Raw genomic sequence first — 54,779 nt, forward strand, 5'->3', positions numbered from 1 at the left:
GCGAACGGCGGGGAGCCGGACGCCGGCCGGCGACTGCTGTCGTGGGCACTGGCGGCGGGCTTCGAGCAAGTCGACGCGACCGCGACCACCTGGACCTTCGCCAACGACGAGGATCGCGCCTGGTGGGGTGGGATGTGGGCGGACCGCATCCTGAAGTCCGCCCTCGCCGACCAGTCCCGCGCGGCCGGCGTCCCCGAGGAGACGCTCACCGCCATCTCCAAGGCCTGGCAGACCTGGGCAGCTAGCCCCGACGGCTGGATCTCGATCCTCCACAGCGAACTGCTCTGCACTGCATGACAGCTACCGAATCCTGGACGAATGGGAGCGCTGGCGGGAGACCTCGTACAGGACGGCGGTCGCCGCGTTGGCCGCGTTGAGTGAGCTGGCTGAGCCGGTGATCGGGATCCGCACCAACTGGTCCGCAGCCTCTTTCCACGCCGCGCTCAACCCGCTCGTCTCGTTCCCGATCAGCACCAGGGCCGGCTGGGTGAAGTCGAAGTCGAACACGTCCACCGACCCGTGCTCATCGGTGCCCACGACAACGATCGGGACCGCGGACCGCCGGACCCAGTCGAGCACCTCACGATGCGACGGCACACGTACGGCGGGAACCGCGAAGAGCGACCCGGTCGTCGCGCGCACCGCCTTCGGATCGTAGACGTCGGCCGCGTGCCCGGTGACGATCACGCCGTGGGCGCCGAAGGCGTCGGCTGACCGGATGATCGACCCGATGTTCCCCGGTCCGGTCGGCCGGTCGAACACGACCCCGAGAAACTCCGGCCCGACCTCGATCCGCTCCAGATCGTCCGGCGGCAGCTCGAGCACCGCGATCAGCTCCGGCGCCGTCTCGTCCTTCTCGCCGAGTTCAGCCACCAGCTCCGGCGCCATCGCGACGCGCTCGACGCGGGGCAACCGCTGCAACAACTCCTGGGCCCACCGCGACAACGGCCGCGAGGCATCGGAGATGACCGTCCGCACCGGCCACCCGTTGTCCACAGCAAGCGAAATCGGGCGTACTCCCTGCACCAGGAACTCCCCGGCACGCTGCCGCTTGGTCCGATTGGTCAGGCACGCCTGCCACACCTGAAACCGGGCATTCCGCGCCGAGATCCGCTGCACGCCCCCACCCTACGGCGGACCGTCTCAGTGCGCTCGCCGCCGTCTTCGGCGGCGCTTGAACCGGACGAGACCCCACAGGATCAGGGGCAGGAGCCAGATGATCGGCAACCAGGGCAGACGCCACCAGTATGAGTCGCCGTCGAGTTTCGGCTGGTCGTCGTCGGCGACGAGAGGCCGGGCGGAGGCGGACCAGGCGAGAAAGGCGTCGCCGATCGGCAGTGTCCCGAACAGGTAGCGCTTCGTCTTGAGGCCGGTGAGGGGCAGACCGAGCAGGTCCCCTTCCCTGGCGAGCCGGTCCGCGAGCGGATCGTGCTGGACGCGGGCCGCGCCCATCGCGACCACGCTCGCGGACAGACTGAGCCCGAGGATCAACGGCCCGGAGTCGACATCGCCCTTGCCGCCCACACCTTTCGGATACTCGCGTACGCCGACCCCGGTCACGAACTTGTCCCGGAAGAGCTCGTACTGCGCTCGCGCGAAGACCGGATCGATGTCCACCAGGAAGCGCTGGATGATGCCCTGCGACGACGCCCGCGCTCCGATGGGCTCCGGGGCCACCTGGTGCGGCAGCAGCCCGGTCGCCGGATCCAGCTTGGTCTTCACCGCTGCCACCCGGTTCGTGGCGATCCGGCCGAACCGCGGTGCCACGAGTTCGTCGTACAGGCGGAGGGAGGCGATCGCGACGGCGGAGTCGACCGGCCACGCCTGGCCCGGGTACGACTGGAGATAAGGGGTCCTCGCGGTCCGGAACGCGGTGGCGATCTCGACCGATCTGCTGGTGAACTCCTCGATCTCGGCCGCGTCGGAGTGCTTGAGGGCGATCAGTCCGCCGCGCAGCCAGTTCGTCCAGCCCGCGTAGAAGACGCCGTACCCCGGCTGGAGCGACGCGTCGAAAGGGCCGGTCCCGTCCGCGGACCGCAGCCGGTCGAGGGCCCAGCGCGCCTCGGCGGTCGCGTCGACGGACCGGTCGGGATCGGCGAGCCCGACCTGGACCCAGGTCAGTCCGTAGAGCGCGTTGAGGAAGAAGTACCCCTCCGGGAACTGCTTCTGGGCTGCGTGGTCCGCGCCGCCCTCGATCTGGGGCGCGCAGGAACGCCAGTTGCTTGACCACGCCGCGGGTGGGATCGGTCCGGGGAAGAACCAGGCGTGCGGTGCCCACCCCCGCCACCATCGTGGCGATCACCGCTACGCCGATCAGGAGCTTGCGCAGCACCTGAGTCAATCTAGCCAGCGAGGGCAACCAACGGCGGACGAACGGGCGACCATCCGGTGTCACGTACCGAGCGTCGACTCCCGGGTGACCAGGCGGGTGGGCAACTCCATCAGGCCGGGATGCGGCGATCCGGCAATCGCGTCCAGCAACAGATTGGCGGTACGGCGCCCGAGTTCCTCGAGCTCGAGGTCGACAGTGGTCAGCGGAGGCCTGCTGGCCAGCGCCATCACGGACCAGTTGTCGTAGCCCGTGACCGCGATGTCGTCGGGCACCGAGCGGCCCAGCTCGCGCAGCCGGTCGCAGACACCTCGCGCGATCTGGTCGCTGCCACAGGAGATCGCGTCGAGATCAGGTGTCGTGCGCAGCAGGACGTCGACCGCGTGCCGACCCCATCGCTCACTCCACTCGCCATGCATCGGCTCGCCGGCGAGCGCGTCGCCGGCCGTCTCGACCGTCGCCGCGGCGCGAGCCCGCGCACTCTGATGGGTCGCCGGTCCGGTCACGTGCGCGATCCGCTGCCGACCGAGCGAGAGCAGATGTCGCACCGTCGACCCCGCCCCACCGTGATCGTCCACGACCGCCGAGGTGTCGGCCGGATCGGTCGACGGACTGAACGCGTAGACCACCGGAATCGGTACGTCGATCGGCGCGCGTGCCTCGGTCCGGCGACCGGTCACGATGATCCCGTCCACCCGCCGCGACACCAGCGAGCGCAGGTAGTGCTGCTCGCGCAGTGGGTCGTCCCGGGTGTCGCACAGCACGAGCGCCATCTCGCCGGCGCTCAGCGCGTCCTCCGCGCCGAGCATGATCGGGATGCTGAACCGGCCGGAGCTGTCGGTGGTGATCAGCCCGACCGTGAAGCTGCGGCCGGACGACAGCGCCCGGCCCCGGCTGTCCGGTGTGAATCCGAGCTGCTCGGCGGCTCGCCGTACCCGCTCTCTGGTCTCCTCGCGGAGCTGGCCGGTGTCGTTCAGGGCCTTCGACGCGGTGCTCGTCGACACACCCGCCAGCGTGGCCACATCCGTGATCCGGGGCAGCGAGGGGCCGCGTGACGCCATCCGGCAACTCCTTTCCGAACTTTCCGGAAACAGTAGCGCAGTCGGACCGCTCTGTCCGATCCTTGCCAGGTCCGAGGGGTTGACCAAGGCTTGGAACCTCTCTAACTTCGTGCAGGAAAACGTGTTCCGGATTTTCCTAACCTTCTCCAGGAGTCACGTCCTATGACGGAAGCAGTCACCACCTCCCGCAGCCCGGCCGCCGCGACCCACGGCCGCTGGCAGCCCCTCGGACTCGGCCAGGCGAAGATCACCGGCGGCTTCTGGGCGCCGCGCCAGAGCCGCAATGGCGAGGACGCGATCCCCAGCGGTCAGGACCAGCTGGAGACGGCCGGCAACCTGCAGAACCTGCGCCTCGCGGCCGGTATCGGTGCGGGCGAGGCGATCGGCCCGGTCTTCGCCGACTCCGACGTCTACAAGTGGCTCGAGGCCGCCGCCTGGGAGTACGGGCGCAATCCGAACGACGACCTGCTCAAGCGCATCCGCGACCTCACCTCGGTGGTCGCCGCCGCGCAGCGCGAGGACGGCTACCTCGACTCGGTCGTCCAGCTCCGGTACGGCGACGAGGGCCGCTACCAGCAACTCGTCTGGAGTCACGAGCACTACTGCGCCGGCCACCTGATCCAGGCCGCCGTCGCGCAGGCCCGCTGCACCGGCGACCGTGCGCTCCTGGACGTCGCGATCAAGCTCGCCGACCACCTCGTCGCGACCTTCGGCGACGACAAGACCGTGGACGTCGACGGCCACCCGGTGATCGAGATGGCCTTGGTCGAGCTGTATCGAGAAACCGGTACGACGGCTTATCTCGACCTTGCCAAGTGGTTCGTCGAGGCCCGTGGCCACGGCATCATCAGGAACCACGGTCACGAGCCCGCGTACTTCTCCGATCGCGTCCCGGTCCGCGAGGCCACGTCGGTCGAAGGGCACGCGGTGCGCGCGGTCTACCTCGCGGCCGGAGCGACGGACGTCGCCCTCGAGACCGGCGACACCGACCTGCTCGACGCGCTGAAACGGCAGTTCGAGCACATGTGGTCGACGAAGGCCTACGTCACCGGCGGTCTGGGTGCGCGGTGGGAGGGCGAGGCGTTTGGCGACGAGTACGAGCTGCCCGCAGACCGCGCGTACGCCGAAACCTGTGCGGCGATCGGCGGCATCCAGTGGGCTTGGCGGATGCTCCTCGCCACCGGTGAGGCGTCGTACGCCGATGCCCTGGAGCGGATGCTCTACAACGGCTTCCTCGCAGGGGTCTCGCTGAAGGGCACCGAGTACTTCTACGTCAATCCGCTGCAGTTGCGGGGTGGCGCGCATGCGGACAACGGCCGAAGCCCCGCGCACGGCCGACGCGGCTGGTTCGACTGCGCCTGCTGCCCGCCGAACATCATGCGCACCCTCGCCAGCCTCGACGGCTACCTCGCGACCACCTGCGACGGTGCGATCCAGATCCACCAGTACGCCGCGGGCACGCTGACCGTCGGCGACACCGAGCTGACTGTGGACACCGCCTACCCGTGGGACGGCACTGTTCGCATCACTGCCACCAAACCAGTGGCAGTGCAGTTGCGGATCCCGGCCTGGGCAGATGGTGCCACCGTCAACGGTCAATCCGTGCAAGCGGGCGCCTATGCCGACGTGACCGCTAACGCGATCGAACTGCAGTTGCCGATGGCGACTCGCGTGGTCGGCGCCGATCCACGCATCGACGCCGTCCGCGGTTGTGTCGCGCTGGAACGCGGGCCGCTCGTCTACGCGGTCGAACAGGTGGACCAGGACGCGAACGTCGACGACCTGCATCTGTTGCCCGAGGCATCAGTTGCCGCGAGCCACGACGACGATCTGCTGGACGGCGTCACCGTGCTCAGGACGCGCGGACGGACCGGCACCGGTCATCGCGATGGCTGGTCGTTCATCCCTTCGGCCAAGGACGACACCGGCGACGAGGTGGACGTGGTCGCGGTGCCGTACTACGCCTGGGCCAACCGCGAGGTCGGCGCCATGCGCGTCTGGCTGCCGAGGGCCTGATCATGCTCACCCGGCGGACGTTCCTCGGTCTGGCGGCCGCGGCGACCACGGCGAGCGCCGTACCGGGCTGTAGCTCGGTCCTGGCCGAACCTGACGTCCAGGCGGCGGGGTTCGGCCAGGACGCCACCGGCACCGTGCAGGTATGGTGCCGGGCGGCGACGCAGACTGGCCTGACCGACCTGGTGAAGAAGTTCAACGCGTCCCAGGACCGGCTCACCGTCGAGCTGACGCCGGTCCTGGACGCGCAGTACGTGACCAAGCTGGCGACCGCGATCCGCGGCCGGAGTGTGCCGGACCTGGTCGACATCGACGACATCAACTCGATGCTATTCATCTATCGCGACGCGTTCACCGACCTCACCGATCCCTTGCAGACACTCGACTTCCGGGACAAGCTCAGCCCGGGCCACCTGCGGCTCGCGACGAAGGACGAGCGGGTGTACGGCGTTCCGTACCTGGCTGACAACTCGATGTTCTGGTTCAACACCGAGCTGTGCGACCGGGCGGACGTCGACCCGGACGATGCGGTCAAGTCGTTCGACAACCTGCTCGCCGCGGCGCGGAAGCTGCGGAAGCTCGGCGACGACATCTACGCGTGGAGCTTCCCGGCGAACAGCCCCGGCGCGCTCGGCTTCGTCGTACAACCGATGATCTGGGCGGCGGACACCGATCTGATCAAAGGCACGATCGGCGGGCAGTCCGGCCACATCGTCGGGAACGACGCGGTCCAGCGGATGCTCGAGCTGCACCGGCAGTTGTGGGTGGACGGCCTGGTGCCGCGGGCGAACTTCTCGGACGACGCGTCTCGCTGGGGGAGTGACTTCCGGGCCGGCAAGGTCGGCATCTTCCCGTCCAACTACAGCGTGGTGGTGTCGGCGTCCGACGACAAGTTCCATCAGAAGGTCGCGCCGCGGTTGCTGTCCGGACCGGATGGTGGCTCGGCGTTCTTCGACGGCGGCGACAACATGTGCATCCCGCGGGGTGCGCGCAATGCCTCCGGGGCCTGGGAGTTCGTCCGGTTCGCGCTGGACCTGCCGCAGCAGATCGACCTGCCGGCCGGCGGGTACACCCCGGTCCGGTCGGACGCGAGGACGGCGGAGTTCGCGAAGAAGTACCCGCTCGCGACGCTGCCGCTGGAGCGCATCACGGAGGGGTACGCGCCGACCACGCTGTCCTACAACCTGCTCTACAACCAGCCGGACGGACCGTGGCTGCAGATGTTCCGCCGGGCCGTGTTCGACGGCGAGCTGGAGGCCGCCATGAAGGAAGCCCAGAACAACTACGACCGAATCCTGAAGCAGGGACAAGCATGAGCACATCCGTGAGAAGTGCTCACCGCATGGACTCGAGCTCACGCAAGGCAGCGTCGGCGGGGCGGCGCGCAGGCCACGGCTCGCTCACGCATCCGGCCCGGACCGGGCTGCTGCTGGTGACTCCCGCCGTACTGTTCGTCGGGGTCTTCGTGCTGGTGCCACTGGCCTTCGCCCTGGTGATATCGCTGACCAACTGGCCGCTGATCGGCACGGTGAAGTTCAGCGGGCTGAAGAACTACGGCGCCATCGTGTCCGACGCCGCATTCGCGAAGTCGGTCCTCTACACGCTGCTCTACACGGTCATCGTGACCGGCCCGATCCTGGTGCTCGGCTATGCCCTGGCAGTTCTGGTACGACGCAAGCGGCGCGGCTCGACCGTGTTGCGAACCGTCTTCTTCCTCCCGTTCGTCGTCGGCCTGTCCACGTTGAGTTTCGTGACGGTCCTGGAAGCGCAGCCCGACAGCGGCGCGATCAACATCGTGCTGCGCAAGCTCGGCATCACCGACGGTACGACGGCCTGGCTGGTGGACGGGCCGCTCGCGACCGGACTGATCTGTGTGCTGGTGATCTGGGGTGTCAGCGGGCTGACCATGATGCTGCTGATGGCGGGGATGCAGGCGATCCCCCGCGAGTACTACGAGTCGTCCGAACTCGACGGCGCGACCTGGTGGCAGCAGGAGCGGGAGATCACCATCCCGGTCCTGCGCCGGACGATCGCGATGGCGGTGATCATCTCGGTGGTCGGCTCGCTGCTCGCGTTCACCCAGTTCTACATCCTGACCCGCGGCGGTCCGGGCACGGACACCACCACGGTCGTGCAGTACATCTACAACCGCGCCTTCGTCCAGCTGCAGCTCGGTGCCGCGACCGCGCTGTCGATCGTGCTGGTGATCGTGGTCGGGCTGGTCACCGCGGCCCAGTTCTGGCTGCTCCGGGAGAGGGACTGACGATGAGGCTCAAGAACACCCTGTACGTCGTCGGCGGTGGCGGTGCGTTCCTGGTCTTCGCCGTACCGTTGCTGTGGGCGCTCTTCCGGTCCGTGCAACCGAACGACGTGATCGTCGCGGCGCCGAACGGGTCGACCTTCTTCCAGCTCACCTGGGACAACTTCCGCACGTTGATCGAGGGACCGGGCAACCTGATCCGGGCCGTCGGCAACAGTCTGGTCGTTGCCCTGAGCACGGCGGTGCTGACCGCCGTACTGGCGACGTTCGCGGGCTACGGGTTCGCGCGGTTCCGGTTCCGCAGTGGGCCGGTGCTGTTCGCGCTCGTGGTGGTTTCGATGATGATCCCGTTCCAGGCGATCCTGACACCGCTCTACCTGGAGATGAACGTCCTGCGGCTGACCGACAGCCTGCTCGGTCTGGTCCTCTTCTACACCACGGTCAACCTCCCATTCGGCGTCTTCGTGATGCGCAACTCGTTCGCCTCCGTCCCGGTCGAGCTCGAGGACTCCGCCCACGTCGACGGCTGCGGCACGCTGCGCATGATCGGCTCGGTGCTCCGGCCACTCGTCACCCCCGGCGCGGCCACGGTCGCTCTCTACGCCTTCCTCGCCGCCTGGACAGAATTCCTCGGCGCACTCACCTTCCTCACCAAGGACGAGCTCTACACGCTGCCCGTCGCATTGGTGAACGTCCAGGCCGGCGCCTACGGCGAGATCAACTTCGGCTCCCTGGTCGCCGGCGCAGTCATCGCGATGATCCCCTGCGTTGTCTTGTACGTCGCCCTACAACGCTTCTACGTAACGGGCCTAGCCTCCGGTGCAGTCAAAGGATAGAGATTTCTTCCCCCGCAGCCGACTAGGCCCGCTCCTACGTCGCGTGCTACGCGGCCGCTCCCACCGGCCCGGCTTTCCTTGCGTGCTGCCGCACGCATTTGCGGCTGCCGCCGCGGCTACCGCGACGTGGTCGGGGGCGGACGGCCTTACCTGAATAACTGTGGGGCCTATCGGCCGGGCCACGCCTCCCGCCGGCGACGGTGCAGCCGCGTGGTGTCCGTCTCGCTGCGTAAGCTGGTGGCTCGTGTGCCCGTCTGTGGTGTGTACGCGCACACTGACGGTTTCCCGTTCGATCCGAAGGACTGAGCCGTGCCCGACCGACCTGAGATTGTGTGCATCTGCGGCTCTACCCGGTTCGTGGACGAGATGCGCGCGGCAAACCGTGATCTGACCTTCGCAGGTGTCATCGTCGTCGCGCCAGGCGTCTTCCTGCGCGCCGAGGATCACGACGCAGACGAGTTGATCACCAACGAGCAGAAGACCGCCTTGGGCGCCCTCCACCTGCGCAAGATCGACCTGGCTGACCGGGTTCTGGTCGTCAACCCAGGCGGGTATATCGGCGAGTCCACGAGCAGGGAGATCGCCTACGCCCAGGCCACCGGCAAGCCGATCTCGTTCACCGATCCCAGCTGACCAGTTCGCGGTGGCGCGCCGCAGGTGTGCTCGACGCCGAGTAGGGGTCCTACGTCCCTCGACGACCACGGTGCTGTCGGTCGCGGGGGGAATCCTTACAGGCTGGGGCGGACTTCGTGGTCGGGGTGGGCGGCGGCGTGGGCGTCGGCGACCTGGCGGCACAGGGCCATCAGTTCGGTCTCGTTCTTCACCTGGCGCCTGGCCTCCGGGCCGAGGTCGATGATGTGGTCGCGGGCCCGTAGCAGCCGCTGGAAGATCCGCTCGCGCTCGTGCGGGTCGTCGGTGTACTCGGCATCCAGGTAGGCGGTCGCGTCGCGGCGGATGTGGGCCATCGCGGTCTGCGTCCGGCCGCGGGTGCTGAACAGGGACGCGAAGATCGTGATCAGCAGCACGACGAGGATGACGGCCAGCGACAGGCCGGTGCTGATCTCGACCACGTCGACGGGCTCGCCGCCGTTCACGAACGGCAGGTTGTTCTCGTGCAGAGCGTGCAGGATCAGCTTCGTGCCGATGAACAGCAGGATCGCGGCCAGCCCGAAGGACAGGTAGATCAGCCGGTCCAGCAGGCCGTCGAGCAGGAAGTACAGCTGCCGCAGGCCAAGCAGGCTGAACGCGGTCGCGGTGAACACCACGAATACGTTCTGCGTCAGGCCGAAGATGGCCGGGATCGAGTCGAGCGCGAACATCACGTCGGTGGCGCCGATCGCGATCATCACCAGCAGCATCGGCGTCATCATCCGGCGCCCGTTGATCCGGGTGGTCAGCCGGTCGCCGTCGTACTCCTCGGTGGTGCGGAACAGCCGCCGGCTCAGCCGGACCATGATGTTCTGCGCCGAGTGGGACTCCTCGGTCTCCGGTTTGAGCATGTTGCCGGCGGTCAGCAGCAGCGCCATCCCGAACAGGTAGAACACCCAGGAGAACGTGTGCAGCAGCGCCGAGCCGACGAAGATGAACGCGGACCGGGCGATCAGCGACACCACGATGCCGATCAGCAGCACCTTCTGCTGGTTCTCCCGCGGCACCCGGAAGCCGGTCATGATGATCAGGAACACGAACAGGTTGTCCACCGAGAGCGCCTTCTCGGTGATGTAGCCGGCGAAGTACTCCGAGCCCATCGCGGTCCCGCCGAACACGAGCGTCCCGAGGCCGAACAGTACGGCGATGCCGACGTACAGCGTGGACCAGATCGCGGCCTCCCGCAGTGTCGGGACGTGCGCGGACCGGACGTGGAAGAAGTAGTCGAACAGCAGCAGCGCGACGATGCCGAGCAGGGTCAGGATCCAGACCAGCGGGGACACGGCCATAGCCCAACCCAACCATGTCGGACGGCTGTCTGTCGTCGGATCACAAATTTGCCTGAAAGGCATCTTTGCCTTTTAGGCAAAGTTTGCTACCGTCAGGAGCATGGCCGAAGGGTTGCGGGAGCGGAAGAAGCAGGAGACGCGGATCGCGCTGAGCTGGGCGGCGGTGCGGCTGACGGTCGAGCGCGGGCTGGCCAATGTGCGGATCGAGGACATCGCGGCCGAGGCCGGGGTTTCGCTGCGCACGTTCCGGAACTACTTCTCCAGCAAGGCCGAGGCGATCGCCGCCCGGGAGGTCGACCGCAGTCTGGCCATCGCCGCCGAACTGCGCGCCCGGCCGGCCGACGAGCCGCTGTGGCCCGCGATCCGGGCGTCGATCGAGTCGCAGATGGCGCTCGGGGTGGAAGGCCACGGCGCCGACCAGCCGCCGGACCAGCGGTGGCTGACCGGCATCCGGCTGATGGTCACCGAGCCGTCGTTACAGGGTGAGATGGCGCGGGCGTATGCCGCCGCGAGCGAGGAATTCGCCGCAGCCGTGGCGGACCGGACCGGGACCCAGGGGCTGTATCCGCACCTCGTCGCAGAGGTCGTGGGTGCCGCCAGGTCGGCCGCGAGCGCCGAGTGGCTACGCGGCGATCCACCTCGATCCATGACCGCCCTGCTGTCGGAGGCTCTCGACCAGATCACCCGCGGTCTCCCCGAACCCGACTAGAACCCACACCCCAGCAGATACCCCGGCGCCGCCGGGGCAGTCAGTCACGCCCATTTTCACTGGAAGGACACGTGCCATGGATGCAGATGTCGTCATCGCCGGGGCCGGACCGAACGGCCTCATGCTCGCCTGTGAACTGCGGCTGGCCGGAGTGCGGCCGATCGTGCTGGAGCGGTTGCCGGAGGTCAGCGAGGTGCCCCGGGCCAACGGCCTGGTCGGCCAGGTCGTCCGCATGCTCGACCGTCGCGGCCTGTACGAGCGCCTCAGCGGTACGTCGGGTCCACCGCAGCCGCAGCCGCGCTACATGTTCGGCGCGTTCCCGCTCGACCTCAGCACGATCGAGCAGAACCCGGTGTACATGCTGCCGGTTCCACAGCGCCGGATCGAGGAAGTCCTCCAGCAACGGGCGCTCGAGCTCGGAGCCGAGATCCGCCGCGGCCATGAGCTGATCGGGTTCGCCCAGGACGCCGACTCGGTCACGGTCGAGATCTCCGGCCCGGATGGCCCGTACCAGGTGACGGCTCGCTATCTCGTCGGCGCCGACGGCGGCCGCAGCCTCACTCGCAAACTGGCCGGCATCGACTTCCCCGGCATCACCAACGACACAATGGTCTCCCGTACGGCGAACGCGCAGGTGCCACCCGAGTACGTCGATCCCGCCACCGGAGCCCTGTCGATCCCCGGGTACGGCGTGATCCCCGGCCTGATGCATCACCGGACCGAGCGCGGTCTGTTCCTCTACGGCCGGCTGCCCGGCCGGCCGCCGGTCGTCAGCACCGGTGAGTTCGACGTACCGCCCGAAGGCCCGATGACGCTGGAGGAGTTGCAGGACAGCGTCGACCGGGTGCTCGGGGTCCATCTACCGCTGACACCGCCCGAAGGCGACGGTCCGCACCTGCTGCGCCGGCTCAGCGGTGGCAACAGCCGCCTCGCTGACCGGTTCAACGAAGGCAGGGTGCTCCTGGTCGGGGATGCCGCGCACGTGCACTCCGCGATCGGCGGCCCGGGGCTGAACCTCGGCCTGCAGGACGCGGTCAACCTGGGCTGGAAGCTTGCCGCCGAGCTGCAGGGCTGGGCTCCTGATGGTCTGCTCGACAGCTACGAGTCGGAGCGCCGGCCGGTCGGGCAGCGGGTCGTGATGCAGACCCAGGCCCAGTCGGCACTGATTGCCCCAGGCAACGATGTGACCAGGTTGCGGGAGCTGTTCGGCGAGCTGCTGACCGAGCCGCGGAACGTGCAGCGGATCGCGGACCTGATCTCCGGTGCGGACATCCGCTACCACGACGGCCCGCATCCGCTGATCGGCCGCTGGGCGCCGGATCTCATGGTCGACGCGACTCGACTGGCCGAGCTGATGCGCACCGGTCGTGCGCTGCTGCTCGACCTGACCCCGGAGGCGTCCTTCGCCGCGGGCGTGACCTCGGAGGCGTCGTACGCCGCGACCGTGACCAGGGATCGGGTCGACGTTGTCTCCGGACGCGGTGAGTCGCCGATCGCCTTGCTGATCAGGCCGGACGGGTACGTCGCCTGGGCCGCGGAGCAGGACGGCGTCGCGGAGCAGGCCGGCTTGCGGGACGCGTTGGCCCGGTGGTTCGGCGTACCTCAGGAACGGCCCTTGACCAGCGCCACCAGGTAGCGGCAAGGGGTCGTCCCCGGATTGTGGAACGTGGTGGCCGACGGCGGGCCGAGCTGGAGGCAGTCACCGGTGCGCAGGTCGTGGACCAGCGGGCCCTCGTGGAAGCGCAGGTGCCCGTCGAGGATCCAGAGCTGCTGGTACTTGAAGATATAGGCGTCGGCCGGATACGACACCGAGGCGCCGGCCGGCAGCTCGACCTCGACCAGTTCGAGCGGGCTGTCGGTCACCGGTGAGACGGCCCGCCGCCGGTATCCGGTGGCCGGGTCCGTCCAGACCGGCTGGTCGCCGGCCCGCCGGAGGAGTTCCCCGGTGTTCTCGGCGCGGGCGACCAGCTCGGACAGCGTCATGCCGAGCGCGCCGGACAGCCGGCCGAGCAGTACGGCGGTCGGCTGGGCCTCACCGCGTTCGATCTTGCCGATCATCGCGCGGGAGACCCCGGAACGCTCGGCGAGCGCGTTCACCGACAGGTCCTGCGCGACCCGGGCAGCCTGCACGGTCGCCGCGAGTGAGGCGGACAGCTCATCCAACATGCTTGCCACTATAGCGCCAGTTGTGGCTACTATCGTGACATGCCAAAGATCAGAGACGCCTCCAAGCTCGATGCCGAGGCGTGTGTGGCGATCTACACGCCCTATGTCATCGATACGGCGATCACCTTCGAGATCGAGCCGCCGACCGCCGCGGAGATGGCGTCGCGGATCGCGACTGCGCAGGCGACCCACGCCTGGATGGTGCTGGAGGACGACGGTCGCGTGGTCGGGTACGCGTATGCCGGTCCGATGAAGCCGCGAGCGGCGTACCGCTGGTCCTGCGAGGTGAGCGTCTACCTCGAGCCCGGACGGCGCCGGACCGGCGGCGGGAGAGCGCTGTACGAGGCGCTGTTCGAGCGGCTGGCCGAGCGTGGGTTCCGGACCGCGATCGCTGGTATGACGTTGCCGAACGACGCCAGCGTCGGGCTGCACAAGGCGCTCGGGTTCGAGTCGATCGGGACCTATCGGAAGATCGGCTGGAAGCTCGACGCCTGGCACGACGTGCACTGGCGTCAACGTCCGCTCGCCGTACTCCCGGATCCGCCGGAGGAGACCCGCTAGGAGGCCGTCCTGGTCATCGGTGGGCAGGTCCCGCCCGGTGTGGTGACGAGCTCGAAGTGCCACAGCTCGTTGGACAGCGTCTGGCAGAGCCCGAAGCGGTTGCCCTTGCGGATCAGCCAGTCGTCCGCGGCGGTCGGGCCGATGTCGACCGCGTGACCGGTGACGTGGTGCGACTCGTCGGGGGTGGAGACGAACTCGAGGGCCTTCTTCTTGCTGCCGTACTTGCGGATCGCCTTGTCCAGCAGCTCCTGCTGGTACTTCTTGCTCCGCCACCCGGTGGTGACCTGCATCGTGATGCCGTCCTCCTTCATCGTCTGCTCGGCCTGCTGGACCGCTTTGCGCAGCGCCGGGTCGAGGTTCGCGACGCCGGGCAGGCTCGTGTCGAAGGCGGAGGTGTGGTCAGGCAGTACGCCGTCGGCGGCACCGGGCTGGCCGCTGCGCGAGCCGTGGGTGGCGGTGCTCGGGGTGCCGGCCGGGGCATCGGGGGTCGACGGTGCCGGGTCGTCCTGCGCGGAGACCGCCGTACAGGAGGCCAGGGTCAGACAGGTGACGGCGGCAACGATCGCCAGGGCGGTCAGGACCGTCAGCCGGTGTTCACGTTTGCGGGTGGCTACGAGGTGATCGGTCAGCATGGCCACCAGTCCAGCCGGGCCGATGTTGCCGGAGCGTCTGCGTTTCGGCATACGTTTTCGATACGTCCGGCCTGGTTCAATGGTCGGTATGCGGGTGCTGGTCGTCGAGGACGAGGTCTATCTCGCCGAGGCGATCCAGGCCGGGCTGCGGCTGGAGGCGATCGCCGCCGACCTGGCCTTCGACGGGAACGCCGCGCTGGAGGCGGTCACGGTGAACGCGTACGACGTGGTCGTGCTGGACCGTGATCTGCCCGGAGTGAGCGGTGACGAGGTGTGCCGGCAGATCGTTGCGCAGGGCATCAGCTGCCGGGTGCTGATGCTGACCGCGGCCGGTGATCTCGACGACAAGGTGATCGGCTTCGAGCTCGGCGCCGACGACTACCTGACCAAACCCTTCGAGCTGCGGGAGCTCGTCGTCCGGCTGCGAGCCCTGGTCCGGCGACCGGCGGCGGCCGCGCCCACCGTGCTCGAGTACGCCGGGGTCCGGCTGGATCCGTATCGGCGGGAGGTGTACCGGTTCGGGCATTACGTGAAGCTCACGCGGAAGCAGTTCGCCGTGTTGGAGGTGCTGATGGCGGCGCGGGGTGGGGTGATCAGTGCCGAGACACTGCTGGAGAAGGCGTGGGACGAGAACGCGGATCCGTTCAGCAACGCCGTGCGGATCACGATCTCGGCGCTGCGGAAACGCCTCGGCGATCCGTGGGTGATCCACACCGTCCCCGGCGTCGGCTACCGGGTCGGCCAAGCGTGAGCGACGGGCGGTGAAGGCGTGAGTGACGAACGGTTGATGAGCTGGCGGCCGCGGCTGACGGTCCGGTTGCGGCTGACGCTGAGCTACGCGGGTCTGCTGGTCATCGCCGGCGCCGTCGTCTCCTGCATCATCTGGCTGGTCTTCCGGATCGTGCCGAACTACCCGCTCAACGGCGCCAACCCGCGCGACCGGCGCGTGCTTCCGCCGTCGCGCGGGGACATCCTCCACCTGGTGGTGACCCTGTCCGGCTGGGCGCTCGGGTTCCTGGCGATCGTCGGACTGGTCGGTGGGTGGTTCCTCGCGGGGCGGATGCTGAAGCCGCTGCAGGAGATCACCGCGGCGGCGCGGAAGGCGGCCAGTGGGTCGCTCGACCACCGGATCGGGCTGACCGGGATCCGGGACGAGTTCACCGACCTGTCCGACACGTTCGACGAGATGCTGGGGCGGTTGCAGCGGTCCTTCGAACAGTACCGGCGGTTCGCGGCGAACGCCTCGCACGAGTTGCGAACGCCGCACACGGTGATGAAGACGATGCTGGAGGTGGCGGCCGCCGATCCCGATCATCAGGACGTCCCGGAGCTGGTGAAGCGGCTGGCGGAGACGAATCAGCGCGGGATCGACATCGTCGAGGCGCTGCTGAGCCTGACCGCACTCAACAACCGGTCGGTCGAGCTGGATCCGCTGGATCTCGCGGCGGTGGTACGGTCCGCGTTGCCGGCGCTCTCGTCGGAGGCGCGATCCGGCGGGGTCGAACTCAGCTGCGATCTCGCGGAGTCGGTTGTCGAGGGCAACGAGGTGCTGCTGCACCAGGTGGTGGTGAACCTGGTGCAGAACGGGATCCGGCACGGCGGCGGCTCCGTCGCGATCACGGTCGCGCCCGGGCGGCTCGTCGTACGGAACACCGGATCGGTGCTCCACCCCGCGCGGATCCGCACCTTTACCGAGCCGTTCGCCAAGGCCCGGTACGGCGCCGGCCACGGACTCGGGCTCGCGCTGGTCGACCGGATCGTCGAGACCCACCACGGGAGCCTCGACCTGGCGCCGATCCCGGGTGGCGGGCTGATCGTCACCGTCGCCCTCCCGACGGCCGAACTGGTCGGCTGACCGCGCTGCTTGGGCTGACCTCGTCGGCGGGCGAGGATGGTGAGGTGAGTGAACACCGCCTGCCCGATGACCGCTCGACCGACCAGCCGTTGACCGTTCGCCGTGCGGTCGAGGCCGACGACGCCGCGCTGCTCGCGATCGACCGGACCGCGTGGGACGCCTCGTCCGGATTCCCGTCGTACCTTGAGACCATCAAGGACACCTTCTTCGTCCGCTGCGGGCCGGAGGCACACCTGGTCGCCGAGTACGACGGTGAGGTCGTCGGCTACCTCCGGCTCGAGGACAAGTACCCGTTCCCCGAAGGCGCCGGCGTCCTCACCATCAATGGCCTGGCCGTCGCCCAGTCGGCCCGCGGCCGAGGCGTCGCGAGCACGTTGCTGACCGCGGCCGCCACAGAGGGCAGACTCCGCGACGCCCGCAAGATCAGCCTGCACGTCCACAGCACCAACACGGCCGCCCGCCGCCTCTACGAACGCCACGGCTACGTCATCGAAGGCACCCACCCGAACGAATTCCTGATCGAAGGCACCTCCGTAGCCAGCGTCGACATGGCCAAGACCCTCTAACCACAAGCCAGGAAGGAACGGGAGGATCGCGGGGCTCTTCCCGGACGGCGAGCAGGGCGCGTTGAAAGGCGTCGCGCATCATCCGTGGCTGGATGAGCGCGACGCCTTTGTGACAGCGGTGAGCAGGTCCGCGGTATTACGGGTTGAGGCCGTGCTCGCGGAGCCAGGGCTCCGGGTCGATCGGAGCGCCGCCGCCCGGGAGGACCTCGAGGTGGACGTGCGGGCCGGTGGTGTTGCCGGTCATGCCGATCGCGCCGACCTTGGTGCCGGCCTGGACGTGCTGACCGACCGAGACGTCGAACTCGGCCATGTGGCTGTACGACGTGACCGTGCCGTCGGAGTGCCTGACCTTCACCTGGCGACCGTAGGCGCCTTCCCAGTCGGCCTGGATGACCACGCCGGCCATCACCGAGCGCACCGGCGTACCCATCGGAGCCGCGAAGTCGAGACCCGTGTGGTTGTGCGCCCAGCGGCCACCGGCCTGGTTGAAGCGGGCGGTCAGGTGGTAGCCGGTGGTCGGGAGGACGACCTTCGGCGCGGCTGCGGCCGCAGCGGCGGCGGCCTTGGCCTTGGCGAGCGCGGCTGCCTTCGCCGCGGCGAGCGCGCGCGCCTTGGCGGCGGCCTTCTTGGCGTTGGCCGCCTTGGCCGCGGCCAGCGCCAGGGACCGGCGCTGCGTCAGTGTCGCGGTCGCGGCCAGCCGGGCGGCGCGCTGCTTGGCGATCTGGTCGGCCTGCGCCTTGCGGGTCGCGGACAGGTCGACCCGGGACGCGTCCCGGGAGCCGAGGTCGCGTCGTTCGATCCGGGCCGCGGTCAGATCGCCGGCCTGTGAGGGGTTCAGGCCGGTGGTCGTGGTGGCGGACGGTCCGCTCGCGGAGGAACTGAGGCCGACGGCGGTGGTGCCGGCCGCGGCCGCGAGTGCGGCGGTCAGGCCGATCAACTGGGTACGGCGTTTGCGACTTAGTCGGGAGGAACGATGCTTGGCCGCCCGACGCGGTGCATCCGGACGACGCGGTGCCGGCCGTTCTGCTCCGGGCACGTCGAGGTGAGAGGGCACGAGAAACCTTCCAGGGAGGGGCAGCCGTCGCTGGAGGGGGTGCGACAGCCTCATCGACCATAACGAGGCGGTCAGAGGCCCTCAAACGCAGACTGCCACCAGATGAACGAAATCGCACACACACCGTGAAGGTTTCCTACCGCCGCGTACGCGCTCAGGCGTGAACCCGACTGCCGGGTAGTTGAAAGCGGCCGTGATGCGGATCACCCCGCCGACGGCGCCGAGCCGCCCCCTCCGGGCCGTATAAGCCGTCCACATAATGAGAGCTTTGTCGACCAAGTTACTTATCTTTCAACCCCATCACATACTGGGATGACACGAGCGACGAGAGGAGACGGAGATGACGCGCGAACTGCCGTACTACCGCCTCCACATCGACCTCCTCCGCGTCTCCAGCGCCCTCTGTCAGCGCTGACCTGAGCTCACCCCGCGCACCTTTCACGGCGTCCCGTCCGGATGCCCGCCCCGCCATGCCCGCGACTCTGCCCACCGCCAGGAGTCCCCATGCCCGCAAGCCCTTACACGGCACGCCGCACCACACCATCCATGACCGGCACGACTCGCCGCGTCCACCCCGAGTGGAACGACGCGGCGTCCGTTGTGTTCGTGGGTGGCGGACCGCGGACTGTCGGGTTGCTGGAGCGGTTTGCGGCGAGTGCTTCTGAACTGCTGGGTGGACGTGATGTTCACATCCACGTGGTGGATCCCTATCCGGCCGGGGGTGGGCGGATCTGGCGGCGGGAGCAGTCTCGGTTGTTGTGGATGAACTCGATGGCATCGGACGTGACGATCTTCACCGATGAGTCGGTCGATTGTGAGGGGCCGATCATGCCGGGGCCCGATCTGGCCACCTGGGTGGCAGGTGAAGGGGCGGTGATTCTGGAGGAGGCGGGGCTCGACCTGCCGGGGCCGATGGACTTTCCGGCGCGGCTGGTGCAGGCGGAGTACCTGGCCTGGGTGTGGGAGCGGGTCGTGCGGGACCTGCCGGCGACGGTCACCACGCATCTGGAGCGGGCGGTCGAGCTGACCACGGACCATCGGGTGATTCTTGCCTCAGGCAAGGAGATTCAGGCGGATGTGGTGGTGCTCGCGCTCGGGTATCTCGACCGGTTGCCGACGGCATCGGAGGCCGCCTGGGCCGCGCAGGCCGCGGACGCCGGTCTGACCTACATCCCGCCCGGATACACCGCCGACGTGGATCTCGACGAGTTGTGGCCCGCGGAGAACGTGATCGTCCGCGGCTTCGGACAGGCCTTCATCGACCTGATGGTGCTCCTGACCGAGGGGCGCGGCGGATGGTACGACGAATGCGACGGCCTGCTCACCTACCACCGGTCCGGTGACGAGCCGGTCTTGTACGTCGGCTCCCGCCGAGGCGTTCCCTATCACGCGAAACTCGGCTACACGGTCGCCGGCACCAAGCCGGTGCCGACCCGCTACCTCACCAACGCGGCCCTGGCCGAGTTCGGTGACGGCGTGCTCGATTTCCAGACCCAGATCGCCCCGCTGATCGACAAGGAGCTGGCCTTCGCCCACTACCAGCAGCTCTTCACCGCCCACCCGGAACGAACCAGGTGGTCGTGGGAACGCTTGGCCGAAGTGCTCGACGCGTGGTCGCCCGCGGGGGTGGACGCCGGGGCCGGGGACGCTGGAGCCGCCGATGCCGAGTTCGGCGCAGCGGTGGAGGCCGGCGATGCCGAGTTCGGTGCAGCGGTCGAGGCCGCCGTACCGGACCCCGCGGATCGGTTCGTTCAGGCCGACGTCGACCGCCCGCTCGCCGGCCGGTTCTTCGACGATCGGGAGCGCTTCGAGCGGTTTCTGACCGGGGTGATCGAGACTGATCTGTTGCGCCGGGCGGATCCGGCGTACTCGGCCGATCTGGCGGTGTTCAACGCGTTGCTGAGCATCTACAGCGTGCTGTCCCAGGCGATCACCGAGGGCCGGTTGTCGGATGAGGATCGGGTGCGGCGGGTGGAGACGGAGTGGCACGGGTTCTTCTCGTTCGTGGCGAGTGGTCCGCCGCCGCGCCGGCTCGAGGAGTTGCTCGCGCTGCACCGCGCCGGCATCGTCCGTTTCGCCGGACCCGACCTGGATGTTGCTCTCGACAACGATCACTTCGTTGCCCGGAGCCCGGACGTGGCGGGAGAGGTCCACGCCCGTGCGTTCGTCGAGGCGCGGCTGCCGCGTCCCGACGTACTGGCCGCGACGGATCCGCTGCTCCGCGGCCTGTTGGACGACGGCGTACTCGCGGCCGACGAACTGTTCGCCGCGGACGGGACCAGCCTCGGCGGCGGTCAGCTCAAGGCGGACTCGCACTGCCGGGCGATCCAGGCCGACGGCACCGTCCACCCGGCCCTGTTCCTGCTCGGGCCTTCGGTCTCCGGCTCGGCCGGATCGTCCGGCTTCTCCCGGCCGTACTTCAACGGTCCCGGCTTCCGCCAGAACGACGCGGTCGCCCGGCACCTGCTCAGTCTGCTCGCACCGACCGTACGGAAGGAAGAACGTCATGCCAGTTGAGTTCCTGGGGATGGGCGGGACCAACCCGGCCAGCGAGGTGACACCGCGAACCGGTGGCCCGCTGGACCTGGAGTACACGGCCAAGCTCGCCCGCGCGCACGAGGACAACGGGTGGGACCGCATCCTGTTCGCCTACCACTCGGGATCACCCGACCCGGCCCAGGTCGCGGCGTACGTCGCGGGCCGGACCGAGCGGATCAACCTAGTGGTCGCGCACCGGCCGAACGTCGCCTACCCGACGCTGACCGCGAAGACGTTCGCGACGCTCGACCACATCAGCGGCGGCCGGTTCGAGGTGCACGTGATCACCGGCGGGTCGACCGCGGACCAGGCCGCGGAGGGTGACTTCCTGGCGAAGGACGACCGGTACGGGCGCACCCGCGAGTTCATCCAGATCCTGAAGCGGGCGTGGACGTCGGACGAACGCTTCGACTTCCACGGTGAGCACTACCGGTTCGACCAGTTCGTGGCCGACATCAAGCCGCTGCAGCAGCCTCGGCCGCGGATCTCGTTCGGTGGTTCGTCGGCCGCGGCGTACGCGGTCGGAGCCGCCGAAGCGGACATCTTCGCGCTGTGGGGCGAGCCGCTGGCAGGGACCCGCGAGCAGTTGTCGACAATCGACAAGACGGCTGCTGACGCCGGACGCAACGATCGGCCGACGATCCAGATCGCGTTCCGCCCGATCATCGCGCCGACGGAGGAACTGGCCTGGCAGAAAGCGGAGAGCATCCTCGGCCGGATCAAGGAGGTGCAGGCGGGCGGCGCTCCGACTCGCCTCCGCTCGAAGAACCCTGAGAATGCCGGATCGCAGCGACTCCTCGAGGCCGTCGCGGAAGGCGAGCGGCACGACCGCGCACTGTGGACCGCACCGACCGGCCTGACCGGTGCCGGCGGGAACTCGACCGCCCTGGTCGGTACGCCGGACACCGTCGCGGCCGCCCTGCTCGACTACTACGACCTCGGCATCCGGATCTTCTCGGCCCGCGGCTACGACATCTACGACGACGCGATCGATTTCGGCCGCCACGTGATCCCACTGGTCCGCTCCGAAGTCGCCCACCGCGAGCAGACCAACCGGAAGGACTTGGCCTCATGACGGTCATCTCTGATCTCGAGCAGGACTGGCAGACCTGGCACGCCGCGCGCGAACAGGACCTGGACACGGACTACGGCTGGCTGTCCATCGCCGCCTTCGACTGGTTGCCCTCAGCCCCACGTGCCCTGCACGGGTTGCCCGGCAAGTGGTGGGCCGACGACGAACGGGCGCATGTGCGGGCGGACGGTGAGCTGACCCTCGGCGGTGAGCCGATCCACGGCGAGACCTCGGCCAGCGTCGCGGAGGCCGGCTCACTGAGCTGGCTGCTGTACGGCGACCGGCTCGCCGAGCTCGTACTGCGTGGCGGACGGTACGCCGTTCGTCAACGGGACCCACGGACGGCGACCAGGCGGGACTTCACCGGCGTACCGACCTATCCGGTGGACCCGGACTGGATCGTGCGCGGGTACTACACGCCCTTTGCGACGCCGCGGAAGGTAGAGGTCTCCACAGCCCGCGATGACCTGCGTCAGCACGTCACTGCGGTCGGGACTGTCCACGTGGCGCTCGGCGGGTCGGCGTACGAGCTGGTGGCGACGGCGGCCGGGAGTGGACGGCTCGCACTGTCCTTCCACGACAAGACGAACGGCGAGGAGACGGCTCCTTGGCGCACTGTGACCACCGGGATCATCGAGCGTGACCAGTCGGTGCTGATCGACTTCAACCGGACGATCAATCTCCCGTTCGCCTTCACGCCGTACGGGACCTGCCCGGCCCCGGTCGCGGGCAACCGACTCGGCCTGCCCGTGACCGCGGGCGAGAAGAAGCTCCGGTGGGCTTAGCCGTACGTCGGCTGCTGGGGCCAGCCCTTTGGCGAGTCCTCCCAGGACTCCTGCCGGCCGTACGGCGCCAGGTCCAGCATGTTGTTGACGAACAGCAGCCGGTCCACGCCGCGCTGGCCGGTGGAGTAGGTGCGGTAGACGTCGTCGCCGTCGCGGAGGAAGAGGTTGAGCAGGAAGCCGCCGCCGGCTCCACAGTCGGCGGAGAACGCCGTACCGGCGGAGGAGGCGAAGGGCACCGTCCACTCCATCCGCTTCCAGTAGCCGGCCATCTGGTCGAGTGGCATGTCCGACACGGTCGCCCAGGCGACGCCGTTCCGGGCCAGTCCGTCGAGGTCGGTGACCTGCTTGGTGAAGTGCGTGCAGCCTGGGCAGAAGTGGTCCGGGCCGCTGTGCATGAACTGGTAGAGCGCGAGTTGCTGCTGCTCACCGAACAGTTCGCGCAGCGTCACCGGACCGTCCGTCGACGCGAACGTGTACTCCTCGAACTTCACCATCGGCAGCCGCCGCCGCTGCGCCGCGATCCGGTCCTGCGCCCGCGTGGCCTCCTTCTCGGCGGTCAGCAGCTCCGCCCGCACCTTCTCCCACTCCTCGGCCGACACCACCGGAGGCAGTGGTTTGTCGTCAGTCATGGCGTGTCCTCTCGTCTGGTCCTGACCGTATGACGAAGGCGATCACCACTTCTCTACATCGACCAGAAAATTGGTCAGAAGCACTCGTGGGAACCGGTATGCTTTCCGGGACGGACTGAGGGGCCTGCAAGGTGCGCCCGGCTCGATTTCACATCGGGGCGGCGGACCGTGTAATCTCTCTCCTCGGCCCGCCCCTTTAGCTCAGTCGGCAGAGCGTCTCCATGGTAAGGAGAAGGTCTACGGTTCGATTCCGTAAAGGGGCTCTGAGAACGACATCTCACCCGGTCCGCCGGGTGGGGTGACGAACTCTCCCGGCGGGGTAGCTCAGGTGGTTAGAGCACACGGCTCATAATCGTGGTGTCGCGGGTTCGACTCCCGCCCCCGCTACCTATCAACGCAGTACCTGAGAGTGCGATCACCCAAGTTGCGCACTCCTGACAAGAAGAGGCAGCAGTGGCCAAGTCAACCGACATCCGCCCGAAGATCACGCTGGCGTGCACCGTCTGCAAGGAGCGCAACTACATCACCAAGAAGAACCGGCGTAACGACCCGGATCGTCTTGAGCTGAAGAAGTACTGCGCGCGCTGCAACGACCACACCGACCACCGCGAGACCCGCTGACCTTCAGCACTTTCGCGAGGGCCGCTTCGGTTTGACCGAAGCGGCCCTTTCGCTGTGCCCGACGAGCACTGTGCGTGTCTCAGACCGTGAGGATCGGGCGGCCGCCTTCGTACGCGGTGAGACGCTCGTCACGCGGCGTCAGGCAGCACGACCCGCAGAGCGTGCCGGTGCCGACCTCGCTCGTGTAGTAGAGGCAGCAGGTGTTGCGGAGGTAGACGAGCTTCCCGGCCGCGATCTCCACGTCACCGAGCCGCGCCAGAGCGCCCGGAGCCTTGGCCACGAACGTCCGCCAACCCTCCAGCAGGTACGCCGGCTCGACCGTCACCTCCCCGCGGGTCGCAGCGCAGAATCCCATCGCGCACCCAGCCGCCACGCCACCATGCAACTGGCGCAGACCGGCTCGCGTACGGCGGTGCAGTTCGGCGGACAGAGGTAATAGGTGCTGCCGCAGGACCACGTCGTACAGGGTCTCCAGACCGCCCGGGAGGAAGCTCGCGGAGCGTACGGCGACCGCCGCCAGTCCGTGCCCGTCGTGGGGGCGGACCCAGAGATTGTGTGGGCGGATGTCGAGGACATGACCCTCCAGCGCCCACAGAAGCAGCGCGGTCGCGGGGGCGCGACCGGCGTAGAAGGACATCAGGCTCAGTGCGTTGGCGTGGTCCGTCCGGTGCCCGCTGGCGTCGTGGTCGCGCTTGAGGAGCTCTGTCAGTTCGGGACCGTCCGGCTCGAGGATCCGGTCCACGCGCAGCCACTCGGAGCCTGTCGGCTCGCCGATCTCCAGCTTGTACCGAGGCGCGTACCTGGCCAGCGCCGTCACTGCCGTCACGTTCAACCTTCCCCAGTCGGGTCTCCCGGCGAGTGGGTGGCGGCACTCCGGGTCACAGTGTGCCAGTAGGCTCTTCCGATATGACGATCGACGCCACGATGGTCGGCCGGAGCTACACGGCCGCCGAGTCCTACCAGGTCGGCCGGGAGAAGATCCGCGAGTTCGCCGACGCGATCGGCGACCCGAACCCGGCGTACCGGGGCGATGACGCGATCGCGCCGCCCACCTTCGCGTTCATGCTCGGGAGCCGCGCCCTGGAGCAGTTGCTGACCGACGAGGAGCTCGGCCTGCGGCTGGACCGGATCGTGCACGGCGCGCAGAAGTTCACCTACACCCGCCCGATCAAGGCCGGCGACGACATCGCCGCGACCGCCACCATCACCACCGTGCGCAAGGCCGGTGACGTCGAGGTGATCATGTACGAGACCGCTCTGACCACCGTCGACGGCGAACCGATCGCCACCTCGACCTCCACGATCTCGCACAACCGGGCGGACGCATGAAGACCGCCGAGGTCGGCACCGAGCTGCCGGCGCTGACTGTCACCCTCCGGCGCGAGGACCTGGTCAGGTACGCCGGTGCCAGCGGGGACTTCAACCCGATCCACTGGAGCGACCGGATGGCCGCCGCACTCGGGCTGCCCGGTGTGATCGCGCACGGCATGCTCACGATGGCGTCCGCGGCCCGCGTGGTCACCGACTGGCTGGACGACCCGGCCGACCTGGTGGAGTACGGCGTACGGTTCACCAAGCCGGTCGTCGTACCGGACGACGACAAGGGTACGAGCGTGACGTTCTCGGCCAAGGTCGACAAGGTCACCGACGGGCTGGCCGAGATTGACATCACCGCGATCGCCGGCGAGGAGAAGGTCCTCGGCCGGGCCAGGGCGGTCGTGCGCGTCTCGTGAGAACGCAGGTACCCCTGGCCGAATTCACCACCCTGCGGATCGGCGGGCCGGCCGACAAACTGCTCGAGGTCAGCAGCGAAGACGACCTGATCACCGCCGTCCGCGACGCCGACGCCGCCGGGGAACCGGTGCTGCTGCTGTCCGGCGGCAGCAACGTAGTGATCGGCGACGACGGATTCCGCGGGACCGTGGTGAAGATCGCGACTTCCGGTATCCGGGTCGATGCGGATACTTGCTCCGGGGCGATGGTCCACATTCAGGCCGGCGAGGACTGGGACGCGGTGGTCCAGCGCGCGATCGCCGAGGAGTGGAGCGGTCTCGAGTCGATGTCCGGGATCCCGGGCCTCACCGGATCCACTCCCGTCCAGAACGTCGGCGCCTACGGTCACGAGGTCGCGGAGACGGTCGCGTCGGTCCGGGTCTGGGACCGGGTCGACAACCAGGTCCGCACGATCTTCGCCGCCGACTGCGGCTTCAGCTACCGGAACTCCCGCTTCAAGGCCGACCCGTCGCGGTACGTCGTACTCGAGGTCGCCTTCCAGTTGAAGCTCGGCGACCTGTCCGCCCCGGTCGGGTACGCCGAACTCGCGCGAGTGCTCGATGTCGAACCAGGGTCGCGGGCGCCGATGGCCGACGTACGCGAAGCCGTCCTCGGCCTGCGGCGCGGCAAGGGCATGGTGCTGGACCCGGCCGACCACGACACCTGGAGCGCCGGCTCCTTCTTCACCAACCCCATCCTCGACACCCCCGCCGAGGTCCCCGCCGGCGCGCCCCAATGGCCCCAGCCCGACGGCCGCGTCAAAACCAGCGCCGCGTGGCTGATCGAACACGCCGGCGTCTCCAAGGGCTTCACCATCGGCAACGCCGCCGTCTCCACCAAACACACCCTCGCCTTCACCAACCGCGGCACCGCCACCGCCAAAGAACTCCTCTCCCTGGCCGCCCACGTCCGCACCCAGGTCCACCAAGCCTTCAACATCACCCTGATCAACGAACCAGTCCTGGTCAACTGCACCCTCTGACGAGCGCGTAGCACGCGTGCGCCGCCCATCGGGCTCCTGACCGTAACCACCTACGCGCCGAGCTGGGTGGGTGCCGGGCGTGGCGGCTGTCAGTAGCGCCACTCCAGTTCGTGGTCTTGCATCCAGGTGAGGAGTGGGGCTGCGGTCGTGGTCGGGGCGGCTCCGGTGAGGAGGTCGGTGAGGACTTGGGTGGGGGCTGCCAGGCGAAGGCCGGTGGGGGTCTTGCGGGGGCGCGAGTAGACGACGTCGGTTGAGGGAGTCGCGAGTACGACGTTGCCGGTCGCGCTCGGGATGAGGTTCCAGGCCTCGGCGGCGGCGTGGGCGTCGGAGGTGTAGACGGTCACTGGGGCGGCGGGAGTTGCGCCGGCCCAGTGGTGCGCTGCGAAGGTGCCGGTGACGACGTACGGCACGGTGGTGGTCGGGATCCGGTCGAGCAGGGTGTCCAGGCCTCCGACGGATTGCCAGTAGGTGGCTGTGTTCTTCTGGTCGAAGCGGAAGTCCTGGCTCCAGCGGCGGAGGAGAGCAGTCCAGTCGGGTACGGCGACGATCGCGCCAGCGGTTCGCGTCACCAGGTCCTCGTGTTCGAGGCAGGTGATGACGCGGTGGATCGTGGGTGCGGGGACCCGGCTGAGCGCGACCAGGTCGTGGGTGGTCCAGACGCTGCGGAAGTCGAGCAGCGCCCGGATCACGCCGGCGGCCGAGCTGTCGGTCAGGGCCGTAGAGGTCTTGTCTGTCACGGACGTCTCCTGGTCAGAGCTGACTGGGGACGCCCAGGCGCACGGTGGCGTAGGTCGTCCACTCGTAGCAGTGGTGGTCTCGGTTGAGGTTGATCAAGCTGGCATGAGTGACGTGCGTCTTGGCGATCTCGCCTCCCAAGGCGGCCACGCGTTTCTTGAGTGGCTCGGTGTCGGCGGCCTGGTTCCAGTAGCCGAGGGAGATGTGTGGGTCGAGCTCGGGGAGTGCAGGGACTGCGTCGCGGCCCCAGACGTCGGTGATCGCCGCGCGGAGCTGGGTGCGGAGCCGACGGAGCCGGTCGACGGGCTGGGCCGGGAGCTGAAGGCTCTCTACATCGACGATCGCCGGTCCGATGCGGATCTCCAACGGGTGGATGAGTTCGAGTCGGCGCCTGGCGGCGTCGACGATCGGGTCGAGGTCCTCCTGCGTGACCTTGTCGGCGAATCCGACGCCCTGCATGGTCAGATGCAGCCACTGCACCGGGACAGGCGTGAGACCGGGAAGCGATCTGACCAGTGGCTGGCAGGCCGCGTGTAGGTCGCTGAGGATCGGATCGTTCTCGAAGGTGAGGTGCCAGGTATAGAAGGAGCGCCCGGCTCGCCAGCCCGGCCGCCAACACCAATGATCGCGAACTCGGTCGACCATGCGACCGCTCCTCTCAGCTACGCGGCACCGCACCAGCCCGCTGAACATCAGGCTGCTGCGGCTCAGGTCGGTGGGGATCGGATCCTTCGAGCTCGGCTCGGCGAGGATTGGAAACCTGCACGTCCGCCGGGTGTGCGTCCGTTCGTTGGGAGCCGGGGTGTTGGGGTTTGGGTGGCTCGAGCGGCTTTGGGTTCTTGGCGGTGGTTGGTGCTTCGGGGGGCTGCGGCCCAGGCTTGCGGCGGCGGGTGCGGGTTGGGCGGGCGGGGAGGTCGGGGTGTTGGGTGAAGTCGCGGATCTGTTCGCGGAGTTGCCGGGCTTGCGGGGTCCGGGCGTACGGCGCGGCGAGGGCGGCGACCTCGCTGATGCGATGGATCAAGGGGCGGACCCGGTATTCGAGGGGTGTGCTGAGGACGGGCTCGAGGGTTTCGATCGCGCCGTCGAGCTGGCCGAGAGCCAGGCGCGCCTTGGCCTGTTGCAGGCGGACCATCCTTTCGGAGCCGAAGTTCCGGAGTAGGTGTGGGGCTGCCTCGAACATGGCGACGGAGCGGTCCGCGTGACCGAGGGTGTGGCGGGCTTCTCCCAGTGCGAGGTAGGCATCTGACCAGATGCCTTCGGCGCGTTCCGGCGTACAGATGAACAGGCCGGGTGGCTCGGACTCGGCTGGTGTGGCGGGCATTCGTCTGGCTTGACCGAGTGCGTCGCGGGCGTCGTCTGCCAGTCCGCAGCGGGCGAGATCGACCGCGGCTGCGCTGGCCAGGAACAAGGCCGACGTGCCGGCGGCGTACCGCAGGCCGTCCTGTGCGTACGCCGCGGCGCCGGCGAAGTCGTCCTGCCAGAAGGCGGCGGTGTGCTGGGTGGCGCGGATCCAGGCGCGCAGTACGTCGTGATCGGCGGCCTCCGCGCAGGCCCAGGCTGTCCGGGTGTGGCGCTCGGCGACGTCCGGGCGGCCGAGGTCGACGGACATCCAGGCCAGCAGGGTGATCGCCCAACCGGCGGCCGAGTAGAGGTCGCGGGACTGCTTGGGCGATTGCCGACCGGCCAGCAGCCGGAACGCACGATCGCGGACGCTACGGCTGCGAACGAACAGCGGCCTGGTCGGTGCGCGGAGATAGTTCTGGGCGATGCCGAGGATGTCGGCGTGCAGCTGCTCGACGGTGAGGTCGCCGACGTTGGACTGCTCCGCGAACGTGAGGAACGAGATCGACTCGTCGCCGGCGTCGCTCACGTCGTCCTCGAGCCCGACGGTCGACGGCAGCGTCAGCTCCGGCTCGGTCACCACCACGCCCGGCGGCGGACTGAAGCCGAGCTCGTTGTCTGAAGCAACGTTCAGGACATAGCGCAGGCCGGAGCGGTACGCCGCGCCCGGCCAGCGAACGGCGCCGCGCTCCAGCTTGGCGATGTAGTGACCGTCCAGCTCGTACCTGACCTCGGTGGTGTCCCACAACCAGGCACAAACCGTCTCGGCGAGCTCCGCCCGGGACATGTGTGCACCCGGCGCGCGGCGCGACGGCGTGTGCTCCCGCGCGGTGCGCAACAACTCGTTGGCCTCTGACATGGCGGTAACTGTAGGTGTGCGAACACCCTCTGCAACCCCGAAAATCGCCGCTGTGGACGAGCTGCCCCACGATGCCCCGGACTGCCCCGGGTTGCCCCACATTTCTCACGGTGTAAGGGCTTTCAGGGCATAGGCCAGGGGGTGTGTGGGCGCCGTCCCGTCTGCCACCGGGTGGCTGTGGTGCTCTAGCTGAGCGTGACCGGCCGGGGCAGGTCGGGGCAGATGAGGGCAGGGCCGGTCAGATTAGAGTGGCCGCGTGCCCGAGGAAGCCGTGACCATACTGCGCGCCGAGTTGGACCGCTTCGAGCGGGCTGAAGAGGGATTCGCCTTGCTGGAGGTGTTTCTCGAGGTAGCGCGGCCCCGGTTGGGGAGTGTGGTGCTGGATCCGGTGGGCTTGCGGTTGCCGGACGAGATGACGGACGACCGGGCTCTCGTCCAGGAGCTCATCGCGGGGATCGAGGGTGAGCCGCGGGCGAGTAGCCGGGTGGTCGAGCGCGGGTTCGACATGGCGGATGCGCAGGCGCGATGGGACTACGTGCGGCTGGCGTACGGCTCCAACCAGGCGACGGTGTGGAGTGCACGCCACCGCACAACGTACTTCGAGGTCCTTGGCCAGCACAGAGCGACGTACTGGTTGCCAGACAGCCTGAAGGCCGAATACTTCGAGGCATTGATCGCCCGGGGGTGGGCCGTTCCGGATGACTGGCTGGCGGCCGTGGCCAAGCGGCCCAAGCCGTGGTGGAAGCGCGGCGGGCGATAGGTCGTGGAAGCGGTCGGCCCTCCTAGCTGAGGACCGGGAGGCGGGACAGGGCCTGGGCTACGGAGGACTGGATGTCGGCGTCGTCCCAGGAGCGGTCGGTCATCGCGCCGGTGAGGTAGGCGTCGTACGCGGCTAGGTCGAGGTGGCCGTGGCCGCAGAGGGCGGTGAGGATGACCTTCTCCTCGCCGGATTCCTTGCAGCGTTGGGCTTCCTCGATCGCGGCGGCGAGGGCGTGCGTCGGCTCGGGCGCCGGGACGATGCCTTCGGTGCGGGCGAACTGCACGCCGGCCGCGAAGCACTCGGACTGCTGCTTGGCGATCGCCTCGATCTCACCGGTCTCGTAGAGGTGGCTGATCAGCGGGCTCATGCCGTGGTAGCGCAGGCCGCCGGCGTGGATCGGGTCGGGAACGAAGTCGTGGCCGAGGGTGTGCATCTTCATCAGCGGCGTCATCCCGATCGTGTCGCCGAAGTCGTACGCGTACGTCCCCTGGGTCAGTGACGGGCATGCGGCCGGCTCTACCGCTCGGATGACCGGGGACATCCGGCCCGCCCAGCGCTCCCGCAGGAACGGGAACGCGAGACCGCCGAAGTTCGACCCGCCGCCGGTGCAGCCGACCAGCAGGTCTGGTGTCTCGCCGACCATGGCGAGCTGGATCAGCGCTTCCTCACCGATGATCGTCTGGTGCAGCAGCACGTGGTTGAGCACCGAGCCGAGCGCGTAGTGCACCTCGGGATCCTGGACGGCGGCCTCGACCGCCTCGCTGATCGCGATCCCCAGTGAGCCGGGGGAGTCCGGGTCCCCGGCCAGGATCTTCCGGCCGGCCTCGGTCAGGTCCGACGGGCTCGGGTGCACGGTCGCGCCGAAGACCTGCATCATCGTCCGGCGGTACGGCTTCTGGTCGTACGACGCTCGCACCTGCCAGACCTCGCACTCCAGCCCGTACTGCGCGCAGGCGAAGGCCAGTGCGGTGCCCCACTGCCCGGCGCCCGTCTCGGTGGTGAGCTTCCGGACACCGGACTTCGCGTTGTAGTAGGCCTGCGGTACGGCGGTATTGGGCTTGTGCGAGCCCGCGGGCGAGACGCCTTCGTACTTGTAGTAGATCCGCGCCGGCGTATCGAGCGCCTTCTCCAGCCGATGCGCCCGGTAGAGCGGGCTGGGCCGCCACAGCCGGTACACGTCGAGCACGTCGCCCGGGATGTCGATGTACTGCTCCTGCGAGACCTCCTGCAGGATCAGATCCATCGGGAACAGCGGAGCCAGATCCTCCGGACCGATCGGTTGCCCCGTCCCCGGATGCAGCACCGGCGGCGGAGGCGTCGGCAGATCGTGCAGCACGTTGTACCAACGGGTCGGCAGTTCGTCCTCTGGCAGCAGGATCTTGGTCGGCGTCATGCCTGAAAACTACGGCGCGCTCAGGTGCCCGGACAATGCCCTGCCTCGGAACCGAGCCGGCACTTATTCTGCCGCGGTCAGCTCATCGACTTCGCCGCCGGAGCGCACCCGGTAGATCAGATCGGACGACTGCCGAAGCTGCAACGAGCCCGCTACGCCCAGTTGCTTCAACAGCATCCGCCCGATCATCTCGTGCGAAACCAGCAACGGCCGTCGCGCGTCGCTTCGAGCCACCTCCGCAAGCGCCCGCCCGGCCCGGACGTCGGCATCCGCGTAACTCTCGCCATCGGGAAAGCGGAAGGTGTACTTGTCCTGCTCCCGGGCTGCCCGCTGACCGGGCCAGCCTGCGTCGATCTCGGCGGAGGTAAGCCCGGACCAGGCACCGTGCGCGACCTCGGCCAACTCGTCGAGCACCTGGGCCTGCAGACCGAGCGTCTCCCCGACGATCTCCGCCGTACGGCGCGCGCGGCCGAGTGGACTGGTGAAGATCGCGTCGATCTGGTGGCCACTGAGCAGGTCTGCATTGCGGCGGGCTTGGCGCAGGCCTTCAGGTGTCAGGGGTGAGTCATGGCGGCCCTGGCGGCGCCCTGCGACATTCCACTCGGTCTGGCCATGGCGGGCCAGGTAGACGGCTTCGAAGTGCACCTAGTACGCCGGAACGGCGGCGGGGGCACCGAGCCAGTTGTCGATCTCGGTCAGGAGGGACTTCTGGACCTCGGGCGGGGCAGTGGAGGCCAGGACCGAGCCGCGGGCCAGGTCGGCGAGCTCTTGGTCAGTGAAGTTGTGGACTGTGCGGGCGGATTCGTACTGCTCGGCGAGGCGGGAGCCGAAGAGCAGGGGGTCGTCGGCGCCCAGGGCGATCCGGGCGCCGGCCTCGTAGAGCTGGCGGAGCGGGACGTCTTCCGCGCGGTGGTAGACGCCGAGGGAGACGTTGGAGGCCGGGCAGACTTCCAGGGCGACCTGGGCGTCGACGACTCGCTTCAGCAGGTCGCGGTCCTCGATCGAGCGGACGCCGTGGCCGATCCGGCCGGCTCCCAGCTCGTCCAGGCAGGTGCGGACCGTGGCCGGCCCACACAGCTCACCACCGTGCGGTGCGGCGAGCAGTCCGGCGTTCCGGGCGATCCGGAAGGCCGGGGCGAACTCGGAGGTCGTCCCGCGGCGCTCGTCGTTCGACAGGCCGAACCCGACCACACCACGGCCGACGTACTGCGCCGCGAGCCGCGCCAGCGTCCGGGCGTCGAGGGGGTGCCGGGTGCGGTTGGCCGCGATGATCACCTGTACGGCGATGCCCGTCGAGGCGGACGCCTCCCGGGCGGCATCCAGCACGAGGTCGGTGAACGGCGTGATCCCGTGGAAGCGGTTCGCGTACCCGGACGGGTCGACCTGGATCTCCAGCCAGCGCGAGCCGTCGGCCCGGTCGTCCTCCGCCGCCTCACGGACCAGGCGCCGTACGTCGTCCTCCGTGCGGAGCACCGAGCGCGCGATGTCGTACAACCGCTGGAACCGGAACCAGCCGCGCTCGTCGGCCGCCGACAGCTGGGGCGGCCAGTCGGTGCGCAGCGCGTCAGGCAGCCGGACCCCGTGCTTGTCCGCCAGCTCGACCAGGGTCAGGTGCCGCATCGACCCGGAGAAGTGCAGATGCAGGTGTGTCTTCGGCAGCACCCGCAGATCCCGCTGCGTCATTACCGAAGGTTACCGATCCCGTACCGTCCCGGAGAAATCCGGGTCAGCTCAGCAGCTTGGCGATCCGGCCGACACCCTCGGCCAGGTCGGCGTCGCCGAGCGCGTAGGACAGGCGAAGGTAGCCGGGCGCGCCGAACGCCTCGCCGGGGACCACCGCGACCTCGGCCTCGTCCAGGATGATCTCGGCCAGCTCCGCCGAGGTCGACGGCGTCCGTCCGCTGATCTCCTTGCCGAGGACGCCCTTGACCGACGGGTAGGCGTAGAACGCGCCGGTCGGCTCGGGGCACTCGACGCCCGGGATCTCGTTCAGCAGCCTGACCATGGTCTGCCGCCGCCGGTCGAAGGCCTTCTTCATCTCCTCGACCGCGGACAGGTCACCGGAGACCGCGGCGATCGCGGCCCGCTGGGCGACGTTGCAGACGTTCGAGGTCTGGTGCGACTGCAGGTTCGTCGCCGCCTTGATCACGTCCTTCGGGCCGATCATCCAGCCGACCCGCCAGCCGGTCATCGCGTACGTCTTGGCGACACCGTTCAGTACGACGGTCTTGTCGGCCAGCTCCGGCACCGCGACCGGGATCGAGGTCGACTGCGCGCCGCCGTACGTCAGGTGCTCGTAGATCTCGTCGGTGATCACCCAGAGGTCGTGCTCGAGCGCCCAGCGGCCGATCGCCTCGATCGCCTCCGGGCTGTCGACCGCGCCGGTCGGGTTGGACGGCGAGCAGACCAGCAGGGCCTTGGTCTTCTCGGTCCGGGCCGCCTCCAGCTGCTCGACGGTGACGCAGTAGTTCTGCGACTCGTCGGCGAGCACCTCGACCGGAACCCCGCCGGCCAGCCGGATGGTCTCCGGGTACGTCGTCCAGTACGGCGCCGGCAGCAGCACCTCGTCGCCGGGGTCGAGCAGGGTCGCGAACGTGTTGTAGACCGCGTGCTTGCCGCCGTTCGTGACCAGGACCTGGGCGGCCTCGATCTCGTAGCCGGAGTCGCGCCTGGTCTTCTCGACGATCGCTTGCTTGAGCTCCGGCAGGCCACCGGCCGGGCTGTAGCGGTGGTTCTTCGGATCCCGGGCCGCCGCCACGGCCGCCTCGACGATGTAGTCCGGCGTCGGGAAGTCCGGCTCGCCGGCCCCGAACCCGATCACCGGGCGACCGGCCGCCTTGAGCGCCTTCGCCTTGCTGTCGACCGCCAAGGTCGCCGATTCACTGATGGCGCCGATGCGCGCCGAGATCCTGGAACCCATGACCTCCATCCTGGCACCAGGCCGCCGTGGCCCGCATCGCGGTATCACCAGCTGAGGCGGGTACGACGTGCCGGCCGGACAGGACCGTGATCCCGGGAACACGCAGGGGGTGTGGTCCGTTGGGACCGGGTGGAGGCTGTATGGTTCTGGTCGCGGTACGGCGCCCGTCGGGGGGTCGTTCGGGTGGAGCCTCAGTTCGACCAGGTGGCTCAGACCCCGTACACTCTTCTAGTCCGGGCGTTGGTGGCCCTGATCCGGCATGCCCGAGATCAGGTCCCGCGCGGCGTCCGGAGGGATTGCAGAGGGCACTAGCTCAACTGGCAGAGCATCGGTCTCCAAAACCGAAGGTTGGGGGTTCAAGTCCCTCGTGCCCTGCAAATCCTGACCGGCGCAGGGCCGGTCAGGCCGCCGCTAGCGAAAGAGGTCAGGTCGTGACGGAGACGCGCACCCCGGCACCGTCCGGCGCCGGCAAGCCTGCGGAAGGCAAGCAGGGCAGGGGCCTGCTCCGCTTCTACCGCCAGGTGGTCGCCGAGCTCCGCAAGGTCGTCTGGCCGACTCGCAAGCAGCTGTCCACCTACTTCGTGGTCGTCCTGACCTTCGTGGTGTTCGTCATCGCGATCGTCTCGGTTCTCGACCTCGCCTTCGGCTGGGCGATGTTCAAGATCTTCGGCTGAGGCCGCCGAGCCCACGAACGCCCTAGGTCCCGGGCCCCGGCCCGACCCGAAGCCAGACAAGACCCGATGCAGAGATGACGGAGTACAACGTGTCCGAGCGCGACGACGAGGTCCTCGACCATGAGGACGAGTTCGACGTATCCGCTGACTCCGACGACGAAATCGACCTGGACCTCGATCTCGACCTGGACGACACCGACGACGAGGACGACGACGACCTGTTCGCGAACCTCGACGACGATGACGACGAGGCCGACGTCGAGGTGGAGGACGAGGACGCCGAGGAGTACGCCGCCGATGACGAGGCCGAGGAGCCGCCGGCGGACGAGGACGACTCCGAGGACGAGCCGGTCGTGGTGGTCGCCGCCGCCGACGACGCCGAGGACGCCGAAGTGGTGACCGAGGGCGACGTCGAGGACGCGGCCGAGGAACTGGCCGAGGAGACCGCCGAGACCGCTCCGGAGAGCACCGAAGAGGTGCCCGCCCCCGCCGACGAGCTGGTCTTCTCCAGCGACGACGCCGGTACGACGCCGGACGCGGACGAAGCCGACGACGACGCGGATGTGGAAGCGCTCGCCGTGGCGGCCGCCGCGGCCGAGGCCGGCGATGACGCTGCCGACGAGACTGCTGCCGCCGAGGACGCCGAGCCGGAAGAGCCGGGCGACCCGCTCGAGGAGCTGCGCAGCCGGCTGCGTTCGCAGATCGGCGACTGGTACGTGGTGCACACGTACTCAGGGATGGAGAACCGGGTCAAGGGCAACCTGGAGAACCGGATCAACTCCCTGAACATGGAGGACTACATCTTCGAGATCATCGTGCCGACCGAAGAGGTCGCCGAGATCAAGAACGGGCAGCGCCGGATGGTGAAGCGCACCGTGCTCCCCGGCTACGTGCTGGTCCGGATGGACCTGACCGACGAGTCCTGGTCGACCGTGCGGCACACGCCGTCGGTGACCGGCTTCGTCGGGAACAGCCAGAAGCCGGTCCCGCTCAGCCTCGAAGAGGTGGAGAAGATGCTCGCTCCGGCCGTCGTGGCGGCGGCGGAGCAGGCGGCTGCCGAAGCCGGCGCCGCACCCGCCAAGACCGCGGCCAAGAAGAAGGTCGAGGTCGCCGACTTCGGTGTGGGCGACTCGGTCATGGTGGTCGACGGGCCGTTCGCGACCCTGCACGCCACAGTCACGGAGATCAATGCCGAGGCCCAGCGGATCAAGGCCCTGGTGGAGATCTTCGGCCGGGAGACCCCGGTGGAACTCAGCTTCAACCAGATCCAGAAAGTCTAAGGACCCGACAGAATGCCTCCCAAGAAGAAGATCGCTGCGCTGGTCAAGGTGCAGCTCCAGGCCGGTGCCGCGACGCCCGCCCCGCCGGTCGGTACCGCGCTCGGTCCGCACGGCGTCAACATCATGGAGTTCTGCAAGGCGTACAACGCGCAGACCGAATCCATGCGTGGCAACGTCGTGCCGGTCGAGATCACCATCTACGAAGACCGTTCCTTCACCTTCGTCACCAAGACGCCGCCGGCGCCGGAGATGATCAAGAAGGCCGCCGGTCTGCAGAAGGGCTCGGCCGTCCCGCAGAAGGACAAGGTCGGCAAGATCACCAAGGACCAGGTCCGCGAGATCGCCACCACCAAGATGCCGGACCTGAACGCCCGCGACATCGACGCCGCGATGAAGATCATCGAGGGCACCGCCCGCTCGATGGGCGTCGTCGTCGACAAGTAGTACCTCCGGCGTGCGTACGGCGGAATCCGCCGTACGTGTCGCGCGTTGGTAATGAGTAGTACCTGAAGCAGTTGTGGCAGGGCGAAGCGCCGCCCTATCGACCACACCCCAGAGAGGAACAGACATGGCACAGCGCAGTAAGGCATACCGCTCTATCGCGGAACAGATCGACTTCGACCACCTGTACACCCCGCTCGAGGCGATCAAGTTCGCCAAGCAGGGCGCGACGGGCAAGAAGTTCAACTCCACCATCGACGTCGCGATGCGTCTCGGGGTCGACCCCCGCAAGGCCGACCAGATGGTGCGCGGCACCGTCAACCTTCCGCACGGTACTGGCAAGACGGCACGGGTCCTCGTCTTCGCCACCGGTGACAAGGCCGAGGCCGCGAAGGCCGCCGGCGCCGACTTCGTCGGCGACGACGACATGATCAAGAAGGTGACCGACGGCTGGCTCGACTTCGACGCCGTCGTCGCGACCCCCGACCTGATGGGCAAGGTCGGCCGTCTCGGCCGCGTCCTCGGCCCGCGTGGTCTGATGCCGAACCCGAAGACCGGCACGGTCACCCCGGACGTGGTGAAGGCCGTGAACGACATCAAGGGCGGCAAGATCGAGTTCCGGGTCGACCGGCACGCGAACCTGCACTTCATCATCGGCAAGGTCTCGTTCGACGAGAACCAGCTGGTGGAGAACTACAGCGCCGCGCTCGAGGAGATTCTCCGGCTCAAGCCGGCCAGCTCCAAGGGCCGCTACATCAAGAAGACCGTCTTCTCGACCACGATGGGACCGGGCGTCCAGGTTGACCCCAACCTGACCCGCAACCTCACCGAGGAGCCGGCCGAGGCCTGACCTCGAACCAGCACCAGAAGGACCCCGGGACTACCCGGGGTCCTTCTGTTTTGTCAGGTCCGGGTGAGCCGGAGGGGTAGGTCGGCGGTCTGGACAGTCCAGCCGTCGTCATGTGCTGCAAGGACGGCGCCTGGCTCGGCCGTGCCGACCGACCCGGCCGGTACGACGTCGGTCCGGGCGACGACATACGTCGTACCCGCGAGGTGGACCTGGGCTTGGGGCGACGTCACGTTGAGCGCGGCGGCCTTGCGTCGGACGACGGCCGCAGGCTCGGTCAGGTCGAGGAGCAGCTCCGCCTCGGTGAAGAGCGGAGCCTCGCTCGCCGCGGCGGGATCTTGCGGTACGCCGGGATCGCCGGCGACCAGGCGGGGCACAGCCTCGTCCAGGCACTGGCTGAGCAGCTCGCCCCAGACTTGCATGATCCCAGTGCCGTTGAGGTCGTCCGGGAGCGGCGCGATCCGCTGGGCGAGGATCGCGCCCGTGTCGAACTCGGCCGCCGTCCGGTGCACCGTCGCCCCGATCCGCTCGTCGCCTTCATAGATCAACCGCTGCGGCGTCGGTCCCCTCCCGGCCGGCAGGGGTGACGGGTGACAGTTGATCGCGCCGTACTTCGGGATCTCCAGGATCTCGGCCGGAATCAGCCGGGGGAACGCCGCCGAGATGACCACATCCGGCCGCAGCGCGTCGATCACCGGCGCGGCGACTGTCCGCAGCTTCCGGGTGATCAACACGTTGGTCTCCTCCGGCAGCCCCGCCACCATCGGCTGCACGGCGGCGCCGTACCGCCCGGTCTCGGGCAGCGTCACCACCAGCACGACCTCATGCCCGTTTCGCGCCGCGAAGTCGTGCACCAGCCGGTGGCCGGGCAGGAACGCGTTCAGACTGACGATCCGCAAACCTTCCACACCGCTGGATACGCTCATCACTCCTCCACGGTTCCGATCAGTTGGTGAAGCGCGTCGTAATGAGGTCGGGGGTCAACGAGGCCGGCGTGGGGTGGCCGGCTAGGCGGAGGGTGTGGTCCAGCTCGGTGGCGAGGTCCGTGAGGAGGCGGGTGACGCCGGCGGCGGAGCCGACGGTGAGGGCCCAGAGGGCGGGACGGCCGACGAAGACGGCGCGGGCGCCCAGGGCCAGTGCTGTGAGGATGTGCTCGCCGCGGCGGATGCCGCCGTCGACGTAGATCTCGGTGCCCGTGCCGGCCAGGGCTTCGGCCACCTCGGGCAGAGCCTGGGCGGTGGGGATGGAGCCGTCGAGCTGGCGGCCGCCGTGATTCGACACGATCACACCGGCGGCACCCGCGTCCGCGCAGCGCTTGGCGTCGTCGCCGCGCAGGACGCCCTTCACCACCACCGGAAGGCCGGTGCGCTCGGCGAGCCAGCCGATGGCATCAGGGCTCAGGTCGTCCGCCTTCGCCAGGTCGTCGTCGGTCCACTCGCCCTCGGGCAGGTTGGCCAGCAGTTGACCGGGCTGGGCGAGATCCCAGACCGTCTCTCCCTCGTCCTCCTTGCGGCCGACCACCGGGGTGTCGACGGTGAGCACGATCGCCCGTGTACCGCCCGCGACCGCGGCGTCGAGCATGCGCTCGGTGAGCTCGCGATTCCGCGCGATGTAGATCTGCAGCCACCAGGGCACTCCGGTCGCGCCGAGATCGGCGAACGTGGTCCCCGCGTTGCTGGAGACGCCGAGCACCGACCCGGCCGCGCCCACCCCTCTCGCCGTCGCCACCTCGCCGTCGGGATCGGCCATCCGATGCATGGTCGAGGGCGCGACCAGGATCGGGGCGTCGACGGGGGTGCCGAGGACGGTCGTGCGGAGGTCGATCGTGGAGACGTCGGTCAGCACGCGGGGGCGGAAGCGGTACGCCGACCAGGCCGCGGTGGCCTCGCCGACGCTGATCCCGCCGGCCGATCCCTGCCGGAAGTACCGATGCACGGCCTCGGGCAGCTTCTCCGCGGCCGCGGCTTCGAGAGTGTCGATCCATCGCATGCGCCCCATCGTTGCACCGGTTTCGCCTGCCTGGGGGTGAGATTCTGGAAGAGTGCGCGGAAAATGCCGGTCCGGTTCCGGGAGAAATCCGGGGCGGAGGTGTTGAGGCAACAGGTACAGTAGTGGCATGACGCAGTACGGGCGGCGATTTCTTCGCCCCGGCCGGCACGACGGTGCCGACGGGGTGAGCTGCTGCTGCGCTCTCTCCTGAGGTGACCGCGGCCGACCGGGGTGTCTCCCCCGTCGAGACCGTCATTCCGGAGAGAAACTCATGTCTGTCCTCACTTCTGAAGAACTGCACGCTGCCCTGGCCCTGCGCGACCTCGCGGACCCGGCTCAGGGACCCCACGCGATCCAGCTGATCGTCGACTCCTTACGTACGGCGCTCAGCACGGCCTGGCCCTATACCGAGATCTGGACCCGCCGCGACCATCCCGTGGTCACGCTGGCCGACAACTACGACAACCTCGGGTACGCCGGTGACGCGGTGACCCGGGAAGCCCGCTACACCCGCTACGCGTCGGAGACCGAAGTACTGCGAAGTCACACATCGGCGATGATCCCGCCGGCTCTGCGGGACCTCGCAAAGTCCGACTCGTCCGACGTACTGATGGTCTGTGCGGGCATCTGCTATCGCCGCGACTCGGTGGACTGGCAGCACACCGGTACGCCGCATCAGCTCGACCTGTGGCGGATCAGTCGCAACGTCACGCTCGGAGAGCCCGAACTCGAGGACATGATCGCCCGCCTGGTCGACACGGTCCTGCCCGGTCAGACGTACCGGACCGTCCCGGCGATCCACCCGTACACGATCCATGGCCGGCAGATCGACGTACTGCTGGACGATCAGTGGATCGAGATCGGTGAGTGCGGTGTCGCCGCACCGCATGTGCTCCGGCGGGCCGGTCTGGACGACAGCTGGACCGGACTGGCGATGGGACCGGGCCTCGACCGGCTTTTGATGCTCCGCAAGGGGATCCGGGACATCCGGTTGCTCAGGTCAACGGATCCGCGTGTGGCGGATCAGATGCGGGACCTGGCGCCGTACAAGCCGGTTTCGTCCATGCCACCGGTCCGCCGCGACCTCTCCGTCGTGGTCGGGGCGTCGACCGACGTGTCGGCGGAGGTGCTCGGGGACAAGGTGCGCGACGCGCTCGGAGTGGACGCCGATGCCGCGGAGTCGCTGGAGGTCTTGGGTGAGACGTCGTACGACGACCTGCCGGCGGCTGCCCGTGAGCGTCTCCAACTGACCCCGGGTCAGCGGAACCTTCTGGTCAGACTGATCCTCAGGCCGGTGGACCGCACGCTCACCGACTCCCAGGCCAATGCCCTGCGGGACAAGGTCTACCAGGCACTGCACGAGGGGCCGGTGCTCGAGCTGATCGGTTAGCGCTTCCGTAGCTCGCGAGCGGCGACGAGGAACGCGCACAGGGCGAGCGGGACCTCCAGCAAGAGGGCCTCGGCCACGGAGAGGCTGCGGTCGAAGCCCCCCGCTGTGCTGACGTCGAACCAGGCGTCGGCGATCAGTAGCGTCCCGCCGGCCATAGCGGTCAGGGCGGCGTAGCTGTTGCGAGTGTGCAGCAGGTACGCCGTCAGTCCGGCAGCGATCGCGGTCCCGCAGTCGAGGCCGATCCAGGTGAGCTTCCAGTGGTCGGCCTGGTAGGTGTTCGGCAGCGTGGCCGCGAGGATCAGGCACCAAGGGAGCAGCACGGCGGCGACCCCGGCGGCGACAGAAGTGGCCAGGCCGCCGGGGGAGCGGAGTGGACGGATCCTCCCGTCCAGCCGCCCTTCGGCGATGTAGTCCTCCAGCGCATCGGCCACGCGGTCGTCGATCGCGTCCCCGAGCCTGCCATCCACCGTGTCCGCAACTGTCGTCGTCATGTCTTCGAGCATTGCGGCGGCGGACTTCCGGCGCAGTCCGGTCAGCCCACGAACCGGGGTGGGGTTAACCCCCGGTGGGATCGGTGGATGTCCTCATATGGGCCGCCGCGCCGGCGACGTAGGTTGTGTCGTGCGAGCAGCGCGCCGACACAGGGAGGTGATCGGGTGACGGAGATCGCGAGTCCGGTCCCCCGGGCGCCGTGGCGGCTGTGGCGGTCGCCGTACTTGTGGTTGGCAACGATCCATCTGCTCGGCGACGCGTTCGTCGTGCTCACGTCCGGCCTGCTGGTGCTTGGTGCGGTGACGGTTGCCGTCCTGGCGTGGCCGCTCGCGTACGTCGGCATCCCGCTGACCGTCGGTGCGAATCGACTCGTGTACGTGGCGGCCGGGTGGGAGCGGACGCGGGCGCGGATCACGCGGGGGCAAGAGGTTCCGCCGCTGGTCCCGCCGCCGCCGACCGGGTCGCGGATCGCCGACGCCCGGGAGGCACTGACCGACCGGGGTTTGTGGCGGCAGTTCCTGTACTACGTCCTGCTGTTGCCGATGGCAATGGTGTGGCTCGGGGCGATCTTCTTCGCCTGGTCGGTGCCGCCGGTGCTGATCGGGCTGCCGGCGTACTACTCGCAGTTCGCCGCGTCGCAGGCGCAGCTCGGGCCGTTCGTGATCGACACGATGACGAAGGCCTCGGTGGCCGCAGTGATCGGTGGGATCTTTCTGCTGGTGGTGTCGCCCCTGTTGATGCGCCAGGCGTCGGCGCTGGACGGACAGCTGGCGCGGACGTTGCTCGGCCGGTCCGAGACCGGTGCGCTGGCGGAGCGCGTGACGCAGCTCGTGACGAGCCGCCAGCAGGTCGTCGACTCGGTCGAGGCCGAGCGGCGGCGGATGGAACGCGACCTGCACGACGGAGCCCAGCAACGGCTGGTCTCGCTGGCGATGATCCTCGGCCGGGCGAAGAACCGGCTGGGCGCGAAGGATCCCGCAGTGCGCTCGCTGATCGAGGAGGCGCATTCGGAGGCGATGCAGGCGATCGCGGAGATCCGCGATCTGACGCGAGGACTGCATCCGCCGGTGCTGTCGGACCGCGGTCTCGACGCGGCGATCTCGGCAGTCGCCGCTCGGTCACCGGTCCCGGTGCGGGTGACGGTCGACGTGCACCCCAGGCCGTCGCTGACGATCGAGTCGATCGCGTACTTCGTCGTGACCGAAGCGTTGACCAACGTCGCCAAGCACGCCGCCGCGGCGCAGGCGTGGGTCACGATCACCCGGGCTGGCAGGTTCCTCAAGATCGAGGTGCGCGACGACGGGCAGGGTGGTGCGAATGCGGCCGCCGGCAGCGGGATCCGTGGATTGGCTGACCGGATCTCGGGTGTCGACGGACTCCTCACCCTCGTCAGCCCGCGGGGTCTCGGGACCCTGCTGATCGCCGAGGTGCCCTGTGACTGAGCAGGCAGAAGGAATGCGGGTGGTGATTGCCGAGGACTCGGTGCTCTTGCGAGAGGGCATCGTGCGCCTGCTCTTGGAGCAGGACTGCACGGTGGTCGCCGCGGTCGGTGATGGAGACGCGCTCCTGAAAGCGGTCAACGAGCATCGGCCGGATGTGTGCGTGGTCGACGTGCGGATGCCACCGACCTTCACCGACGAGGGTTTGCGCGCCGCACTCGTGATCCGCGAACAGTTCCCGGCGATCGGCGTACTGGTGCTCTCGCAGTACGTCGAGGAGCGATATGCCAGCGAGTTGATCGGGGGCAACCCCGGCGGGGTCGGGTATCTGCTCAAGGATCGGGTTGCGGACGTGGATCAGTTCATCGACGCGCTGCGCCGGGTCGGCGACGGTGGGGCCGCGCTCGACCCGGAGGTGATCTCGCAACTGCTGGTGCGGTCGCGCCGGGTGGATCCGCTCGCCGTGCTGAGTCCGCGGGAGCAGGACGTTCTCCGGGTGATGGCAGAGGGCAAGTCGAACGCCGGGATCGCGCAGGCTCTCGTGGTCGGCGAAGGTGCGGTGGAGAAGCACATCAGCAACATCTTCCTGAAGCTCGGATTTGCGCCGACCGACGGGGAGCACCGCCGGGTGCTCGCCGTACTCAAGTTCCTGGAGTCGTGATGACGGGCGCGCAGCGGAGGATGCTGATCATCGGGCTGGTGCCGTTGGTGGTGCTTGTCGTCACCGCGGCGGCGGTGACGGTGTCATTGATCCGGGGGAAGTTGCCGTACAGCTACTCGGCTTCGTTCGTCCCCGGGTCGCAGGGGGTGCAGGTTGTGTCGGATGTGCCGGCGCAACTGCTGGCCAGTGCGGATGCTCAGGTGCACGTGACCGTGGACGGGTCGTATGCGGTCGCGCGGCCCGCGATCGAGGTGACGACGATCGATGGATTCCTGACCGTGCACACGAGTTGTCCCGATCCACACTGCGCGGTCGATCTCACGGTGGAGGTGCCGACGGCGGCCGCGGTCCAGGCGAAAGTGAAGGGGGCATCGCTCGATGTGGCCGGGGTGTCTTCGCCGCTCACTGTGGATGTGAGCGACGGATCGGTGGACATGAATCGGTTGCGGACTTCCCGGGTCTCGGTGGACGTCCGGCGTGGTTCGATCAACCTGTTCTTCGACAGTCCACCGGACCAGGTGACTGCCACGGCCAGCGAGGGCTCTCTCACCGTTCAACTCCCACCGACAGCGACCTATGCGATCGACGCCGTCGCGTCCCAAGGTTCCAACCAGCTCGACTTCCCCAACGACCCGGGCTCCACCCACCACCTCTTCCTGCGGACGAGCTCCGGCAGCATCACCGTGCAGTAGGGAGCTAGAGGGCCGCGCGGAAGGTCTGAGCCTTGGTGGTGATGGTTTCCCAGTTCGCGGCGGCGACGTCGGCGGGGGAGACGACGTCGGTGCCGGCGGAAACCGCCAGGGCGCCGGCGGTGAGGTAGTCGCGGGCGTTGGCCGCGTTGATACCGCCGGAGGGGACCAGGGGCACACCGGGGAACGGGCCGTTGAGGTCCTTGAAGTACTTCGGGCCCAGCTGGTGGGCGGGGAAGATCTTCACGGCGTCGGAGCCGAGCGCGAGCGCCGTCATCACCTCGGAGGGCGTGAAGGCACCGAGGATGACCGGGATGCCGGCGCTGCGGGCGGTCTCGGCGATGGCGGCGGCGTCCGGGCCCTGGCCGGGAGTGACGAGGAACTGCGCGCCGGCGTCGATCGCCTGCTTGGCCTGCGCCCCGGTCTGGACGGTGCCGGCGCCGACCACCGCGCCGGTCTCCGCGGCCGTTGAAGCGGCGCGCTCGAGGTGTCGGGGAAGGTCGGGCGTGGTGTAGGTGAGCTCCACGACATGGATGCCACCGGCAACCAACGCCGCGCACAGGTCCCGGGCGTCGGAGATCTCCGGCGCCCGGACGACGGTCAGCACCCGGTCGGCGCGGAGCAGGTCCAGGGTGGTGGTCATGAGAGTTCCTCTCGGACGGTGGTACGACGGACGGCGCGGCCCGGAAGCGCGTCGGTGCGCCGGCCGTCGTCGATGACGGGGACGCCGTTCACGAAGACGTACGGAATCCCGGCGGCTTGCTGGCGGGGAGTCTCGAACGTGGCGGTGTCCTGGACGGTGTCCGGATCGAAGAGAACCAGGTCGGCTCGGTAGCCGACGCGGACGAGTCCGCGGTCGGGGAGACGGAGACGACGAGCCGGACGGCCGGTCAGGTGGTGGATGCAGTCCGGGAGATCGAGCACGCCGAGCTCGCGGACGTAGCGGGCCAGGTAGCGCGGGAACGTCCCCCACGAGCGCGGATGTGGCTTGCCACCGACGAGGATCGCGTCCGAGCCGCCGGTGTGGCTGGGATGCCGCATGATCGCCCGCACGTTCTCCTCGTGGCCGACGTGCTGCAGGATCGACGTGGCCAGGTCGTCGGCGACCAGCAGGTCGAAGAACACGTCCGCCGGCGGTCGGCCCGTCGAGGCGGCCATCGCTGCAATCGTGCTGCCGACGGCGCCGTTCAGAGCCGGGTTGCGGACGCCGCCGATCTCGATGGTCTCCCACTCCACCACGCAGCCGTGGCAGCCGTCCGAGCCGACCTGCTCGAGCTCGTAGGCGATCCGGTCCCGCGCGGACGGGTCCCGGAGCCGGGCGAGCTGGGCGTCCGGACCGCCCTCCGCGGTCCAGCTCGGCAGGATCGCGGCCAGAGTGGTGGCCCCCGGCAAATACGGATAGGTGTCGGTGGTGACGTCGATGCCGTCCGCGAGTGCCTTGTCGATCATCGCGACCAGGTCGGCCCCGCGGCCGGCGTTCGGCGCGAAGTTCATCACCGCGTGCGTCAGGTGCAGCGCGCACCCGGAACGCCGGGCGACCTCGACCATTTCGCCGTACGCGTCGAGTGCGCCTTTGCCGTACGACCGCTGGTGTGGTCCGTAGTAGCCGCCGTACTGCGCGACGACCTCGCAGAGCTCGACGAGTTCGTCGGTGGTCGCGAACATGCCGGGCGTGTAGGTGAGGCCGCTGCTCATCCCGACCGCGCCCTGCTGCAGTCCCTCGGCCAGCAAGGCCTTCATCGCGTCCAGTTCGGCGCGGGTAGCCGGCCGGTTCGAGGTGCCGACGACCATCATCCGTAGCGTTCCCTGCGGGACCAGGTACGCCGCGTTGCAGGCGATACCCTGGTCGAGCCGGTCGAGGTATCCGGCGGCGGTGGACCAGCTGAAGTCGAAGTCGTCCGGCTCACCGTTCCAGCCGGCGATCTGGCGACGTACGGCGGACCGCGTCGGGTCGTCGATCGGCGCGAACGACAGGCCGTCCTGGCCGAGCACCTCCAAGGTGACGCCCTGGCTGACCTTCGCGGTGTGATCCGGATTCACCAGGATCTGCAGGTCGGAGTGCGCGTGCATGTCGATGAACCCGGGCGACAGCACCAGCCCCGCGGCGTCGATCGACCGGGCTGCCGCCGTCGGCAAGTCGTTGCCGATGGCCACGATCCGGCCGGCCTCGACCGCGACGTCGGCGCGGACGCCGGGAGCGCCGGAGCCGTCGATGACGGTGGCGCCCGTGATCAGCAGCTCGGCCATCTCAGAAGAACGTCCGGACCAGGTCGACCACGACCGGATCGGCCGCGTCCGGGTCGTCCACGACCGGGATCAGCCCCCACTTGTCGAACGCCGTACACGGATGGGACAGCCCGATCCGGAGCTCGTCGCCGATCACCACCGGGACGCCGTCGAAGTGCAGGAAGCCGTGCTGGTCGTTGAGGTTGGTGACGGTCATGCCGTCGGCCGCGAGGATCGGTTCGCCGTCCGAGCGCGGCCGGATCAGCTGCGGCTCGGGCAGGTCCTGGTCGAACGGCAGATCGCGCCGGCCCGCGTCGAAGATCGCCAGCCCGGGCTCGGGTTGGGACGTGATCCGGACCCACCCATGCATCGCGGAGACGAGTCGATCGCCGTCCGTCCGGGGTGACTCGCCGAGTGGCGACACCCGGCGATACATGCCGTCGTCGTGCGCGATGTACGCGCCCGACCGGAGCACCACCCGCGCACCGTCCTTGGCCAGCGGAGCGAGCACCTGCGCCACGTCGTCGAAGTACTGACTGCCTCCGGCGCTCACCACCGGTACGACGTCCTCGTCGTACCAACGCCTCTCCAGCAAGCGGGTGTGGATCCCGGCCAGCGTGCGGAGGTACGCGCGGACCTCCTCGAGATCCGCCTCCGCCACGCCGTGCCCGATCGCGCCCTCGTATCCGGCGACTCCGGCGAGCCGCAGTGACGGCGCGTCCGCGATCGCCTCGCCGACGGCCAGCGCGGTCTCGGCGTCCCGCGCGCCGGTCCGGCCGCCGAGACCACCGACCTCGACCAGGACGTCGAGCTTCCGCGCACCGGGACCGACGTGCGCCGAACGGGCCGCCTCCATGAGTTCGACGGTCCGGACCGAATCGGCCCAGACCAGGACCTCGAAGTCCGGGTCGGCCTCGAGTTCGTCGGCGATCCAGCGCAGTTGGAGCGGGGAGATCACCGCGTTCGCGATCAGCACCCGGCGGACGCCGTACGCACGGGCGACGCCGAGCTGGAACACGTTGGCCAAAGTGATCGCCCAGGCGCCGGCGTCGAGCTGCATGGCCCAGAGCGCGGGCGCCATCGTCGTCTTCCCGTGGGGCGCGAGGTCGACGCCGTGGTGGGCGCTCCAGCGGGCGAGTGTGTCCACGTTGTGCCGAAGACCGGGCGCGGACAGCGTCATCAGCGGGGTCGGCAGCTGGGAGAGGCGGGGCTTGTCGGCGAGCACCTCGGCGACGGTCCGGCCCCAGAACGCGGGCGGCAGGGCCTTGTCCTGCCAGCTCACCTGCTGGTCGGCGAGAGCGGCGACGGCGTCGGCATCGTAAGCAGGCATCTGTTCTCCTGATGGATGGAGTTGCAGCATATGCAACGTGCGTTGCGCATACTGACCTCACGGTTGTAGCATCGCGCCCAAAGTTGCGTCAATGACGGGTGTTTCACACCTATCCCATCACCTCACCCCTGTGGAGTGCCGATGCGCGAACCGCTCCCTGAGACGCCCGCCGCGGTCTGCGTCGGCGAGGCGATGATCATGCTGGCCGGGGAGACCGGGGTGCCGCTGGCGGATGTGGAGTCGTTCCGTCGGTCGGTCGGTGGCGCCGAGTGCAACGTGGCCGGCGGACTGGCCGCCCTGGGGATCGCGACCGGCTGGATCTCGCGGCTCGGCGACGACGGCTTCGGCGCGCACGTACTGCGTGATCTGCAAGGGCGAGGTGTCGAGGTCGGTGGGGTCGAGCTGGACCCGGACCGGCCGACCGCGCTCTATGCGAAGGAGTCCCGGGACGGGCACACCCGGATGCACTACTACCGCACTGGTTCGGCGGCTGCCGCCATGGACCCGGCGTTCCTGGATCGGCCTGCGGTGCAGAAGCGGCTGGCGAACGCCGAGCTCGTGCACACCACCGGTATCACGGTGGCGATCTCCGACAGTGCGGCGCAGATGGTCGAGCAGTTGGGTGCGCAGCCGCGCAACTACCTGCTGAGCGTCGACCTCAACTGGCGGCCCGTGTTGTGGCGGGACAAGGACCCGGAGCCGCTCTGGCGGGTGCTCCGCGCGGCTGACGTCGTACTGATCGGTGCTGACGAGGCCCTGGTATTCGCGGGCACCAATGACCCCGCTGAGCTGCACGAACGCCTCGGTGGGCGGTGCACGCTGGTGGTGAAGAACGATGCGCACACTGCGCTCGTACTGGAGCCGGACGGGCGTCGCACCGAGGTTCCCGCGCTGACGGTCGATGTGGTCGAGCCGGTGGGGGCGGGCGACGCGTTCGCGGCAGGCTTCCTGGCGGGGACGTTGCAAGGCCTGCCGATGAAGCAGCGGCTGCGGCTCGGGCATCTGAATGCTGCGGCGGTGCTGGCCGTGCCGGAGGACCACGCCGCGCCGCTGGAGCTCGGTGTTCGCGAGCGATTGTTGACCTGCTCCGACGAAGAGTGGGCGGCGACGAAGATCGGCGTGACGTGAGTCAGAGCCTCGGGAGAGCTCTCCAGATCCTCGCCAACCTGGGCGAGGGGGAGCGGTCGCTCGACCAGTTGGCCACGGAGCTCGGCGTACACAAGACGACGGTGCTGCGGCTGCTGCGGACCATGGAGGCAGAGCGGTTCGTACGGCGTGACGCGGCACACCGGTACCGGTTGGGTTCGCGACTGTTCGCCCTGGCGGACGTTGCCCGCGAGCAACACGTCGTACGGGACGTCGCGGCACCGCATCTGCGCGAGCTGAACCAGAAGACCGGGCAGACCGTGCATCTGGCCGCGTGGGACAACGGCGAGGTCGTCTACATCGACAAGCTCGACAGTGTGAGGTCGGTGCGGATGTACTCCCAGGTCGGCGTACCGGCGGCACTGCACTGCACCGCGGTCGGGAAGGTGCTGCTGGCCGCACAGCCCGAGCGGCAGCGGGAGGCACTGCTGGCGTCGATCGACTACCACGCCTACACGCCGCACACGATCACCGATCCGGACACGCTGCGGGACGAGCTGGACCAGGTCCGGGCACGTGGCTGGGCGCAAGACCGGGCCGAGCACGAGTCGTTCATGAACTGCATCGGTGCGCCGGTGAACGACCATGACGGGCGGATCGTCGGGGCCGTGTCCCTGTCGGTTCCCGACGTACTGCTGAACTATGACCAGGTGCTCGAGCTCCTGCCCGACCTGCTCGCCACCGCCACAGCCATCAGTGCCGACTACAACTGAGAGGTGTCAGACCCGATGTCCGACAAGACCGTCATCTCCACCACCGACGCACCCGCTCCGATGCCGGTGTTCTCGCAGGGAGTGCGCAAGGGCAACATCCTGCAGGTGTCCGGCCAGGGGTCCGTCGACCCGAGCGGTGAGTTCGTCTTCACCGGCGACGTGAAGGGCCAGACCACCCGCGTCCTGCAGAACATCGAGGCGATCCTGAAGGCCGGCGGCGCGAGCATCGACGACGTGTTGATGCTGCGCGTCTACCTCACCACCCGCGACAACTTCACCGCCATGAACGAGGCGTACGCCGAGTTCATGTCCAGCCGCACCCCGAGCGGCGTCCTCCCCTCCCGCACGACCGTCTTCACCGGCCTCCCCCTCCCCGACATGCTGGTAGAGATCGACGCCCTCGCCGTCCTGAGCTGAGTCGTCCCGCCGAGCCCGGGCCAGGTGCTGGTCCGGGTGGTGGAATGCGCCTCCGGGCTTCCCGTATGGTGGGATATTCTGCCGGGATGCAGGATATGGCGGAGCGGCGTGGGGCGGTGCAGTCGATTGATCGGGCTGTGGCGATCCTGCGGTGTTTTGATGCGCGGACGCATGAGCTGGGGATCAGTGACCTGGCTCGGGCTACCGGTCTGTCGACGAGCACTGTGCATCGGCTGTTGCTCGCCATGCAGGAGAACGGACTGGTGCGGCAGACCGCTCACCGGAGGTATGCGATCGGTCCGCTGGTGGCTCAGTTGGCTCACAGCGGTGGGATCCCGGCGTCCTTGCGTGATGCGGCGATGCCGGTGCTGCGGATGCTCCGTGACGACACCGGGGAGACCGCGGCTGTGCACGAGTTGCTGCCGTCCGGCCAGCGCGTTGTGCTCGACCAGGTCGAGAGCCATCACCAGTTGCGCCGTACCTACACCGAGTTCGGCCTGCCGGTCACGTTGCCGCAAGGTGCGCCCGGGAAGGCGCTGCTGGCCTTCCTGCCGTGGGACCGGCAGCAGGAGGTTCTCGCCGGCCACCTCGAGCAGGTGCTCCCGCAGACCATCACCGATCCGGTCGTGCTGGCCGCCCAGTTCGCCGAGATCCGTGCGCGCGGGTTCGCGCTGTCGATGGCGGAGCGCACGCCGGGGATCCGCAGCGTCGCGGCGCCGGTCTTCGACCACTCCGGTCAGGTGGCCGGCTGCCTGAGCGTCTCCGGTCCCGAGATGCGGATGCCGGTGGAGCGGATGGAGGAGTTCGGGATGAGGATCGTCGCGGCCGCCTGGTCGGTGTCCGAACTGCTCGGCGCCACCCCAGCCGCCCGGGATCGCAGTACGGCGCTGGCCGGCAGCCGGTGATGTCCCAGGCCAAGGATCTGTTGAAGATCGCGCCCGCGGTCTATCTGCCCGCGTTGCTCTACGGCATCGGGCAGGGCGCGATCGCACCAGTCATAGCGTTGTCGGCCACACACCTGGGCGCCTCGGTGGCCGTTGCCGGGTTGGTCGTCGCGGCCGCCGGGCTCGGGCAAGTGATCGGCGACATCCCCGCCGGTGCGCTGACCAACCGGATCGGTGAGCGACGAGCGATGCTGGGGGCGACCGTCCTCGTCTCGTTGGCCCTGCTGGCCTGTCTGCTGGTGCCAACGGTCTGGGGCCTGGCCATCGCGATCGGCTGCACCGGACTGGCCGGTGCGGTCTGGGGTCTGGCCCGGCAGGCCTACCTGAGTGAAGCCGTCCCGATCGAGCTACGGGCGCGCGCCCTGTCGACTCTCGGCGGCGTCCAGCGCATCGGCTCCTTCATCGGCCCGTTCCTCGGTGCCGCCGCGATGAAGTTCCTCGGCACCGACGGCGCCTACTGGGTGCACTTCGTGTGCGCGGTGCTGGCCTGCGCGGTCCTGGTCAGCCTCCCCGACGTCGAGTCGGTACGGCGTACGCGCGGAAGCCGACCGGTCGCCGCACAGTCGACCTGGGCCGTGATCCGGGATCACCTCCCGGTGTTGCGGACCCTTGGCGTCGGGGCGTTGCTGGTCGGCGCGGTCCGCGCGTCGCGGCAGGTGGTGATCCCGCTGTGGGCGCTGCACATCGGTCTGGATGCGCAGACCACCAGCATCATCTTCGGGTTGTCCGGTGCGGTCGACATGCTGCTGTTCTATCCGGCGGGTTCGGTGATGGACCGCCTCGGCCGCAAGTGGGTCGCCGTACCGTCGATGCTCGTCCTCGGGTTCGCACACCTGTTGCTGCCACTCACGCACTCCACCGCGACGCTGACCGCGGTCGCGTTGCTGATGGGCGTCGGCAACGGGCTGGGGGCCGGGGTGATCATGACGCTCGGCGCCGACGCGTCTCCATCCGTCGGCAGAGCCCAGTTCCTGGGGGCGTTCCGGCTGTTCGCCGACACCGGCAACGGCGTCGGCCCACTCCTGCTGGCCGGTGCCACCGCACTGCTCGGGCTCGGCCCGGCGATCATCATCATGGGCGGCACCGGCTGGGCGGCGGCCACCGCGATGAGTCGCTGGATCCCGCCGCATCCACAACGGATTTGATAAAGGGTGTGTACGCAAGGCACACTGTCTACTGCCGAAGACCGCTGGTTGTCACTTTCGAGTGACTGAAGGTCCCACAGATGAGTGGGCGGCCCGCGTAGGTGACTTGGATAGTGTGACAGTAGTTATGTTCACGCCCTTGCGCCTGCGCAGGGGCGTTTTCTTATGGAATGGACCGGCCCGGGGTCGAGGCATGAAGCCGAAAGAAGGAGACCCCCATGGCGAGGCCGGACAAGGCAGCCGCTGTCGCAGAGCTGACGGACGAGTTCCGCAGCTCGAACGGCGCCGTGCTGACCGAGTACCGCGGACTCACCGTGGCGCAGCTGCGGCAACTGCGTACTGCGCTCGGTGACGACGTGAACTACGCCGTGGTGAAGAACACGCTGACCAAGATCGCGGCCAAGGACGCGGGTGTCGAGTCGTTCGACTCGCTGCTCGAGGGTCCGTCGGCTATCGCCTTCATCAAGGGCGACCCGGTGGTCGCGGCCAAGAGCCTGCGTGACTTCGCCAAGGCGAACCCCCTGCTCGTCATCAAGGCCGGAGTGCTGGAAGGCAAGGCACTCGGGACCGACGAGATCAACAAACTCGCTGACCTGGAGTCGCGTGAGGTTCTCCTCGCGAAGCTCGCAGGTGCGATGAAGGCGGCTCCGCAGCAAGCGGTGTCGCTGTTCGCTGCTCCGCTGTCGCAGGCCGCGCGCCTGTTCGCGGCGCTGCAGGACAAGCTGCCGGCCGCGGACGCCACAGCCGTGGCGGACGAGGCGCCGGCCGTGCAGGACACGGTCGAGGCACCTGCCGAGGCGAGCACCGAGGAGACCGCCCCGGCCGAGAGCTGAGGCAGACCTCATCCGCAACAACCCCATCAGTGATCACCAAGCATCACCCTTTAAGGAAGGACCGCCACCATGGCGAAGCTCAGCACCGAAGAGCTCCTCGGCCAGTTCAAGGAACTGACCCTGCTGGAGCTGTCGGAGTTCGTTAAGGCGTTCGAGGAGGAGTTCGGCGTCACCGCCGCCGCCCCGGTCGCCGTGGCCGCCGCCCCGGGCGCCCCGGCCGCCGCTGCCGAAGAGGCCGCGGAGCAGGACGAGTTCGATGTCGTTCTCGAGGCCGCCGGCGAGAAGAAGATCCAGGTCATCAAGGAGGTGCGCGGTCTCACCAGCCTTGGTCTGAAGGAGGCCAAGGACCTGGTCGAGTCGGCCCCGAAGGCGATTCTGGAGAAGGTCGACAAGGCTGCCGCGGAGAAGGCCAAGGAGGCCCTCGAGGGCGCCGGCGCCACCGTCACCCTGAAGTGACCACACGCTGCGTCCCCTGCCAGGGGACGTAACGAATGTGTAGAGAAGGGCGGTCCCCTGAGGGGGGCCGCCCTTCTGGCATGGTGGCTCGCTAGGATCACCCGCAGCCGCGTGTCACGTGCTGAGAGCACAGCGTGACGGAGGTGACCGGAGCGTGACGCCCGGGTCAATCGCTTGACATGCGGGGTTTACGCAAAACCGTACTCGTGCGTAACCTAGGCAACCGTGCCTCGTTGGACCGGGCAGAAACTCGTCGGTTCGGGGCCAGACAGACATTCCCGTGAGGAGGACCGGTGGGCGTAGAAGTCCGCGTCGAAGGTCTGACCAAGTCCTTCGGAAGCCAGCTGATCTGGGGCGACGTGTCCCTGACTCTGCCGGCCGGTGAGATCTGCGTGATGCTCGGCCCGTCCGGCACCGGCAAGTCCGTCTTCCTCAAGACGCTGATCGGTCTGCTCAAGCCCGACAAGGGCCACGTGTTCATCGAGGGCACCGACATCGCCACCTGCTCCGAGCGCGAGCTCTACGAGATCCGGCGGCTGTTCGGCGTGCTGTTCCAGGACGGCGCGATGTTCGGCTCGATGAACCTGTACGACAACGTCGCCTTCCCGCTTCGCGAGCACACCAAGAAGTCCGAGTCCGAGATCCGCTCCATCGTGATGGAGAAGATGGAGATGGTCGGCCTGGTCGGCGCGGAGCGGAAGCTGCCGGGCGAGATCTCCGGTGGGATGCGCAAGCGGGCCGGGCTGGCCCGGGCGCTGGTGCTCGACCCCGAGATCCTGCTCGTCGACGAACCCGACTCCGGTCTGGACCCCGTGCGTACGTCGTTCCTGAACCAGGTGATGATCGACCTCAACGAGGCCTTCGGACCGACGTTCCTGATCGTCACCCACGACGTGAACACCGCGCGGACGGTGCCGGACAACATCGGCATGCTCTACCACCGGCACCTGGCGATGTTCGGCCCGCGCGAGATGCTGCTGTCCAGCGAGGAGCCCGTAGTCCGGCAGTTCCTGAACGCGCAGATGATCGGCCCGATCGGCATGTCGGAGGAGAAGGACGCCGACGAGCTCGCCGCCGAGGCCGGCCAGGAGCTGCCCCCGCTGCCGCCGATCCCGATCCAGCAGCTGCCCAGCAGCGGCATGCTCCGGCCGACCCAGCGCCCACCCGGCGAATGGTGCCGTGAGAACGGCGTCACCCCGCCGCCGGGCTCCTTCGCCACCGCGACGGTGGGGGCCACGTGACCGTGTTGAATGCCGCGCTGCCGCGCGGCCGGTCACGGG

At 68.7% G+C, this 54,779-nt stretch carries 59 protein-coding genes and 3 tRNA genes (1 of these 62 running past the window's edge); 40 read left to right on the forward strand and 22 right to left on the reverse strand.

The window, feature by feature from the left end:
- A protein-coding gene (locus OG876_RS18060) for a class I SAM-dependent methyltransferase (protein WP_328526044.1) crosses the window boundary here: on the forward strand, nt 1-297 show its end. The gene continues 498 nt to the left of window position 1, outside the view; the window shows 297 of its 795 coding nt (coding positions 499-795); the start codon falls outside the window, past its left edge; its stop codon occupies nt 295-297.
- Between the two features lie 3 nt (nt 298-300).
- Here OG876_RS18060 and OG876_RS18065 read toward each other — a convergent pair whose 3' ends face one another.
- The 3 genes from OG876_RS18065 to OG876_RS18075 form a co-directional block, all read right to left on the reverse strand.
- Nucleotides 301-1,119 (reverse strand): TrmH family RNA methyltransferase, encoded by an 819-nt coding sequence (locus tag OG876_RS18065; protein WP_328526045.1) that lies wholly within the window; start codon nt 1,117-1,119, stop codon nt 301-303.
- Between the two features lie 24 nt (nt 1,120-1,143).
- On the reverse strand, nt 1,144-1,767 hold the full coding sequence (locus tag OG876_RS18070; protein WP_328526046.1) for a hypothetical protein: 624 nt from the start codon (nt 1,765-1,767) through the stop codon (nt 1,144-1,146).
- A gap of 624 nt (nt 1,768-2,391) precedes the next feature.
- Nucleotides 2,392-3,390, reverse strand: coding sequence for a LacI family DNA-binding transcriptional regulator (locus tag OG876_RS18075; protein WP_328526047.1), 999 nt, complete (start codon nt 3,388-3,390; stop codon nt 2,392-2,394).
- A gap of 162 nt (nt 3,391-3,552) precedes the next feature.
- On the opposite strand from OG876_RS18075, the gene OG876_RS18080 reads away from it, so the two are divergent.
- The 5 genes from OG876_RS18080 to OG876_RS18100 all read left to right on the forward strand — a co-directional run bounded on the left by OG876_RS18080 (nt 3,553) and on the right by OG876_RS18100 (nt 9,132).
- Nucleotides 3,553-5,406, forward strand: a complete 1,854-nt coding sequence (locus OG876_RS18080) for a glycoside hydrolase family 127 protein (protein WP_328526048.1) — start codon at nt 3,553-3,555, stop codon at nt 5,404-5,406.
- Between the two features lie 2 nt (nt 5,407-5,408).
- Nucleotides 5,409-6,719, forward strand: coding sequence for an extracellular solute-binding protein (locus OG876_RS18085; protein ID WP_328526049.1), 1,311 nt, complete (start codon nt 5,409-5,411; stop codon nt 6,717-6,719).
- 26 nt (nt 6,720-6,745) lie between these two features.
- Nucleotides 6,746-7,666 carry a carbohydrate ABC transporter permease gene (locus OG876_RS18090; RefSeq protein WP_328526050.1) on the forward strand — a complete coding sequence of 307 codons (921 nt, stop codon included), beginning with the start codon at nt 6,746-6,748 and terminating at the stop codon, nt 7,664-7,666.
- Nucleotides 7,667-7,668: 2 nt separating this feature from the next.
- Nucleotides 7,669-8,499, forward strand: a complete 831-nt coding sequence (locus tag OG876_RS18095) for a carbohydrate ABC transporter permease (protein WP_328526051.1) — start codon at nt 7,669-7,671, stop codon at nt 8,497-8,499.
- 309 nt (nt 8,500-8,808) lie between these two features.
- Nucleotides 8,809-9,132 carry a hypothetical protein gene (locus OG876_RS18100; RefSeq protein WP_328526052.1) on the forward strand — a complete coding sequence of 108 codons (324 nt, stop codon included), beginning with the start codon at nt 8,809-8,811 and terminating at the stop codon, nt 9,130-9,132.
- A 95-nt stretch (nt 9,133-9,227) separates the two neighbouring features.
- Here the strand turns inward: OG876_RS18100 and OG876_RS18105 are convergent, their stop codons facing one another.
- On the reverse strand, nt 9,228-10,436 hold the full coding sequence (locus OG876_RS18105) for a TerC family protein (protein WP_328526053.1): 1,209 nt from the start codon (nt 10,434-10,436) through the stop codon (nt 9,228-9,230).
- A 100-nt stretch (nt 10,437-10,536) separates the two neighbouring features.
- On the opposite strand from OG876_RS18105, the gene OG876_RS18110 reads away from it, so the two are divergent.
- Nucleotides 10,537-11,145, forward strand: coding sequence for a TetR/AcrR family transcriptional regulator (locus tag OG876_RS18110; RefSeq protein ID WP_328526054.1), 609 nt, complete (start codon nt 10,537-10,539; stop codon nt 11,143-11,145).
- Between the two features lie 76 nt (nt 11,146-11,221).
- The gene (locus OG876_RS18115) at nt 11,222-12,781 is read left to right on the forward strand and encodes an FAD-dependent monooxygenase (protein WP_328526055.1); all 1,560 of its coding nucleotides are present in this window, start codon (nt 11,222-11,224) and stop codon (nt 12,779-12,781) included.
- On the opposite strand, the gene OG876_RS18120 is transcribed toward OG876_RS18115, so the two are convergent.
- A complete protein-coding gene (locus OG876_RS18120) occupies nt 12,748-13,311 on the reverse strand; it encodes a helix-turn-helix domain-containing protein (RefSeq protein WP_328526056.1) in 564 nt (187 codons plus the stop codon). The genes OG876_RS18115 and OG876_RS18120 overlap by 34 nt on opposite strands.
- A gap of 39 nt (nt 13,312-13,350) precedes the next feature.
- Here OG876_RS18120 and OG876_RS18125 point away from each other — a divergent pair, with 39 nt between their 5' ends.
- A complete protein-coding gene (locus tag OG876_RS18125; RefSeq protein ID WP_328526057.1) occupies nt 13,351-13,872 on the forward strand; it encodes an arsinothricin resistance N-acetyltransferase ArsN1 family B in 522 nt (173 codons plus the stop codon).
- Here OG876_RS18125 and OG876_RS18130 read toward each other — a convergent pair.
- On the reverse strand, nt 13,869-14,555 hold the full coding sequence (locus tag OG876_RS18130; protein WP_328526058.1) for a M15 family metallopeptidase: 687 nt from the start codon (nt 14,553-14,555) through the stop codon (nt 13,869-13,871). The genes OG876_RS18125 and OG876_RS18130 overlap by 4 nt on opposite strands.
- A gap of 37 nt (nt 14,556-14,592) precedes the next feature.
- Between OG876_RS18130 and OG876_RS18135 the strand changes: the two genes are divergently transcribed.
- The 3 genes from OG876_RS18135 to OG876_RS18145 are packed head-to-tail and all read left to right on the forward strand — an operon-like array spanning nt 14,593 to nt 16,925.
- Nucleotides 14,593-15,255, forward strand: coding sequence for a response regulator transcription factor (locus tag OG876_RS18135; RefSeq protein ID WP_328526059.1), 663 nt, complete (start codon nt 14,593-14,595; stop codon nt 15,253-15,255).
- An 18-nt stretch (nt 15,256-15,273) separates the two neighbouring features.
- Entirely contained in the window at nt 15,274-16,359 is a 1,086-nt protein-coding gene (locus OG876_RS18140; protein WP_328526060.1) for a sensor histidine kinase, read from the forward strand.
- 44 nt (nt 16,360-16,403) lie between these two features.
- A complete protein-coding gene (locus OG876_RS18145) occupies nt 16,404-16,925 on the forward strand; it encodes a GNAT family N-acetyltransferase (RefSeq protein ID WP_328526061.1) in 522 nt (173 codons plus the stop codon).
- Nucleotides 16,926-17,061: 136 nt separating this feature from the next.
- On the opposite strand, the gene OG876_RS18150 is transcribed toward OG876_RS18145, so the two are convergent.
- The gene (locus OG876_RS18150; protein WP_328526062.1) at nt 17,062-17,862 is read right to left on the reverse strand and encodes a M23 family metallopeptidase; all 801 of its coding nucleotides are present in this window, start codon (nt 17,860-17,862) and stop codon (nt 17,062-17,064) included.
- 457 nt (nt 17,863-18,319) lie between these two features.
- Here OG876_RS18150 and OG876_RS44055 point away from each other — a divergent pair, with 457 nt between their 5' ends.
- From OG876_RS44055 to OG876_RS18165, 4 genes are all read left to right on the forward strand, one after another.
- Nucleotides 18,320-18,394 (forward strand): putative leader peptide, encoded by a 75-nt coding sequence (locus OG876_RS44055; RefSeq protein ID WP_442914179.1) that lies wholly within the window; start codon nt 18,320-18,322, stop codon nt 18,392-18,394.
- A 131-nt stretch (nt 18,395-18,525) separates the two neighbouring features.
- Nucleotides 18,526-20,496, forward strand: coding sequence for an FAD/NAD(P)-binding protein (locus OG876_RS18155; RefSeq protein ID WP_328526063.1), 1,971 nt, complete (start codon nt 18,526-18,528; stop codon nt 20,494-20,496).
- Nucleotides 20,486-21,592 carry an LLM class flavin-dependent oxidoreductase gene (locus OG876_RS18160; RefSeq protein WP_328526064.1) on the forward strand — a complete coding sequence of 369 codons (1,107 nt, stop codon included), beginning with the start codon at nt 20,486-20,488 and terminating at the stop codon, nt 21,590-21,592. The genes OG876_RS18155 and OG876_RS18160 overlap by 11 nt, the downstream gene beginning before the upstream one ends.
- Nucleotides 21,589-22,374, forward strand: coding sequence for a DUF1684 domain-containing protein (locus OG876_RS18165; RefSeq protein ID WP_328526065.1), 786 nt, complete (start codon nt 21,589-21,591; stop codon nt 22,372-22,374). Before OG876_RS18160 ends, OG876_RS18165 begins: the two co-directional genes overlap by 4 nt.
- On the opposite strand, the gene OG876_RS18170 is transcribed toward OG876_RS18165, so the two are convergent.
- Nucleotides 22,371-23,003: a DUF899 family protein gene (locus tag OG876_RS18170; protein WP_328526066.1), complete on the reverse strand. Its 633-nt coding sequence runs from the start codon at nt 23,001-23,003 to the stop codon at nt 22,371-22,373. The genes OG876_RS18165 and OG876_RS18170 overlap by 4 nt on opposite strands.
- 190 nt (nt 23,004-23,193) lie before the next feature.
- On the opposite strand from OG876_RS18170, the gene OG876_RS18175 reads away from it, so the two are divergent.
- From OG876_RS18175 to rpmG, 3 genes are all read left to right on the forward strand, one after another.
- A tRNA-Thr gene (locus OG876_RS18175) sits at nt 23,194-23,266 on the forward strand.
- A 50-nt stretch (nt 23,267-23,316) separates the two neighbouring features.
- Nucleotides 23,317-23,390: transfer RNA gene (locus tag OG876_RS18180), tRNA-Met, on the forward strand.
- Nucleotides 23,391-23,456: 66 nt separating this feature from the next.
- On the forward strand, nt 23,457-23,624 hold the full coding sequence (rpmG, locus tag OG876_RS18185; RefSeq protein WP_325036947.1) for a 50S ribosomal protein L33: 168 nt from the start codon (nt 23,457-23,459) through the stop codon (nt 23,622-23,624).
- Between the two features lie 79 nt (nt 23,625-23,703).
- Here the strand turns inward: rpmG and OG876_RS18190 are convergent, their stop codons facing one another.
- Nucleotides 23,704-24,450, reverse strand: a complete 747-nt coding sequence (locus tag OG876_RS18190; protein WP_328526067.1) for a hypothetical protein — start codon at nt 24,448-24,450, stop codon at nt 23,704-23,706.
- A gap of 80 nt (nt 24,451-24,530) precedes the next feature.
- Between OG876_RS18190 and OG876_RS18195 the strand changes: the two genes are divergently transcribed.
- From OG876_RS18195 to OG876_RS18205, 3 genes are read left to right on the forward strand one after another with little or no spacing between them, the layout of a single operon-like run.
- Nucleotides 24,531-24,953 carry an FAS1-like dehydratase domain-containing protein gene (locus OG876_RS18195; protein WP_328526068.1) on the forward strand — a complete coding sequence of 141 codons (423 nt, stop codon included), beginning with the start codon at nt 24,531-24,533 and terminating at the stop codon, nt 24,951-24,953.
- Nucleotides 24,950-25,357 (forward strand): MaoC family dehydratase, encoded by a 408-nt coding sequence (locus tag OG876_RS18200; RefSeq protein WP_328526069.1) that lies wholly within the window; start codon nt 24,950-24,952, stop codon nt 25,355-25,357. The genes OG876_RS18195 and OG876_RS18200 overlap by 4 nt, the downstream gene beginning before the upstream one ends.
- Complete coding sequence (locus OG876_RS18205) at nt 25,354-26,379, forward strand: UDP-N-acetylmuramate dehydrogenase (protein WP_328526070.1); 1,026 nt, start codon at nt 25,354-25,356, stop codon at nt 26,377-26,379. The genes OG876_RS18200 and OG876_RS18205 overlap by 4 nt, the downstream gene beginning before the upstream one ends.
- A gap of 89 nt (nt 26,380-26,468) precedes the next feature.
- On the opposite strand, the gene OG876_RS18210 is transcribed toward OG876_RS18205, so the two are convergent.
- Genes OG876_RS18210 through OG876_RS18220 form a run of 3 tightly spaced genes read right to left on the reverse strand, consistent with a single transcriptional unit; the run spans nt 26,469 to nt 29,314 of the window.
- A complete protein-coding gene (locus OG876_RS18210; RefSeq protein ID WP_328526071.1) occupies nt 26,469-27,116 on the reverse strand; it encodes a hypothetical protein in 648 nt (215 codons plus the stop codon).
- A gap of 13 nt (nt 27,117-27,129) precedes the next feature.
- Nucleotides 27,130-27,759 (reverse strand): 2'-5' RNA ligase family protein, encoded by a 630-nt coding sequence (locus tag OG876_RS18215; protein ID WP_328526072.1) that lies wholly within the window; start codon nt 27,757-27,759, stop codon nt 27,130-27,132.
- Nucleotides 27,760-27,772: 13 nt separating this feature from the next.
- The gene (locus OG876_RS18220) at nt 27,773-29,314 is read right to left on the reverse strand and encodes a hypothetical protein (protein ID WP_328526073.1); all 1,542 of its coding nucleotides are present in this window, start codon (nt 29,312-29,314) and stop codon (nt 27,773-27,775) included.
- A gap of 256 nt (nt 29,315-29,570) precedes the next feature.
- Here OG876_RS18220 and OG876_RS18225 point away from each other — a divergent pair, with 256 nt between their 5' ends.
- Nucleotides 29,571-30,074 (forward strand): hypothetical protein, encoded by a 504-nt coding sequence (locus OG876_RS18225; protein ID WP_328526074.1) that lies wholly within the window; start codon nt 29,571-29,573, stop codon nt 30,072-30,074.
- Nucleotides 30,075-30,096: 22 nt separating this feature from the next.
- Here OG876_RS18225 and OG876_RS18230 read toward each other — a convergent pair whose 3' ends face one another.
- The 4 genes from OG876_RS18230 to OG876_RS18245 all read right to left on the reverse strand — a co-directional run bounded on the left by OG876_RS18230 (nt 30,097) and on the right by OG876_RS18245 (nt 34,387).
- Nucleotides 30,097-31,467, reverse strand: a complete 1,371-nt coding sequence (locus OG876_RS18230; RefSeq protein WP_328526075.1) for a TrpB-like pyridoxal phosphate-dependent enzyme — start codon at nt 31,465-31,467, stop codon at nt 30,097-30,099.
- A gap of 63 nt (nt 31,468-31,530) precedes the next feature.
- Nucleotides 31,531-32,112, reverse strand: coding sequence for a histidine phosphatase family protein (locus OG876_RS18235; RefSeq protein ID WP_328526076.1), 582 nt, complete (start codon nt 32,110-32,112; stop codon nt 31,531-31,533).
- Nucleotides 32,113-33,150 (reverse strand): adenosine deaminase, encoded by a 1,038-nt coding sequence (locus OG876_RS18240; RefSeq protein WP_328526077.1) that lies wholly within the window; start codon nt 33,148-33,150, stop codon nt 32,113-32,115.
- 43 nt (nt 33,151-33,193) lie between these two features.
- On the reverse strand, nt 33,194-34,387 hold the full coding sequence (locus OG876_RS18245; RefSeq protein WP_328526078.1) for a pyridoxal phosphate-dependent aminotransferase: 1,194 nt from the start codon (nt 34,385-34,387) through the stop codon (nt 33,194-33,196).
- Between the two features lie 302 nt (nt 34,388-34,689).
- Here OG876_RS18245 and OG876_RS18250 point away from each other — a divergent pair.
- From OG876_RS18250 to rplA, 5 genes are all read left to right on the forward strand, one after another.
- Nucleotides 34,690-34,762 (forward strand) — tRNA-Trp (locus OG876_RS18250).
- Between the two features lie 56 nt (nt 34,763-34,818).
- Nucleotides 34,819-35,061, forward strand: a complete 243-nt coding sequence (gene secE, locus OG876_RS18255; RefSeq protein WP_130384685.1) for a preprotein translocase subunit SecE — start codon at nt 34,819-34,821, stop codon at nt 35,059-35,061.
- A 353-nt stretch (nt 35,062-35,414) separates the two neighbouring features.
- Nucleotides 35,415-36,341, forward strand: a complete 927-nt coding sequence (gene nusG / locus OG876_RS18260; protein ID WP_442914180.1) for a transcription termination/antitermination protein NusG — start codon at nt 35,415-35,417, stop codon at nt 36,339-36,341.
- Between the two features lie 12 nt (nt 36,342-36,353).
- Nucleotides 36,354-36,785 carry a 50S ribosomal protein L11 gene (gene rplK / locus OG876_RS18265; RefSeq protein ID WP_328526079.1) on the forward strand — a complete coding sequence of 144 codons (432 nt, stop codon included), beginning with the start codon at nt 36,354-36,356 and terminating at the stop codon, nt 36,783-36,785.
- Nucleotides 36,786-36,909: 124 nt separating this feature from the next.
- Nucleotides 36,910-37,632, forward strand: a complete 723-nt coding sequence (gene rplA / locus OG876_RS18270) for a 50S ribosomal protein L1 (protein ID WP_328526080.1) — start codon at nt 36,910-36,912, stop codon at nt 37,630-37,632.
- Nucleotides 37,633-37,685: 53 nt separating this feature from the next.
- Here the strand turns inward: rplA and OG876_RS18275 are convergent, their stop codons facing one another.
- Nucleotides 37,686-38,555 carry a methionyl-tRNA formyltransferase gene (locus OG876_RS18275; protein WP_328526081.1) on the reverse strand — a complete coding sequence of 290 codons (870 nt, stop codon included), beginning with the start codon at nt 38,553-38,555 and terminating at the stop codon, nt 37,686-37,688.
- A 19-nt stretch (nt 38,556-38,574) separates the two neighbouring features.
- Nucleotides 38,575-39,618 carry an alpha-hydroxy acid oxidase gene (locus tag OG876_RS18280; RefSeq protein WP_328526082.1) on the reverse strand — a complete coding sequence of 348 codons (1,044 nt, stop codon included), beginning with the start codon at nt 39,616-39,618 and terminating at the stop codon, nt 38,575-38,577.
- Between the two features lie 271 nt (nt 39,619-39,889).
- Between OG876_RS18280 and srmL the strand changes: the two genes are divergently transcribed.
- Nucleotides 39,890-41,008: a PheS-related mystery ligase SrmL gene (gene srmL, locus OG876_RS18285; protein ID WP_328526083.1), complete on the forward strand. Its 1,119-nt coding sequence runs from the start codon at nt 39,890-39,892 to the stop codon at nt 41,006-41,008.
- Here the strand turns inward: srmL and OG876_RS18290 are convergent.
- Nucleotides 41,005-41,499, reverse strand: coding sequence for a hypothetical protein (locus tag OG876_RS18290; protein WP_328526084.1), 495 nt, complete (start codon nt 41,497-41,499; stop codon nt 41,005-41,007). The two genes, srmL and OG876_RS18290, sit on opposite strands and share 4 nt — an antisense overlap.
- Before the next feature lie 165 nt (nt 41,500-41,664).
- Here OG876_RS18290 and OG876_RS18295 point away from each other — a divergent pair, with 165 nt between their 5' ends.
- From OG876_RS18295 to OG876_RS18305, 3 genes are read left to right on the forward strand one after another with little or no spacing between them, the layout of a single operon-like run.
- Nucleotides 41,665-42,942, forward strand: coding sequence for a sensor histidine kinase (locus OG876_RS18295; protein WP_328526085.1), 1,278 nt, complete (start codon nt 41,665-41,667; stop codon nt 42,940-42,942).
- 13 nt (nt 42,943-42,955) lie between these two features.
- A complete protein-coding gene (locus OG876_RS18300; protein ID WP_328526925.1) occupies nt 42,956-43,600 on the forward strand; it encodes a response regulator transcription factor in 645 nt (214 codons plus the stop codon).
- On the forward strand, nt 43,600-44,292 hold the full coding sequence (locus OG876_RS18305; protein ID WP_328526086.1) for a DUF4097 family beta strand repeat-containing protein: 693 nt from the start codon (nt 43,600-43,602) through the stop codon (nt 44,290-44,292). The genes OG876_RS18300 and OG876_RS18305 overlap by 1 nt, the downstream gene beginning before the upstream one ends.
- A gap of 4 nt (nt 44,293-44,296) precedes the next feature.
- Here the strand turns inward: OG876_RS18305 and OG876_RS18310 are convergent, their stop codons facing one another.
- Genes OG876_RS18310 through OG876_RS18320 form a run of 3 tightly spaced genes read right to left on the reverse strand, consistent with a single transcriptional unit; the run spans nt 44,297 to nt 47,845 of the window.
- Entirely contained in the window at nt 44,297-44,932 is a 636-nt protein-coding gene (locus OG876_RS18310) for a bifunctional 4-hydroxy-2-oxoglutarate aldolase/2-dehydro-3-deoxy-phosphogluconate aldolase (protein ID WP_328526087.1), read from the reverse strand.
- Nucleotides 44,929-46,536 carry an N-acyl-D-amino-acid deacylase family protein gene (locus OG876_RS18315; protein WP_328526088.1) on the reverse strand — a complete coding sequence of 536 codons (1,608 nt, stop codon included), beginning with the start codon at nt 46,534-46,536 and terminating at the stop codon, nt 44,929-44,931. The genes OG876_RS18310 and OG876_RS18315 overlap by 4 nt, the downstream gene beginning before the upstream one ends.
- Before the next feature lies 1 nt (nt 46,537).
- Nucleotides 46,538-47,845, reverse strand: coding sequence for an amino acid deaminase (locus OG876_RS18320; protein WP_328526089.1), 1,308 nt, complete (start codon nt 47,843-47,845; stop codon nt 46,538-46,540).
- Nucleotides 47,846-47,986: 141 nt separating this feature from the next.
- Between OG876_RS18320 and OG876_RS18325 the strand changes: the two genes are divergently transcribed.
- The 8 genes from OG876_RS18325 (at nt 47,987) to OG876_RS18360 (ending at nt 54,740) form a co-directional block, all read left to right on the forward strand.
- The gene (locus tag OG876_RS18325) at nt 47,987-48,973 is read left to right on the forward strand and encodes a sugar kinase (RefSeq protein ID WP_328526090.1); all 987 of its coding nucleotides are present in this window, start codon (nt 47,987-47,989) and stop codon (nt 48,971-48,973) included.
- Nucleotides 48,970-49,704: an IclR family transcriptional regulator gene (locus tag OG876_RS18330; protein WP_328526091.1), complete on the forward strand. Its 735-nt coding sequence runs from the start codon at nt 48,970-48,972 to the stop codon at nt 49,702-49,704. The genes OG876_RS18325 and OG876_RS18330 overlap by 4 nt, the downstream gene beginning before the upstream one ends.
- 15 nt (nt 49,705-49,719) lie before the next feature.
- The gene (locus tag OG876_RS18335) at nt 49,720-50,121 is read left to right on the forward strand and encodes a RidA family protein (RefSeq protein ID WP_328526092.1); all 402 of its coding nucleotides are present in this window, start codon (nt 49,720-49,722) and stop codon (nt 50,119-50,121) included.
- 86 nt (nt 50,122-50,207) lie between these two features.
- Nucleotides 50,208-51,026: an IclR family transcriptional regulator gene (locus OG876_RS18340; protein ID WP_328526093.1), complete on the forward strand. Its 819-nt coding sequence runs from the start codon at nt 50,208-50,210 to the stop codon at nt 51,024-51,026.
- Nucleotides 51,026-52,210, forward strand: coding sequence for an MFS transporter (locus OG876_RS18345; protein WP_328526094.1), 1,185 nt, complete (start codon nt 51,026-51,028; stop codon nt 52,208-52,210). The genes OG876_RS18340 and OG876_RS18345 overlap by 1 nt, the downstream gene beginning before the upstream one ends.
- A gap of 218 nt (nt 52,211-52,428) precedes the next feature.
- Nucleotides 52,429-53,043, forward strand: coding sequence for a 50S ribosomal protein L10 (rplJ, locus tag OG876_RS18350; RefSeq protein ID WP_328526095.1), 615 nt, complete (start codon nt 52,429-52,431; stop codon nt 53,041-53,043).
- A 69-nt stretch (nt 53,044-53,112) separates the two neighbouring features.
- Entirely contained in the window at nt 53,113-53,499 is a 387-nt protein-coding gene (gene rplL / locus OG876_RS18355) for a 50S ribosomal protein L7/L12 (RefSeq protein WP_328526096.1), read from the forward strand.
- 293 nt (nt 53,500-53,792) lie between these two features.
- The gene (locus OG876_RS18360; protein WP_328526097.1) at nt 53,793-54,740 is read left to right on the forward strand and encodes an ABC transporter ATP-binding protein; all 948 of its coding nucleotides are present in this window, start codon (nt 53,793-53,795) and stop codon (nt 54,738-54,740) included.
- Nucleotides 54,741-54,779 lie beyond the last annotated feature (39 nt).

Origin of the sequence: Kribbella sp. NBC_00359 (assembly GCF_036097425.1) — a bacterium.
Classification (GTDB): domain Bacteria; phylum Actinomycetota; class Actinomycetes; order Propionibacteriales; family Kribbellaceae; genus Kribbella.

Bases quoted from the DNA above. Each gene is read 5' to 3' on its own strand.
- OG876_RS18075 (WP_328526047.1), bottom strand. From the start codon at position 3,390: ATGGCGTCACGCGGCCCCTCGCTGCCCCGGATCACGGATGTGGCCACG.
- OG876_RS18080 (WP_328526048.1), top strand. From the start codon at position 3,553: ATGACGGAAGCAGTCACCACCTCCCGCAGCCCGGCCGCCGCGACCCAC.
- OG876_RS18085 (WP_328526049.1), top strand. From the start codon at position 5,409: ATGCTCACCCGGCGGACGTTCCTCGGTCTGGCGGCCGCGGCGACCACG.
- OG876_RS18090 (WP_328526050.1), top strand. From the start codon at position 6,746: ATGGACTCGAGCTCACGCAAGGCAGCGTCGGCGGGGCGGCGCGCAGGC.
- OG876_RS18095 (WP_328526051.1), top strand. From the start codon at position 7,669: ATGAGGCTCAAGAACACCCTGTACGTCGTCGGCGGTGGCGGTGCGTTC.
- OG876_RS18105 (WP_328526053.1), bottom strand. From the start codon at position 10,436: ATGGCCGTGTCCCCGCTGGTCTGGATCCTGACCCTGCTCGGCATCGTC.
- OG876_RS18110 (WP_328526054.1), top strand. From the start codon at position 10,537: ATGGCCGAAGGGTTGCGGGAGCGGAAGAAGCAGGAGACGCGGATCGCG.
- OG876_RS18115 (WP_328526055.1), top strand. From the start codon at position 11,222: ATGGATGCAGATGTCGTCATCGCCGGGGCCGGACCGAACGGCCTCATG.
- OG876_RS18120 (WP_328526056.1), bottom strand. From the start codon at position 13,311: ATGTTGGATGAGCTGTCCGCCTCACTCGCGGCGACCGTGCAGGCTGCC.
- OG876_RS18125 (WP_328526057.1), top strand. From the start codon at position 13,351: ATGCCAAAGATCAGAGACGCCTCCAAGCTCGATGCCGAGGCGTGTGTG.
- OG876_RS18130 (WP_328526058.1), bottom strand. From the start codon at position 14,555: ATGCCGAAACGCAGACGCTCCGGCAACATCGGCCCGGCTGGACTGGTG.
- OG876_RS18135 (WP_328526059.1), top strand. From the start codon at position 14,593: ATGCGGGTGCTGGTCGTCGAGGACGAGGTCTATCTCGCCGAGGCGATC.
- OG876_RS18155 (WP_328526063.1), top strand. From the start codon at position 18,526: ATGACCGGCACGACTCGCCGCGTCCACCCCGAGTGGAACGACGCGGCG.
- OG876_RS18160 (WP_328526064.1), top strand. From the start codon at position 20,486: ATGCCAGTTGAGTTCCTGGGGATGGGCGGGACCAACCCGGCCAGCGAG.
- OG876_RS18165 (WP_328526065.1), top strand. From the start codon at position 21,589: ATGACGGTCATCTCTGATCTCGAGCAGGACTGGCAGACCTGGCACGCC.
- OG876_RS18170 (WP_328526066.1), bottom strand. From the start codon at position 23,003: ATGACTGACGACAAACCACTGCCTCCGGTGGTGTCGGCCGAGGAGTGG.
- OG876_RS18195 (WP_328526068.1), top strand. From the start codon at position 24,531: ATGACGATCGACGCCACGATGGTCGGCCGGAGCTACACGGCCGCCGAG.
- OG876_RS18200 (WP_328526069.1), top strand. From the start codon at position 24,950: ATGAAGACCGCCGAGGTCGGCACCGAGCTGCCGGCGCTGACTGTCACC.
- OG876_RS18215 (WP_328526072.1), bottom strand. From the start codon at position 27,759: ATGGTCGACCGAGTTCGCGATCATTGGTGTTGGCGGCCGGGCTGGCGA.
- OG876_RS18220 (WP_328526073.1), bottom strand. From the start codon at position 29,314: ATGTCAGAGGCCAACGAGTTGTTGCGCACCGCGCGGGAGCACACGCCG.
- OG876_RS18230 (WP_328526075.1), bottom strand. From the start codon at position 31,467: ATGACGCCGACCAAGATCCTGCTGCCAGAGGACGAACTGCCGACCCGT.
- OG876_RS18240 (WP_328526077.1), bottom strand. From the start codon at position 33,150: ATGACGCAGCGGGATCTGCGGGTGCTGCCGAAGACACACCTGCATCTG.
- OG876_RS18245 (WP_328526078.1), bottom strand. From the start codon at position 34,387: ATGGGTTCCAGGATCTCGGCGCGCATCGGCGCCATCAGTGAATCGGCG.
- rplK (WP_328526079.1), top strand. From the start codon at position 36,354: ATGCCTCCCAAGAAGAAGATCGCTGCGCTGGTCAAGGTGCAGCTCCAG.
- rplA (WP_328526080.1), top strand. From the start codon at position 36,910: ATGGCACAGCGCAGTAAGGCATACCGCTCTATCGCGGAACAGATCGAC.
- OG876_RS18275 (WP_328526081.1), bottom strand. From the start codon at position 38,555: ATGAGCGTATCCAGCGGTGTGGAAGGTTTGCGGATCGTCAGTCTGAAC.
- OG876_RS18280 (WP_328526082.1), bottom strand. From the start codon at position 39,618: ATGCGATGGATCGACACTCTCGAAGCCGCGGCCGCGGAGAAGCTGCCC.
- srmL (WP_328526083.1), top strand. From the start codon at position 39,890: ATGTCTGTCCTCACTTCTGAAGAACTGCACGCTGCCCTGGCCCTGCGC.
- OG876_RS18290 (WP_328526084.1), bottom strand. From the start codon at position 41,499: ATGACGACGACAGTTGCGGACACGGTGGATGGCAGGCTCGGGGACGCG.
- OG876_RS18300 (WP_328526925.1), top strand. From the start codon at position 42,956: ATGCGGGTGGTGATTGCCGAGGACTCGGTGCTCTTGCGAGAGGGCATC.
- OG876_RS18305 (WP_328526086.1), top strand. From the start codon at position 43,600: ATGACGGGCGCGCAGCGGAGGATGCTGATCATCGGGCTGGTGCCGTTG.
- OG876_RS18310 (WP_328526087.1), bottom strand. From the start codon at position 44,932: ATGACCACCACCCTGGACCTGCTCCGCGCCGACCGGGTGCTGACCGTC.
- OG876_RS18315 (WP_328526088.1), bottom strand. From the start codon at position 46,536: ATGGCCGAGCTGCTGATCACGGGCGCCACCGTCATCGACGGCTCCGGC.
- OG876_RS18320 (WP_328526089.1), bottom strand. From the start codon at position 47,845: ATGCCTGCTTACGATGCCGACGCCGTCGCCGCTCTCGCCGACCAGCAG.
- OG876_RS18325 (WP_328526090.1), top strand. From the start codon at position 47,987: ATGCGCGAACCGCTCCCTGAGACGCCCGCCGCGGTCTGCGTCGGCGAG.
- OG876_RS18335 (WP_328526092.1), top strand. From the start codon at position 49,720: ATGTCCGACAAGACCGTCATCTCCACCACCGACGCACCCGCTCCGATG.
- OG876_RS18340 (WP_328526093.1), top strand. From the start codon at position 50,208: ATGCAGGATATGGCGGAGCGGCGTGGGGCGGTGCAGTCGATTGATCGG.
- OG876_RS18345 (WP_328526094.1), top strand. From the start codon at position 51,026: ATGTCCCAGGCCAAGGATCTGTTGAAGATCGCGCCCGCGGTCTATCTG.
- rplJ (WP_328526095.1), top strand. From the start codon at position 52,429: ATGGCGAGGCCGGACAAGGCAGCCGCTGTCGCAGAGCTGACGGACGAG.
- rplL (WP_328526096.1), top strand. From the start codon at position 53,113: ATGGCGAAGCTCAGCACCGAAGAGCTCCTCGGCCAGTTCAAGGAACTG.